This window comes from Nostoc sp. CALU 546 (assembly GCF_048836525.1).
In genome coordinates this window covers 25028-81038 of record NZ_JAWJTF010000023.1, presented here as the reverse complement: position 1 = coordinate 81038, position 56011 = coordinate 25028, and the positions used below count along the sequence as shown (strand labels likewise).

The window sequence follows — 56011 nt, the reverse complement described above, 5'->3', positions numbered from 1 at the left end:
GAGAACGGACACACGCCGTTTTTGCACTTCCGTACCAGAGTTGAGCAAATGCCAGAATACTTGGTCGCACTCGTCGATAATAATCACATCATTTGACCAGTCATTAGGGTTGAATCGCGCCTGACTTTCTTGATGCAATGAATCAACACAGACCCCGTATCCTAGTAATGTGCCTGTTTCATTCGTGCGGACTTCGGTAACATAGTTCACACCGAAGCGATTACACAACGCCTCACCTAATTGGATACGATGGGTGATAATTAATACCCGTCTCTCTTGGTCGTGTGCTTTGGCCACCTCCGTTGCCAGCCATTCGGTTTTACCAGTGCCTTTGGGAGCCTTGAGAATAATCAGTTTTTCGCCTTCGGGAACAAGCAAGTGATCCAAGAAGCGCTGGTTAAGTGCGATCGCTGGCGGGTAAGTCAGCAGAGTGAACAGTTTAATCTCCCACAACTCCAGTGCAACGGCAGTGTTGTAGAGTGCATCAAATGCAGGTTGACCTTGAGCAACAATAAAATCATCAACCCCTTTTTCTGCCCCTAACGGTAAATCTATCACCCGCAGCGAACAGCCCTCATTTACCAGCAGCCGTCCCATGCGACTGATAGCAGTTCTGACACGTTGTACAGTTTCGGGCTTATTATCTTGGTCAAAGCAAATATTAACCTGTCTCCCCTGTGTTGCAAAATGTTTCAAGTCGGGAATCAGAAAGGGTTTCCCGATGGCAGTACCGTACTCATCTTGGGGTGTGCGGTATCCAGCGTTAACGCCAGGAATTGCTAGAGCAGCATAACCAGCAGTCAATAATGCCCCCGCTTTTTTGACCCCTTCGACAATTGTCACAGGTACATTATGCTGCCAAACCCAGTGCCAGAACCCGCCAGGATGCTGTAGGTCTTCTTCAGTAATGGGGATACCGCTACGGTTGGAGACTTTCACCCAAATGCGATTCGGTACTAAAAGGAAGAAGGCGCGTGTTTCTTCTCTGAATGGGTGTTCGTACTTGATGAACTTATGTATCTTTTGGCGATCGCGTCTGGGATGATCGGGTTTGAAGCAGCCCCACATCATTAGGACGTAGTTGTTGAGAGGGTCAACGCCATTGCACCACCAGCCGCCTAGTTCAATGTGCTGGTATTTTTTCAAGTCCCTGTCTCTAAGCCGTCCATCGTTGCGACGGGAGATTTTGGGACTGTAGAGCAGGTATTCGTAAGGGACGGTGCCAGAGAGCGATCGCACATTCAGGGCAATGATTTCTTCATCAACGCCACTATTTAACCATTCTTGTTGATGTTTAGCTTGAGAATCAGATTCGATTATACGCATATTTCCTCTGTTTTTTGACGCATGGAAATGAAGCGGCATTGCACCCATGCCGCCGGTTCAATTTGAAGTGAAGAGCTTGTGCTGGCTATGAAATGCTCAATAGCCAGCTACAGCGTTATTTCCCGCCTCCTGTGTGTGGTCGGAAGGTCAAATTAATTCGCGTGCTAACAACTTTGTTGGTTTTGGGGACTTGGTGCAGATGAGTAGACTGACAGCCAGGGTGCATCACAAGTAAACTCCCGTGTTCGAGCCAGAAGTCCGTTGGTTTGCCATTTCTCGGTTTAATTTGAAACTTGCGGACACAGCCAAGACTTACAGAAGCGATCGCAGGATTAAGTCCCATAGATTTTTCATTGTCTGCGTGCCACCCGATTGAATCCATACCTGTCCGATACTGATTCCCAATGACGATACGGAATTTGTAACCAGTTAATGCAGTGATCTGATTGCGTAAGTTAGCCAGAGCATCTGTCCAAGTCAGGGGTTTTAAGAACACGCTATTCGAGTAAAGGTAATCACATCCGGCATCACCGTAAATGCACTCCAGGCGGGGGACAGGCATTGTTTTACCCATGATTCTGATTTGATTCTGTTGCCACTCCAGTTTCAAGCAGTGTTGGTAGAGTGAGTTGGCAAGTTCCTGACTTAAGAAATCGGGGTAATAAGTGACTGGTAAGACTGGGGTTGATTCAGCAAATAAATTGAGTTGTTGCATGGTAGTTTTCTCCTACTATTGAACGTGTAACTAGGGGAATTGCTATTAGTTTTGGTTGGACAAAAATACTTCATGTTTCTTGAGATACCTGTTCCCAATACTCAACAACAAAATCGTGGGCTTGCTGTAACACTTGAGGGAGTAAAAACAAGGGGATTTCCCAAGCCGCAATAACGCTACCAGCAAAACATTCTGCAAGTTCAATCCGAATACATTCTGGTAAATTGCTCTCTAAAAACTTGAGTGAATGATCTTTGTTTTCTGGTAGTTGAACAAAAAAATAATCGTCGTGCATAATATCAGCAACTAGACCGTATTTTTTTGCCAAGGTTTTTCATAGAGTGTTCATAATTAGTTGTTGAGTTAGGTAGGGAATTATTGAGAGATGACTTTTACTATTTCGGGCAACCACCGCAGTTGAAAAACAGTTTGGTTTGAGGATTTGGCGACTGCGGGAACCATCCGCCCCCATTGCTTACCTGATTCAGTAGGACGATAGGGAATTTTCTTGTCATCAGTTCTGTATTGCAGTCCCGAATTTAGTAAGCAGTGGTTAACAGCCCGTGCCGACATTCCCACTACCTCACCGATTTGTGTTGGGTTGAGAAATGCGTCCTCTGCAACATTGGTTTGAGCGATGGCAGTTTTTAATTCATCTGCTGCTGGCTTAAGTACGGGGTTGACAATTGTTGCGGCATTGACTGCTAACTGGGCGGTGAGAGATTTTTCTAGTCCTGCAAATTCCCCCAACATCATTGCTAACTGTGCGGCTTCGTGCGACGGAGCTAATGTATGTGGTGGTTCTTGCTGTAATACTTGCTCTACTTGGGTTGAGAGCATAACTTTCATCAAAGTTCTGTTAGCCCAGATGCGAAACTCGACAGAAACCCACTGAGCTAAATCAACGGCGATTTCTGGATGAATCCAAGTACCTTGAGAACTGCCATAGCCATCAACTTCGATCACAAGAGACGATATCGGGATTCCGATGTCGTTTGAAAGTGCTGTCCAGTAAGCTTTTGTGGACTTCCTTTCTTTGTAATGCCCCCAAGACTTATTATTTGCATGGCACATCTGAGTTGCATTTACGTAGCCTTTGGGTATGCTGTATTTGCCTAGCTGCCCAACTTCTGGCATTTGGTTAATATCTGAGTCACGCCATTTGTGTATCAACATAATTAACTCCCTGGTTATTGCTCAAACAGTGAAGAAAGAGGAATTGCAATCCAAGAAACTCAAGCATTCACGCGCACCAAACTTTTTTCACCAACTAATGAGAAACGATTCGATATAGTCGGTGTCTTAATTAACGTTGGCGACATCAATTCAACAAGGTAAAACCAAGAATCATGCACCAGCACAATCCCCAAAACCAGCCGTTGCTTTGTTCCCTTATCGTGAGAACAGAGGATCACTCTTTCGCCCAGAACGAAAGTAGGTTTTTGCATAGTGATGCTTTCTAATTCTCCAGTTCCGATGATTTGGTTTTGTGTAGCATGGAGTATTTCTTTTCCGCAATCAATTGAATAAATCCAACATTCATGCTTCCATTGCATACCGCAGCAGTAACCAAATGTTCTCATAGTTCTGAGGTATACTCTTTCCAGTAAATTGACCTCAATAGGTGGGATTGTTCGACCCCAAGGCGGGGAGATATACCAACTTGTCTTTAGGGCATTAATGTTGTCAATCATGCTTTTCTTCCTAATAAATAATTAATCGCTTCAGTATCGAGAGCAGCAATGCGTTTTTTAATTGATTGTGGTGGGTTTTCAAAAAACTGCTTAAGATGCCATCTCCGAATTTGGTAATGTCTAGCAGAGCGTCTTGTAGCTTTGAGCCATCCTCTTTTTACCCACCTTGTGACAGTTGAGAAATTCAATTGAAGAACTTGAGCAATTTCTTGACAGCTATAATTATCAAGAGTGGGGCGTGCAGAATAACCTAAGCTATTTAACTTCAGATAAATTGCAATTGGTGTGCGTTGATATCCTCGTCTTTTTAAGATTGAGGATATTTGTTTTATTGTGTAGACTTCAGCTTTCGCCTCAATAATTGCTAGCTCTTCATCAGTCCATTTGATACTCATCTGATTACCTCCTTCTCTGAAGAGATAGAATTAGTGTCTGCCTGTCCTTGTACAATCCGAGCGCTAATAGATTCAAAGTCAACTTGAAAAATGTTCATGTCTGTGGACATTTCCCCAGTGTTATAGCGGTCTACGATGTGCTGCTTGATTGCGGATTGATTCAGCCCATCAGGGATATCGATATGCGCTTCACTTGTGATTTTTTCAACAACTGTGACAATGACTTTCATGGCTTTTATTCCCATTTAATTAATTCAGGATTCAGAAATAAAACTTCTTCTGAATCCTGTATGCTGATTTACACTGCTCCAGCTTTTGCCGTTTGTAACTGTTGCATCCATCCGTTGATTGCCGTTAATTCATCCGCACCGCTAACAACAGCATCAACAACTAGCTTTTGATACAAAGATTCAGCATGATTGGGATATTCACACTTGTCTGCTGCCCAAGCCAAACACATTGTTTTTACCAGTTCATTAATCTTGGTAATATGAAGTAGACTTGGGCGGTCAACATCCTGAAATTGCAACCACTCTCTGACTAAATCAAGAGGATAATCAAGTAAAGTACGAATGTTTTTAATTCGTAAATCTTGAGGATGTACTGGTTGAGGGACTACGCTAAGTTTTGGTGTAGATGGGATAGTTGAGGATGTGCTACCTAAGCGAGATTGAATGTCATGAATGATGGTTGCCCAATCAGCATTTTTGTTCCATTCTCTTTCAATTCTGCTTTTACTTGCAGCATCGTAAAGATTGCAGAAAACTGTGTTCTCGTCGCCAGCAGTAACAACAATAATCAGTGGTTTAGAAAAATCTTGGATTAAAGAGGCAGCGAGAAGAAAGCTTTTGGCGAAATTGGTTTCAACGCCAGTTCTAACAACATAAAGTTCATCAGCACTGACGACAATATCTAGTTTTAGGTTGTCCTTACCTTTAAATTCTTTAGTCGTTAGGCGGAGTTCAGACAAGTATCCAATTAATGCTCTTTGGGCAACAGGGATTTTCTTCTCCTGGGCGATATTGAACTTGTACCAAACGAAAGATTCCCCATCTACTTCACCTTGATTGACATATAAATAGATAGGTTCGGGAGGGTTGCATAAACCTAGTTTGATTTCAGCAATCATATTTCACCTCGGTTAAGTTTCATTGATTGGTGTTCTGTGTATAATGGGAATTCTGTAGCGGGAGAAAAACTTCCGTGCGTTCACTTGAATAAGCGGCACTCATTCAGGTGAACGCTTTTTTACTAGGCAGAAGGTTCTTGATTGCGGTCTAACTCCCATTGCAGATAAGTCAACGCAGTGCTAGCATCAGCAATGTTTAAATCCGGTTGATATCCCTCGTCTAGTAGTTGTTTGTAGTCTGGGTGCGTAGCAATTTCAGATACCAGATTTTGGGCTTGCTCAAGTAATTGGCAGAGATGCGGATTAGACATTTCAATTCCGAGCCGTGAACATAAATCTTCTGCCTTTACACCAAAAGTTCCTGGCTCAATCTCCGTTTCCAACTCTTCAAGCAGAGATTGAAAGTTTGGGTGTTCATCGTTAATTTCAATCTCAATCAAATCTGCGCTTTTTGTAACGACAGTTGCCCAATCAGGTAAAGTTTGTGCAATAGTCTTTGCGTAAAGTTTCATGATTGTGTCCTTTGGGATTAATAACCTAAAAATCCTCGGCAATCTCCAACAAAAAGCCGCGTCCCGTATTCTGTATTTGCACCAGTTCTTTATCCAGCAGTGTTTGAATAACTGAATCAGAGAATTGGAACTGAAGCCGATGTAGAGGAACACAACCGCCACAAAGCCGAATCGAACGCAGCAAATGATTGGCTCTACGGTCAAAGTTATCTGTAGAATTAGCCATTGTTTGCACCCTTAGTTAATACGGTTAACTGTCGGTTGAGAATGCTTATCTGCTGTTGATAAAAGTCAATTTCAGCAGTGATTTGGTGGAATAATTCTTCTGGCGTGAGAGGTTGGATTTGATCCTCTTTCAAGTACGATATCTCGTCAGAATTCTTGTTAGGCATCAATACATAACGCCATCCTTCATCAAACTGTTCAGCCAGTTCTGTACCAGAGGGATAGTAGTAAAGTCCTAGAATCGTGCCTTGTTCTGTACGTTGTTCCAAAGCAAAGCGAGGGTAGCCCCAGTGTTGAGGGATTGAGATCGTAGGTTGCATTGATTTAATGGGGATTGGTAAATAAATAATTAGGGGAAGGGGGAAAGGGCAATATCAATTCGCAATTTCCAATTCGCAAGTCGCAATTAAACTGCGAATTGCGAATTGCGAATTGGAATTACGCCGCCACTAGCTCCAAGTACGGCTCATATTCGCGTAAACGTTCCCAGTCCTGGGAGGTCAGTTCGTCAACAGGGCGGTCTAACAACTGCTCACAGCTAGCCACTTGTGCAGAGAGCAATTGCTGTAATTCGTCAGTAGTCAGTTGCTCTAAGGGTTGGTCTTGCAAGTATTCGTGAACTGGTTCAGCCAGCGATGTATCCACCATCGACAGCGATCGCACTGCATCATACACGGAGTTAGAATACTGCTGCTGGACTGAATAACGCCTTTTTACCCACCAGTTCCCGTTAGTGCATCCGACTTGCCCCAGTTTCACGCCGTTGTTGTTGTAAATGCCATCACCGAGAATTTCAAAGCCGTAATTCTGGCACTCGTTGAAGATATGCGCCATGATTACGTTCTCGGTAGTGCAAGGTGTTTCTGTTGCTGCTGGGGTGGCCTCGTTTAACGTACTGTCCTGGTGATGCCATTGAATGAAACGGTGGCATCTAGCCCAGGTATTAGCGCGGAATTTCTCTTTACCGTCCACCATGACTACCCAAGGTTGAGTTAGATCATCGTCAGAGGTGATGCTGGCTATCAGTTCTTTGCCGCAGTAAATCTCGTGATCGTAGAAAGATATTTCTAGGGTTGTCAGTTCTTCGGGTGCAATCGCTTGAGCTTGGTCAGCGATGTAGTTGTCGAGTTCGGCTTGGGCGAGGGCTTGTTCGTCGAGGGCAGTGGAGGTGACTTTCTGAATCTTGCTTGACTGATAGTTAACAATGGCAGAAATCCAAGAATCCTTACAGCGCTTGTCGCTTACTTCGACTGTGCAGGCGATTTCGTTGTAGATTTGCTTGAGTCTGGCAATAGATTTCAGTTGCAGCTGTTGTTGGCTGTAGATGATATAAGTCATAATTAAAATTCCCTGTACGAATGTATGGGTTTTTCAAAAGGCGATCGCTTCCAAAGTTTCCGAGGCTAAGGGCGGTTGCCTTTTGTGATAGTTATATTATGCTATTCTGCTAACTGATTGTCAATATACTGATTAGCAGTTATTCTGTTAATTGATAGCCTGTATGTTGATTGGCTGTTATTCTGTAATCAGATAAGCGTTAATGGAGGTTAATCATTAAAAACGTGTTAGCAGTTTGGATGGAAGCATATATTGATATTTCGCAATGGTGGCCCAAAACAGAAGATGGTAGCCTCTTGTCTGTCTACGCAGTTCATAGGCAGTTTGAGGGTAGCCCGAATGAAGTCACTAGACATACCTTGACTGTCGCCCGTGATGGCAGGCTAAAAAAAGCGGATATCGATAATTTGGTAAAACTAGCAAGGATTTGCTCTGTGCTGTCTGGAGAGTTAGTAACTGTCAATGACATTGTGAAAATTCAAGAGGACTCGTGAAGATGATAATGCTCCACCGAGTTCAATCCCAGAGCATTATTACTATAACTCACCACATACTTAATCTATTTGCCATTGATTTTGAGCAAATACTATTGAATTAAAGGGGTGGAATGATGGCTAAACCATCTTCTAGGCGTAAAAAAGCCACCTCTGCCGCAGAGATAAATTCAAAATCACTCAGTAACTCTGCAAATGAAGATATCTCTGTTGAGGAAAATCCATCTACAGCAACAATTACGGTTAGTGCTGTTGAAGTAGAGGAATTGACCGACGAGGAACAAAGCGATCGCCTGCACTTAGAGCGCCGTGTAGAAAGAGCAGTTTTTGAAGCTGGCAAAGCGCTGATGGAATTGCGCGATCGTCGGCTGTACCGTTCCACCCACAGCACTTTTGAGGAGTATTGCAAAGACAGGTTTGGATTTCAGCGTCGTCATCCTTACAGATTAATCGAAGCTTCGGCTGTGTTTGATAACTTGATGAAGATGTGTCCCAATGGGACACAAACTGAAAATGAATCGAGCGACGCGGAAAATTATCCAATTGGGACACAAACTGAAAATGAGGAAATGTGTCCCATTGGGACACAAATTTTGCCTACGAGTGAACGCCAGGTTAGACCGATAACAAAACTGGAACCTCAACAGCAATGGGAAGTATGGCAGACGGCAGTGGAAGAAGCCGGAGGTAAAGTACCATCTGCTAGAGTTGTAGGCGATGTAGTACAACGGATCATGGAACGTACTAAAGCGCCAAATCCTTATCGTGTTGGGGAAGTCTGCCAAATTATTGCCAAGGATAATCCTGATTTACGAGGAAAAGGGGGATGCTGGGGGATAGTCAACCATGTGGGTGAATTCAGTTGCACAGTCACAATGTGGGATGGGCAGTACACCGTCAGAATCGACCATCTCAAGCCACTGAATTATCTGGAGTCGGAATGTCGGCAGATGCAGTTAATCAGCGATCGCATCAGTAGATTACGGGAAAACGAGAACTTGGAAGAGGCAGCCCGTGCTGTGCTGAAGCATCTGGGGGAGTTAAAGCGGCCGTATTTGACTGCGGTGGAGGAGAAGCTGTTGAGTTTGATTGAGCAGGAATATGGGATTATAGATTAACCGATGATGAATGTTTCAAGTGATTTAACTAAACAAATGTTATGTAGTGCAATTACTTATGAGAACACTTTCACATCATTTTTTGACAATGGCTTACAACAACGCTTGGGCTAATTATCGTTTGTTAAAAGCTTGTAGTTGTTTGAGCCAAGCAGAGTTTGTTGCAACAAGAACAAGTTTCTTTCCTTCAATTAAAGCGACACTGAATCATGTATTGACTGTAGATTGGTATTATATTGATGCTTTGGAGCGCAGCATTAATAACAGACAGCCAAATAGCGAAGCCGAGAAATTTTTTGAGCCAGAACAGCCTTTTGAGATATGTACAAAGTTACAACAAGCACAACATGAAGCTGACAAGCGTTTAATTGGAGTCACTAAATATCTAACAGATGCAATAATTGATAATCCAGTTGCCATCCCTCGACGCAGTGGGATTCATACCGAACAAACTTCACGACTTCTTGCCCACCTTTTTCAGCATCAGATTCATCATCGTGGGCAGGTACATGCGATGCTAGCCGGAACGCAAGTAAAACCACCACAACTTGATGAGTTCTTTTGTGCCAATGAAGCAGCTTTGCGAGAAGAGGACTTAAGAGAGCTTGGTTTTTCCGAACAAGAAATTTGGGAAAGCAGATGACCCTATGCCAAATCCTAGCCAAGGATAATTCTGAACTCAAGGGGAAAGGCGGCTGTTGGGACATCGTTAATCAGGTGAATGATTTTAGTTGCACTGTCAAAAGCTGGGATGGCGAGTACTCCGTTGGTTTGCAACACCTGAAGTCCTTCAACTATCTGCCCCAGGAGTGTGAGCAGATGCAGGTGATTTGCGGTAAGCGAAGCCATGCCGTTAGGCTTATCGCATCAATCGGGTATATTCGAGTGGGCTGGAGGAGTCGGTGCAGAAGTTTCTGGAGATGCTGGGGAAGCTGAATCGGGCTTATTTGACGACTTTAGAAGAGAAATTGTTGAGTTTGCTGGAAGCTGAAATTGCAAATTAACGTTTGTTAAATAATGTTTGACTGTCCTCCTCGTTACTTCCGGTTGAAATAGGCTATTTGTGTAATGCTAAGGGGATTTACCAAGATGCCAAAAAAGAGCCAGAGCAATTCTTTGAGTAAGATTAAACAAGAAACCTCTGTTGGTTCGCGCATCTTTGAAGCACTTACAGAAAGGGAAATTTCCCAGCTACTGGATGAATTATTTGCGGTTTTATCCGACGAACAGCGAATAACTGTGTTTGCTAAACTGCAAGGGAATACCCAGGAGACTTTAACTCAAATCATCGCTCTACCTCAAACAGTAGAACAGGTAAAAACAAGCAAAGCACAACCAACTTCTTTAGCAAAATTAGCTCAAACTTGGTCCCAATTATGGGGAGAATGGAATCAGATTATTTTGTCAGCATCCCAGTCAGAAGGGAAATATATAGTCCAAGAAGCAAGCTGGGAAGAACCTTATTTTGATGACTGTACTTTTGTTGAAGATTTAGAAGCAGTTGCACAAAAGATGAAGCCATTGGTAAAAACGGCTTTTGAGAATGGCTTTAGCCATAACGATGGTTTTGCAGCCAGTTTGTTGTCAGCAGAAAGTGAAATCTCTAATGGTATACCCGACTGGATGGAAATTGCTAATGGTATTCATTTGGAAGGAGCGACAACAAGCAGCTTATTGGAATGGGAATGGTTATTGGTGCAGTCACAAGGACAAGATGGGTTCAAATTAGCTCAAAAAATTAGGGAATGGGATGAGGAATTTTACCATACCAGTTTGGATGATGATGCTGTAATCGATTTCTTTTCCAAATTACCTGATGTTCAAAAAAAATTAATTTTTGACGGAATGACGGCCAATCGAGAAGTTCAAAAGTGGAAGCATGACCTAGAAAATACCCACTCTCCTTGGCATATAGTTTACATGGAATTGATACAGCAATTCTCAACCCCAGAGATATATTTGAACAATCTCCGGGCGACTATTTCCCAGGAATGGCAAAATGGTTTACCTGTAATTGAGGATTTGTTGGCTAAACAGGAATATAGAGAAAGTCTTACAGTGATTCAAGAGACTTTGGATGCGTTATTAAAAAACAAACCTGACTTGAATCCCTGGACACCAGAAAACTCGCTGCTATTTGTTGCTGTGGGTGGATTTTCTTACGCTCCTGGGAATTGGGAAAAGGAAAAAACTTTACTTCGCTATTATCAGCAAGCTGTTCGAGAATTGGGAGAAATCGAACGGGTGAATGCGTTGTCAATTCAGTATATTACTTTTGAATTTTGTTATGACTGGTCTAGTATGTTCAAAGCTTTTGCTGAGATACCAGTTAATAAAGAGACTCAGCAAGCCTTGTTTACATCTTGGCGTGAATCGATAATAAAACGTGGTACACCATACAGATATTCATATTTTTATACAAATCAAAAACCCCTAGATACTTGGTGGTTGCATTGGTTACTCGATAGTATTACAAGTAAGGAAAAAGGACATACTTGGTTTAGGCAACAAATTATCGAGTGGTTGGAGAATTTACCTGGAGATGAAGGACAACTGGGTGGGGAATATAGTGTAATACATTTGTTAACAAATGATTTGACCGAGATAAAATATCAGGGAAAATCCCCCTATCCTAAGTTTTATGAGGTTGTGATTCTACCAAACCAACTATCAACACGAGATGATATTTCTAGGAGAACGTATCTCCAAGAATATGCACCCCCTGATTTGTGGGAAAGAGTGATGGCTTATTGGCAAGCAAACTTACACAACTTTGTACCCAGACCGGACTCGTCTCAAAGCTCGGATTATACGAAAAATGTAGAATGGATGTCTGCCTTGAAGGAGTTAGCACCGCAGAATTATGATAGTTTGTTGTCTCAATGGAAAGTCCAGCACAAGCGACGACCTAATTTGTGGAAAGCGATGAGAAATTTGGGATTGGATTGATGTAAAGCATTAAGCTCCAGGTCTAAACTAGAAATAAGCGAATTTATGACTGCAACAAATTGAATTTTTTTTAGTCTTTTGAACAGTCGTTTGATTTTTTAAGAAGGTATCTACTATGAATCGAATTCTCAAACGCGCATTTCTACCCAGTTTCATGGCTGCCAGTTTAACTGGAATCTCCTTAGTTCCTCTTCAACCAGCAGCAGCTAACGACCGAATTTTAGGAGATGCAGCCCTTGGTGCTGGTACTTGTGTAGTAACTGGAGCTGCTAGAAGACGTGGTACTGTTTTACGCAATGCTGCTAAGTGTGCTGCGGCTGGTGCTGCCGTCAATTTGGTTGGACGTAAGAAAAAACGTAACTTAGGTAGAGATGCCGCAGTCGGTGCAGGAACTAGCGCCGGGGTTCGCGCTATTCTTGGCGGGCGCGAAGATGTGGCTGGCGATTTATTAGATGGCGCAGCAGCAGGTGCAGCTATTAATATTTTGAGGAGATAAACTCTCAATTCGTAATCTCTAATTCCGACTTGAGAGTTTACGAATTTATCTTGCAACTTCTCTGGCAGAATTAGAGAAGTTGCTCCCACTTCACTCCCCAACTGGAAACCGCCGCATCATCAAAACCATTAGACCTCTTGCAAAAGTGCTTTTTGCAAGAGGGGAAAAGGGTAAAGGTTAAAGGGGAAGGGGAATGAGTGCAGAACCTTTTCCCCTTACCCCTTCACCTTTTCCCGACTTATGCAAGAAGTCTATTGTTGTTAGACAGCAGGGATTATCTGATGTTGAATCGCAGATTTGGCACAAGGCGATCGCTCTTGCTGTGTACAAGTCTGATCGCTCCTCCCCAAGCGCAATCTTCCAGTTACCGATGCCGATTTAGCCTTTTCAGAACGGTTTTTCAACGGAACTGTTGGGGTCGCTTGAGGGCTGTGGTGGGCGGTAGTAAGGCGATCGCACTGAGCGCATTTTTAACAAAGTTCCACAACACAAGCCAATATAAAAATAAGTTTTTGAGCCAAGGCTAGTATATTTGGTCGTGTAATCGCAATTTTAATTGTTAGTGCAAGAGCTAAGTAGACTGGTTTGTTGTAAATATAGGAGTATCAACTGATTTACTATCTGAAAATTGTAATTACTTTCAATGGATTCCGACTCAATTAAAGACCTAGAAATAGCCGCTCATGTCTTGACAATTGCGAGAACGCATGGAATTTCTGTTAAAGAAGCTGTTCAGTTATATATCCAAAGGGTGAAATGGGAGAAATGGGAAGCCGAACAGCAAAAACAAAGTGATACAAGTTTATCTGACAGTTTAAAAGAAAGACTCAGCCCCCAAAAGTGGAAAGCATTGATGAGCTACGTGCGTCATCATCCTAGTAATGAACAACTGACCCAAGCCTATTATCAAGCTAAACAAGAAGGTAAATTAAAGTTAGCTAAATTATTAGTACCCAAAATTTTTTACTTAAGAAACTCTGATTTTGTTGGAAAAAAGTATTGTGAAGCAGGAGCGATAGTTGAAGCAGAAGAATATGACAATGTAATTTGTCATATTTGGTTATCACCTGTTGAGTGTGAATTTATTTTTCCAAATGAGGTGGAATTTATTTAATTGTTCAATACAGAGATTTATTTGGCGGTTCCACAAAAATAAAACTTGTAGCTAGTTACGTATTTAGAGTATTAGGAGTGAGATTTTGCTACTCATTATCAAGCAAAGAGCAATATTAGAAGAATTTCATCAAATGCTGCAAACTTTGGAACTATATATCAAAATAGCAGTAGACATAGAAAGAGGTATTTTAGCTGGAGGAGGAGAGAAACACGCTTTTTGCGAAGCAGGATTGCTGGAAGACGGTAGTAGACAGCGAGATATCTGGGGTGCTGACTAGATTCCTTTTAATCAATCAATCAATCGCCTATGAATCGATTATTAACATTCGCCCAAGTCAAAATAATCGCTCAATGCTAATTCAAGACCCAGTAATTAGAGAACGGGTTAAACAAATTGCTCAGGAGTTAATTGGTGGACATGAACCAGAAGTTAGATGAAAAACAAGCACGGTTTCAAAGTGAAAATACATCACTTCGCTTAGGACACATAGCTTCCAATTTAGCAAGGATTAGAACATTTTGTAACAGCGCTTATAAAGAAGCTGTTGAAAGTGTGACAGATGAAACTATATGTTTTATTGAATGGACGGCAGCAGAAATTGAGCCTGAATATGCTGAAGAACTGGTTAACATTCAAGTTCAACTGGCACGATGGAGATTAACTTTTGATAGTATTTGGTCTGATAGTAGCGAACGCAGAAATATATCCGAGCAAGCTAGTGCTTGGTCAGAACAAGTATTAGATATGTCAGGGTTGCTATCCGAATCCATCTAAAATTTTATTTAAAGACTGTTGCCTTCATGTACATGAATACTGAAACACCCATCAATTCTCCAGATATTTACTCAATTTTGAGTCAAACTCAACGCTTGCGAGTTAGTGATGGAGAGATTAAACCCGTTTTAGATGGTTGCTCAAATACTTCAAAGTTGCTCGTGCTTATTTGGTCGCAGTTGGGAGATTTTGATAACTTAGAATATGCTTGGTGGCTGCGAAGAGAATTTGAAGAGATTGAAACCAGAGGAATCACAATTCGTGCTATTGGAATTGGAGATCGCAATTCTGGGATCAAGTTTTGCGAATATACTGGCCTTCCTCAAGAATGGTTATTTGTGGATGCAAATGCTGAAATTCACGAGCTTTTACGGCTTTATCGCGGCTTATCTATACAATTTCCTTTGCTATCAAGTTCACAAAAAGCTTGGCTTAATTTAATCTTAATGTGTGCAGGAATTGGTAGCCCTGGAACTCTCAAGGAAGTTTTTCGGGGTTACAAAGGTGATAAAAAAGCACCTCAATTAATTGCTGATGAGGAAGTTATCAAGGGTACACCAATACCCGCAATAAAAGGTTCGTTTTTTAAAGCGGCTGGAGGAAAAGGTTTTCAGCGCCCATTTGAATTAGCAACCCTGCGCCTGCGAAACATGACTGAAGTTTTGAGCAACTGGAATATTTATGTACCAGATTCATCTTATTTGACGCAACGGGGAGGCACTTTTCTATTTGATTCCCAAGGTCAGTTAATTTACGAACACCGCGATTGCGGGATTCTTGGTTTTGCTGAAAATATGAGCAATCCCTTATCTTTTTTGTATAAGTAATTAATCGGCAAGGGTGGCTGTTAGAGAATTGTCAGCGCAGTGAATGAGTTCAGTTGCACCGTGAGAATGTGGGATTGTAGATTAGGGCAGAGTTAACCGGATCTTTGAACCTACACTGGCATTCATACTGCCGCTATTTCATGACACAAAAGTATTTCTTGTTCTTGGGTCATACAATCAGAACATCATCTCAAATCACCAGCCAGAGCATTATGTCTAAACTTTTTGCCGTTGTGGTTGCAACCGTTCCAGAGTATTACGACTATAAATCGGCTCACCCAGAGCATGACCAAAATCAACTCGCTTGGTTTAATGAGCAACATGAGAAAGGAACACTACTGTGCTGTGGGCCGTTTTTTCCCCATGATGGAACTGGGCTTTGGGTAATCCAGGCAGAGAATCTTGAACAGGCTCAAGCTGTAGTAAACAGTAGTCCTCGTGTGCGAGACGGTATGCTAGCGGACTCTGCTAGAGTTGTGGAGTGGGAAGTTCACATTGGACGCGATCGTTTTGCTCCCGTGTGAATAAGTAGAAGCAACAACTGCTAAATTACTTGGGTATAAGCAGATAAACGCCTAGTAGAAAATTCTGATAATTGAGATTAAATATAAGCTAAGTTACCTTCTCATCTTCTTAGCTACTTCGTTTAACCCTCCTTCTTTTACACAGGTTGCACCGAGGCTTTCAGTGTAAGTACCGTAGTCTTTGTAATGTTGTATCTTGATTAACATTACGTTGTTGTCGCTCCATTTACCTTTAATTTCGCTAATCTTTAATGTTTTAGGATCAAGAAAATGGTTCAAGTTGCCGCCTAGTTTTCCCCACCAGTAAGAAGCCCCGACCATTCGGGTATTAGTAAACTTAACGCCAGACATCTTAACGACTGAATTAGTCTTTGTATTGAAAGAACATGCAGTATTAGTCTTGTTATCCAGTGCAATAATCAAATTGTTATTGCTTTCAAAGAATGACAAATCGTCATTTCTGTTGCTAGCTACAGCAGTTAGAGGTAATAAAGACACCAAAATATTAATAGTTACAAATAGTTTTTTCATTAGCTTTGTTTTAATCTATTGAATACTTTACTATCTCAATTTGCAATAACACATCAGTATATTTATTTACTTGTTATTCAGTATAGTAGTCTTAATATTGCTAACTGCTAGCCAAGCAAGCTCCTACTGAGGTTAAGAGGAGTTTGTGCCTGCCAAATCATTGCCAAGGACATCCAGAACTGAGAGGTAAGGGTGGGTGTTGGGCAATTGTCAGCGCAGTGAATGACTTTAGCTGCACAGTGACAAAGAGGTTTATCCGCAGGGTTACTAAAAAAATCTTAATTATTTTTTCGACTACTAGGATGAATAAATTTTAGGGCTGAGATGACATCATCTTTGTAAGTTCCTACCCAAACAATCGCTTTTTTCATACTTCCAGCTTGTTGATTACTCATCAAATTAAGAAACTCTTTCTGTCTTTGTTTCAATGAATCTTCATCAGAATTCCAAATCTCCTGAATCACCCAATTTTCTATCAGCGATGAAGTAAAAGTATAAGGAATATTTACGTTATTTGTTGCACGTTTAATAACTCCTTGTTCTTCTAAATTTCTCAAATTTCTTTCATTTTGAGTGAAAATGAGGTCAACATCTTCCAAGTCATATCGTCTTTTTCCCAAACGACCTCTCAATTTTACTAAAGCCATCAACATCAATAAATTCTGCTCTTTAGTATTACATTGTTGCCAAGTACTATAAAAAAACGCTTTAGTATTGCTTTCAAATTCTCTCACAAATTCTTCGATTTGTAGTAAACTGTCATTATTTAGCTTTTGATATAGCAGAAAACTAGAAATTTGTAGTAGAGCCGGATGTTCTCCTGCAATTTCTCCTATTACTTGTCGTAATTCGGCTGTAATTGGTTTATTAAATGGTTGTAATAATTGTTCAATTTCTGTATTATCAAATAATTTAATTTGTCGAAATAAATAATGGTTATACCAAGGTGACTGGTTAGGGTTAAAGTGTGGTCCAAGGTCATTAAGACGTTTTTTAGAAGTGACAATAATTGAGAGATTTCGTTTTGTTTCTGAGTAAACAGCTAAGTTACGGCATTCACTCAAGAACTGTTGCATACTGTTTTTAGAGTACTCTTGGGTTTGAAAAAGAGCTCTATCGTAGTCATCAACCAGCATTACTAAGAATTTTTCTCTTTGCCCAAGTTCCCCTAATATCTGATGTAAGCTATCTCTAGATGCTAGATTTTTTTCTAGAAAAGTATTAATTTTTTCCTGCAATTCTGGTTCATTTAATAAGCTGTTTTTTAATAAGCTCAGAACTTTTGTCCAAAAGCCAAAGGGCGTAAAAGGCTCAATTTCCTCACAACTAAAGCGGACTATCACTGCTTGTGAAAAGTCTAGTCCTTGCTGTATCCAAGTATCAGGGGAAGCTAATTTTGCTAAAAAAGAAGTTTTTCCTGTTCCCAGACCTCCCCATACAGCCAAGTGACTACGGTGATTGATTTGATCAAAGGCTGTTGCTATGAGAGAGTTTCTGCCTATGAATTTTTCTGGAGGAACAGGAACTCCCACAAAGAAAGGATTAAGTTGGCTTGTTTTTGTAAAAATACCAGTTTTGGATAAAAGTTGAAAAGGCTGTTCCATCTCTTCGGCTAATTCTCTATACTTCCCACCCAAACGTCTCAAAACCTTCGCACTGATTTGAGCAAAAGGACGAACCAAAATGCCGCTCGAACTATCTACAGCCAAGCTCGGATTCGCTAACATCGCTGCAAACTCATCAACAGATAACCCAACCCTCGCTGCGACATATTCCGAAACTCGACGCAATACCTCCGTTGACTCGGTTAATGGAACCCCATCCAACAGCAAATCCCGCACCCCATCGGCAAAATCAAACTGGATTTTATCCGCTTCTACATCCTCATTAACTGGCGACAAAGGCTTTAATATCCCACCTAAAAACACCTCAGCCACATGAACTTGGCTCGATTTCTGTAACATTGTCTGCTGTATTAACCGCACAACTGGTAAACTAACAGGTGTAGCAGCCAAAAGTCCTGCCAGTTTCCTTGCCATTGGCGAAGCTGTGAGACGGAAGCGTTGTAAACGTTGTTTGGCTGAAAGCTCAACGGGATAATTTTCGGTTGATTCGCTACTACCATCAAGTATTTCCCCATCCGTTGCCAGCAAAAACCCTTTGGTTTGCACCTCTCCTACACCTGCAACCATCCGCGCCCAATTTTTCAGCGATTCTGGCTCTAGCATCACTACGGGGATTTTAAGCTGATTATAGACATCGCTTTCATCAAGCAAATCCAACGCTGTCATGATTAACTGCTGGTTGGGGACTCCAGGAGCCAAGCTGCGTAGCAAAGTTGACTCGGCAACACCCAAAGCGCTTCTTTCCCATAGCCACTCAGGTAATACTTGAATTATTGTTGTTGGGGCAGTGCTAGCCCAAACTGCTAAAGTTTTTGCGATCGCACCGCTACGCCAAGCCTGGGAAACGCAATCGCTGATAATTACAAATAAACGCCGACCGTTGGGGTCGATTAGTTCTCTGGGATTATGTAACCTTTTTTGGCGGGATAGTTCCCCAGTTCTGGGACGCAGCCAAACTTTACCCCGTTCGTCGCTAAATAATCCCCAGGTTCGCACGTCTCGAAAAGCACCATGTCTTTCCAATAGTTGCTGAAACTCCTTGATAGTTTGCTGCCAGAGAAACATCGATTTTCCCTCATCTACCACCAAAGCCAGTTCGAGCCAGCGTTCGGACGCAGGGCGCATTACGGGTGACAAAAGTTTTTCTTCAGCGATACGTTCTGCGGTGGCAATTTCGTCTAGGGAAAATTCTCTCTTAGAGGGAACTTGGCGTTTTAAAGGACGCAGGGAACGAGAAATATCTAATTGGTTTCGTAAGGCTTGAGCAGCAGGAACTTTGATTGGTAAGCCGCTTGAAGTTTGACTGCTATCCTGTGATGATTGGGGATAAACATTAGCGCTGGTTTCAGTCTTGGTTGGAGATTTTGGTGAATTATTCTGGTGATCGCGTGGTAATTTGGTGTTTGGGTCAATTTCTGGCGTTACTGCCGATGTTTCCTGTGGTAATTCAGACATGGGCGAAAGGTCACAACGGCGCATTTGCACCGCAAGCCAGAGGATATCCGCTATTTCCGTATCGTCTAAATTAAATCCCCAGTGATTAAAAGCACCAATTACTCGCTCAATCATATATCCTCATGTGGTTGTGAGATATTCCATCAATGCCTTGAGCAATCGTTCTTTGTCATTACCAACGGGACTTCGTTCGCGGGTGACTAAATAAATCGCATTAAGTAACTGGTCTGTCGCCAAATCCCCAGCATCGGGTTTATCTCGCAGTTGGATAAATTGGGCAATTAAAGTTTCTGCTTCTGACATTACACCATCTCCCAGATGCGCCTGAATAATTTTCTTCAAAGCTGCTTCATCGGGATTTTCCATCGTCAATCGCAAACAGCGTCGTAAAAAGGCTGGGGGAAATTCCCGCTCACCATTGCTAGTCAGTAGAACAAAGGGAAATTGGTTACAACGCACCCGCCCTTTGGTAATAGTTGCAACACTGCCATCATAACCCCGGACTTTGACTGTTTCATATTCTTCCGGTAAACGAGCTAATTCGGGGATTTGAAATTCCCCTTCTTCAAATATATTCAGTAAATCGTTGGGTAAATCAATGTCACTTTTATCAATCTCGTCAATCAGTAAAACACGGGGATGGGGAGATGGTAGTAGGGCTGTTCCCAAGGAACCGAGTTTAATATATTTACCGATATCTCTAGTATTATCCTTACCTTGAGCATCCTGTAAACGTGCGATCGCATCGTAGCCGTAAAGTCCTTCTTGTAGGGTTGAGCGCGTGGTAATTGCCCATTGCAGCACGGAACCCAATTGTAGCTCTTGGGCAACTTTGTAAGCCAGAGATGTTTTACCTGTTCCCGGTTTTCCCGTCACCAGCAAAGGGCGACGTAAATAAAGCGCTGCATTGACAAGCTCAATTTCATTGCGACGGACTTGAAAAGTTTCCCCCCGTTGTTTTTTCTTCTCTTCCCCAAATTCACGCCATTTTGGTGCTTCAGGAAGATTTTTAATGCCATCGTGGGGCTTTTCTGTACCTTTAAAAATCAGCCAGTCGCTCATTGCTTGCTCCTCATTTTAAATACCAGTTCGTCATTGCGTAGCTTGCTTCCCGTAGGGGTGTAGGGGTATGTAGCGATAGCGAAATGTACGCGGAGCGTTCCCAGAGGATAGCAATCGCAAGAGCTTGAGATTGCTTTGCTTCACGTTGTTTCGCTCGCAATGACATATCATATCTTTCCATACTTTTACGATGCAGAAAATTCCAGTACTGCGTTTGGTGGTATGCGGTTGGGGTCATCCCATAGTAAAACTAAATGATTACCCAAGTGCATTTCATGGTCTGCTGCTAAACGTTGTTCTTTGACGCAAGTAGATAATTCCTGTAATGGTTTTTCGAGTAGCGCGTCAAAATGGTGAGGGTTTTTGAGATTTGTCACCTCACAACGTGACCAAATTACAATTGGTGTCCCTGCACTATGGATAGCCTTAAATAAACCATCTCTGTCGGAATTTGATAAATTACAGCATACCTTGAGAACAATTTTTTCGATTAAGCATTCTCTTAGGTTATTGAGGTCAAAACACGATTGGGAAACCGTAGTTATTTTTTTTATACAAGGAATATCCTGCCAGTTTAACTGGACATTTGTCCAATTTTTCTTCCAATGGGAACCTTGTTTCTTGTTTAATGTTTTCAAGCGGTCGTAGGAACGTACCACAACTCGATACTCTTTACCAATGGGAATACTACAATCTTCTTCATCTAAATATTTCCATTTTTCCACCTCATCGCACAGGCGATCGCGTGGGAGAAATATTTCGATGGTTAATTCAGTTGATTCTCCCTGCAAGTATTCATCAAAGCACTGCTGGAGCAAGTTACCGAGTAATTGAGGTAATTCTTTCGGTACAAACGGAATTTCCGGTTGCTGTTCATCAACAGTTAGAAGTTTGAAACGTTCCCAAGGGTCTTGAATGGTATCATCGGGGATAAACCAAGCTTTAACAAATAGTTCGTTGGTTACTTCGGGACGAAATTGGATGAGTAAATAGGAATGTCGCGGTTGGGTAGATGCGGTTTTGGCTGTAGTTGCGAAAGAATAGTTAGTTAATAATTGCCCAAGTTTCTCACGCTTAATTTGAGGAATACTTTTATCTTGAGTTAGCAAATAAATAAAATGTAATAATGGTGAATTTTCAGGATTTAGATCGGGAATTTCTACTAATTGCGCGATCGCATCATCCATATCTTTCGGTTTATCTCGCCAATTAGACCAACCGTCGGGGAGTTTGATTGCGGAGAAAGCCTTACTAATTGCACCAGAATCCGAAATATTTAGTATAAGATTTATTTGGTTTTTGATATTTTGCTGTTCGATGTCTCCAGTGGTTAAATCGCGTCCCGCAAAAATATCTTTCAATATGTCTTGCCGCGTTTCTTTTTTTACAATTCCCTCATTCATGACTTCTCGCAAAGCTTCTTTAATAGCTTCTGCATCTGTGTTGTAATAAGTGCGATCACCAATGTGAATATCTCTACCTTCAGCGATATTGACAATATGCTTACCAATCTGAAATTGATGTTCGCCATTACCCCTACGTAGCAGACTTCTCAGGGTTTGGCGATCGTTCTCAGTTTCCTTATGGTTGGCAATGCGTTCAAAAATAATCTCTAGCTCGTCATGGGATATCATTCGTGTCTAAACTGTTCTTTGATTATTGCTGAGTGGAAATTCAGAAAAATTAAAAAAATACTGTTGATTACTAGTATTGATTATGACATACACTATAGTTTTGGTGTTCATCGACAAGATAAGTACCTAAAGATTAAAAATTGTTACAGAAGCAAATTATACTTAAATTCTAGGATAAGTAGTAATGAGCAATAAATTCACTCATGGATATGCGCTTTTAATTGGTGTCGGAGAGTCGGCTTATAATAAATTATCGTTACCTGTGACAGTCAAAGATACTCAGGCGATTTATGCGGCTTTAATTGATCCAGAATTATGTGCTTATCCAAATGATAAAGAGCATATTAGAGTTTTAAATAATAAAGAAGCGACAAAAGTTGCAATTTTAGATAGCTTAAATTGGTTAAAAGATAAAGCTAAATCTGACCCCAATGCAACGATTTTTATTTACTATTCAGGTCACGGTTGGCTGAAGGAAGAAAATAATCGCTATTATCTCATTCAGCACGATATTGACCCTTTTGATTTAGCTGGTTCAGCCCTATCTGCGGAAACCTTCACCGATGTGCTTAGAGAAATTCCAGCAGAGCGTTTATTTGTTGTAATTGATAGCTGTCATGCAGCAGGAATGGCAACATCAAAAGATGGGAACACTGCCATTTCATCGAATACTCCAGCAGGATTTGTCGAAGCATCTCCATCAAAAGGCTTGATTGAGGAATTGAAAAAAGGTAAAGGTCGAGTTGTGTTTACTTCTTCGGAAGGTACACAATCTTCTTTCTACGTTCGGGATGAATCACTCAGCATCTACACCTATCATTTTCTCGAAGCATTGCAAGGTGCTGGCAATCAACCTGGAGATATGGAAGTTAGGATTTCTAATATTATGAATCATGTTGGTAAAACCGTACCAGATAGCGTGCGAAGTCAATATAAGCAAGAACAAATTCCACAATTCGATATGACAGGGGGAGATTTTGCGATCGCCCAATTACGAGGTGATAAAGGTTTACCAAATAAAGGGTGGGATGAAGTGCGATCGGACGCGACTCAAAAGATTAATAGAATAGCTCAAAATATTCAGCAATATGGTAGATATATCACTAATATCAATGAAGTGCGTGATGTTCAAAATTTCCATATTGGCGATGTTATTAATAAAAATTAATTGCTGAAAACAGAGACTCAGAATTAAAAATGATGATTGAAGATGAAATACACTCTATTTTAGATCGTTTTGCCAGACATAAACACACTGAATCGGATATTGTATTTTTGCATCAGTTACTTAATGATCTAGCGCAGTTAGGTAAGAATATTGTCAATATTGGACAGGTTCATGGAGGGGAATTTCAGATTGGCGATCGCATTTATCAACAGTGGGATAAGGAAGCGATAGAAGCCTTAGTTAAAGCACTTAGCCCAAGTTCAATTGGAACTCCTCAAAATATTCCTTATACAGGTGTAATCAAATTTGTAGGCAGAACAGATGAGATCCGAATGTTACACCAAAAGTTGGAAGAAAAAAACTGTGTAGCCATTTCAGCGATTGCTGGAATGGGTGGTGTAGGTAAAACGGAACTAGCAATTCAGTATGCGCTGACTCACCAAGAAGACTATTCTGGAGGAATGTGCTGGTTACGAGCAAGGGATAAGAATATCGGTAGACAAATTGTTGATTTTGCTCAAAATAATTTAGATTTAAAGATTCCTGAACATATTAAAGGCTTAGATAATCAAGTAAGTTGGTGTTGGCAACATTGGCAGGAAGGAAATATTTTAATTGTATTAGATGATGTTAATAACTATGCACATATTAAAGCATATCTTCCTTTCGGCAATCCTCGTTTTCGAGTGTTAATAACTACACGGTTAGAATTATTACAATCTAACCAAAGAGTAGAGTTAAAGGTATTAGAACCAGATATAGCCGTTATTTTATTAGAGTCATTTATTAGTCAAGGAAGAGTACAAAAAGAATACACGATTGCTCAAAAAATCTGTAATTTTTTAGGTTATTTGCCATTAGGACTAGAATTGGTAGGACGCTATTTGGAACATAAACCAGATTTATCCTTGGCAGAAATGTTACAACGTTTAGAGGCAAAAGGGCTAAATCAACAAGCATTAAAAAAACCAGAAAGGCTAACTTCAGACATGACGGCTGAGTTAGGAGTTACAGCTGCTTTTGATTTGAGTTGGCAAGAGTTAAATTCTACAGCCAAGGAGTTAAGTTTATTTTTGTGTCTATTTGATTTAGTACCTATTTCCTGGCAGTTCGTTGAACAGTGTTTTCCTGAACAAGATACAGAAAATTTAGAAGAAGCCAGAGATGATTTTCTAGTCTATCTACATTTACTGCAACGTGAAGGAAAAGAAACTTATAAACTTCATGAATTGATTCGAGAATTTTTTCAAAGTAAATTAGTTGAATCAACACAGACCAATTTAATAGAAGCAGTAGCTTTAAAAATTGGAGAGATTGCAGCCAAAAATATTATCTGTATTACTGAGATTTTACAAAAAGGATTATTAAATTGGCACTTTTCTCCAAGTTCACAATTATCAGCATTAGAATGGGGAAAGCAAATTTATATAGCGAGTCAGTCTTGGTGCTATGAACTGGATGAATTAGCAAAATTAGTAATGCCTCTTAGATCAGATGGTAGTTTACCAGTTTTGGGCGTTGCTTTAGGTGAAAAAAATCCAATTAGTTTTAGAGATAGTCTTATTAAAAACTTACCCAAATCTGGTGCTATTGTATTTGAAAGAATATTAATAGATAATCCAAATCTGTTTTATCTTGTAACAAGCTGGAATTTTAGAGATGATATTCAAGAAAATATTATTGAATTACCTCTAGAAGCTACAAAAATTGCTGAAGATAATTATAATGATGTACATCCAGATATAAATGTACTTTTTAAATTAGGTTGGAATAATTTTAAATCATCTCTGATAAAATCCAACCTATCTACAGTTTGGGACTATACTTTTAATGATATTGTTGATAACTTATCAAAATTTTTGAAAGAGCGATCGCTACCTGTTTCATCAGGATATCTTTCTTTTGATGCTGCTTGGCACGCTGCTATTTATTTAAATCGGAAACATCTAATAAACTCTTATCCAAATAATTATTGTGAGCCGATTGCTTTAGATGAGATTGAAAAGTGTCTATCTAAAGTTGATAAAAACCAGCTTTCTTCGATGATGAGACATTGTTTAAATCAATTAATAATTGAGATAGAGGCTTGTAGTGCTAAAGGTCAAACTCATTTAAGTTTTTCTCCTTCCGTTAAAATATATAAAAGTAGTTCTAATATTTCTCATGAAAATTTGCTAAATTATACGATAGATATTTTTCAGCAATCAATAGAAAGTTATGAGCAATTAGTTAATAATCTATTTTTTAAGTTTATTCCCCAATTACAGTTAGCATCAATTTTACCCGCTCGACTTGTTGGGTATATTGTTCCACCTAAAAGTTTTGCGGACTCCATTAGTATGAGTTGGTATTGGGAATCTTTACCTAAAGCTCAAAAAAGTTATGTAGATTTTAGATTAATTGAAAACGAAAATTCTCTAACCTCTTCATTTTCCCCGACTGCTCTATTTCCTCGAACTATCAAACAAACTCCATTTACTCAATCATGGTTAGGGATTAATCCTGTGACTGAAAGGGTATATCAATGGCTTTGGGAAGATTTAAAAAAGATAGGATGGGTCACAGGTGATAGCTTAGAAAATGCAGGGTTTCCTTACTGGCGATGATTAAACATTTTTATCTGTAAGTTAGAAGTTTGTTAGATACATAAATTACCTCAATGCAAACTTTCATCAAATAACAAGTCCAAAAATCTAATTAGTTATAGCCCAGAGGTTATTGATAATGAATGCAGACGATATAAATGCAATTTTTAATAGAATCGCTAATAATCAACACACTGAAGATGACATATCAATGTTGCAACAGGCACTTATTGGCGATAATCACCAGCTTGCATTGCAACTAAGTAAGTATAATGTCAATATTGGAGAAGGAAAGGATATACATATAGGCGATCGCGTTTATCAACAGTGGGATGGAGAAGCTATTAAAGCCCTAGTTAAAGCCATTCAACAAGTAACTTGGAGATGTATCGCCAATTTAACAGAAAATGATTATACACAATCTATAGGGATTAGCTTAATAGATAAATTATCCAAACAATTGACTGATTTTTCCCAGCAGTCTGTAATGCGTTATGGATTAAAGTTAGCTTTTAGTCCTAATTCACAACAAGAATATTTTGTTAGTAGCAGCAACCAAGTTATTAAACGTTGGCAGACAAATACATGGGAAATATTGCGAGAAATATCTGTTCCATTTTCCCTCACAGATACTTTTGATTTATGGTTTACTGCTGTAGGAATTAGCCCAGATTCTCACTAGTTGCTGCCTGTAAAGCCTATCAAGTAAATGTTTGGAATTTAGGCACAGATAAGCTAATTTATAGCTTTGGTAAAACTGTTTTTAGTAACTTTTTCGATGTTTTCGGTTTCGACTCAGTTGCTTTTAGCCCAGATAGCAAAATATTAGCAGCTAATGATAACCAAGACATTAAATTATGGGATATAGAAACAGGAAAGGAAATTACCAAACTTTCAGGACATACAGATAAAGTAACCTGTGTGGCTTTTAATCCCAACAATGGCAGAATTCTGGCAAGTTGTAGTTACGACAAAACTATCAAACTATGGGATATCGCTGAGAAAAGATGTTTAGGTACACTTTCTGCCCATCGAGATGCTGTCTATACCCTGGCATTTAGTCCTGATGGAGAAATTATTGCCACTGGAAGTAACGATAATAGTATCAAACTGTGGAATCTGAATGCGGGAGAAATCCCTGAAACGCTTCGACAACATTCGGATGCTGTAACCTGTCTTGTTTTTAGTCCAGATGCTAAAACTTTAGTAAGCGGAGGTAATGAGGGGAAAATTGTAGAATGGGATATTGCCAAAAAAGAGTCACAAACTTTGCCTCAACAACATAGCCGAGGAGTTACATCTATTGCAATCAGTCCAGATGGAGAAACATTAATTAGTGGAGGAAGGGATCAGACGATTAAAGTTTGGAGACGATAACAGTGAGAGAGAAAAGGTAATTATCTGCGATCATAATCTAAACATAAATACAAATTTACTGCTTGAAGCACAACCAAAATGCTCCCTCCTGAAGAACTAAATGCCATTCTAGATCGCATAGTCAAACACCAGCAGACTGAGACTGATATGAAAGTTCTGCGACAATGGCTTAGTGGTGGTGGTCAGATTATTTCTCAGCAAGGGAAATATGCAGTAAACTTGGGGCAAGGACAGGAAATTCATATTGGTGATATTTACCAAGGTACAGATGCAGAAGCAATTGGAGAAATAATTCGCTCTATACTTGAGGAGCTAAAAGCCACCGCTAAATTTGCCACATATCAAGAAATTTCGCTCCCTTCTTTCCAGAATAGTAAGCTACCTGTTGATGACTTGGTGCAACAAGTGCGTATCCGCATCCACGACACTATCCAAAGTTTACACGGAACAATGCCATTGTGGGGAATCGATAGTTGGGTTCCCTTGGGGGATTTGTTTGTCGATGTCAATATTTTGGAGTCCCTCAGCTGTAACCGCAGGTCGGAATTGGGCGATTTGTGGCAGGATTTTACAAAGAGTAATTCCAACTACCGCAGTTTGGATCGGATTGGTTTGGGAAAGGAACAGCAGCGCGTTTCGGGATTGACTGTGTTGGAAAAGGATACAAACTTGATGGTGGTGGGTAAACCGGGTTCGGGGAAAACCACCTATTTGCAAAGGATTGTCACCGAATGCAATAATGGCAAATTGCAAGCACAGCGAATTCCCGTGTTGATAAAGCTGCGGGAGTTTGTGGACGATGGATGCAAGTATGACTACAACTTGAAGCAGTTTTTGGGACAGTTTTGGCAGTTAAACAACGCAGATATCGAACTGGTGTTAAACCAGGATAAAGCTTTGGTGTTGTTGGATGGGTTGGATGAGGTGACAGGGGAAGCAGGGAAGCAAATTACCAGGGAAATCAAGCGGTTTGCTCGTGCTTATCCCCAAGTGTTGGTGGTGGTGACTTGTCGAACACAAAGCCAGGAATCGCGGTTTGACAGGTTCGATTATGTAGAGGTGGCTGATTTTAATGAGCAGCAGGTGAGAGCGTTTGCAGAGCATTGGTTTGGAACTGTGTGCGGGGATAGAGGGGAGAACAAAGCGCGGGAGTTTTTGGAACAGTTGTTTCGGGATGAGAACAAACCGATTCGGGAATTGGCAATTACACCGATTTTGTTGAGTTTGACTTGTGCGGTGTTCCAGCAAACGGGGAAATTTTACTCGCAGCGTTCCAAGTTGTATGAGGAGGGGTTGGAGTTATTGTTGGTACAGTGGGACAAATCGCGGGAAGTTGAGCGGGACGAGGTTTATCGAGATTTGTCGGTGGAGCGAAAATTGGAGTTGTTGAGTTATGTTGCGGTGAAAAAGTTCGAGCAAGAACAATATGTGTTGTTCGAGCAGGAGGAATTGGAGAGGTATATTGGGGAGTTTTTGGGGATTGAGCGTCGGGAAAGTCAGGGGGTAATGAGAGCGATCGCATCTCAGCATGGGTTATTAATTGAGCGATCATACAAGGTTTGGTCGTTTTCACATTTGACTTTTCAAGAGTATTTGGTGGCAGAATGGTTTTTAAATTTTGCTGATTGGAGAATTTTAATTAGTTACATATTCACTGAACATTGGCGAGAAGTATTTTTAATATTTTGTGAAAAAACAAAATCAATAGATGAATTATTATTTAAAATAAAGTATGCAATTGATCAGAAATTTAATAAACAAAATAAATTACAAGAAATATTGAAATATATAAATAATAAAGTGTATGTAGTTAAATCTGTATATAGTCCAGTCGCTCTCAGAGCTTTCTATTTTGCTCTTGTTCGCTCACTTAATCATCGTTTTGCTCTTAACCTTAGTAATGATGAGAGCCTTTCTAGCTTTTTTGAAGACGACTTAGCTCATATGCTGGATGAAAATCTTAGTCATCAATATAAACTTAATTATGATTATAGTTTTTCTCCCGATCTCCTAATTGATTATAAATTTGCTCACGGCTATTATCCAAATCCTTATTCTTCTCATGAATTAAATCCTGAATTAGAAGAATCTTTAAAGGACATTCAAAAGCAATTTCCCTATCATATAGAAGACGAAAATTTTTTCAAAGGGTGGTGGATATTGAATGGTAGAGATTGGAGTGAAAAATTACGAAATAAAATGATTCAACATCGTAATATTGGGCATGATTGGCAGTTGAGTGATGACCAAATCCAAGTATTAAAGAAATATTATGATGCTAATAAATTATTAGTGAATTGCATCAATAGCGCTTATGGAGCGAGTTTTAAGGTCATAAACGAGCTTAAGGAAACATTACTACTACCGATTGCCGAAATCGAAAAATGCGAACGTGAAGACATAGAGTAAAGCGATCACCCTGCGATCGCATAAACTAATTTATCTCTAATAAAAGAACTCTTGTTGAAGGATAAATTAGCTAAATATTTAACCATGAACAAGTAAACTCATCTTTGAAAAGAAGCAACAATTTTAACTAAATTATTGATAAGCGAGTATCATGAGAGCCACATAAAGTTTTTTCAATTGCTACAACTTCACCCGCAGTTCTGTGCTTACTTCTTTGGGACATATTCATAACGTTTATACGGGCGTTCATGCACCAGCCTTTAGGGTCTGACAGAATGCGGCGGATGATTTCTTCATCTTCATTGCCACCGTCACCAAGGTTAGCAAGGGACAAGTAAACTTGTTGGTTTAGCAGAGAGGGGTAAGTGAATTTGTGGCGTTTGGGGTATCTCAGCAGATGCAGTCGTGCAGCAGCGAGGATAAGCCCTCTGTGGTGAACAAGCTGGGATTGTCTTAGAGGAGTAGCTGGAAAACTGGTAGGGTAGACATCGCTATAAGGTTTAGTCAAGATATTATTGACAGATGACTTGAACTATCTCAGGCAACCACCGCAATTGAAAAACAGTCTGGTTTGAGCCTTTGGCGATTGCTGCTACCATCCGCCCCCATTGCTTACCTGATTCGGTTGGGCGATACGGGATTTTCCGGTCATCTGTTCTGTATTGCAAACCAGCATGAACTAGCCAGTTGTTCACTGCGACTGCACTCATTGCAACTACCTCACCAATATCTGTAGGCTTAAGCTATGTATCATCGCTAATATTGGTTATTGCGATCGCTGTTTCCTTTTTGGCAGTTGTGTAACGCTGGAATAATTTGCTTTTATTGAATGGTGTCAATTGTCCAAGGAAATCGAGTTAAATCCTGGTGATGTGCTTCAAAAAAGATGAACTCGTTTTCATTCCAGTCGAGATGAAGGGTAAGACGAATTTTGTCAGGGTCTACTCTTTCAAGGCTTTTATCGTGCCAACAGTTAGCGCCTGTTAGCTGCCTGTCGAAAGACTCTGTAGAAATCTCTGCTATGGCTGCGCTTGATGCCGCATTCTCAACTGTGCTGACTGAAGTAGGAATTTTCTGCTTTTTCTCATCAACTAAAAATAATCTGTATTCAGGCGGTATCTGAGCAAGGCTGACAAAATACTTGATGATTTCTGGTACAGCTTGAGCAAGCGTGGTACGATCTTCATCCAGTGTGATTAACTGCTCTTCTAATGTTGGGTATGAAAATAGGCGATCGCGCACAGCAATATTGGTTTGTCTAACTCCTGAAATATTTAAGCTTTTTTGTAAGCATTGGATACTGTTTATAATTCTGTGCTGAAGATAAATTTCAATGCCAAAGTTTGAATAAAATTCTTCACCTATATTTTCAGAGGGTTGGCCTTGTTGCCGCACTTTAGTAAAGTTATACCAAGCTTGAGGATCAGACATAATCCGGTAAATCATTACCTCATCTTCAGCACTACCCTCCAGTCCGGCTATCGCCAAGTAAACTTGCTTGTTTAGTAATGAAGGGTAAGTGAATTTGTGGTGGTTAGGAGATTTCATGTGAACACAGTCCAAAAGCAGCGAGGATAACCCTTCGGTAGTGAACAGATGAGGGTTATCTTGGAGGAGTCGTTGGAAAACTGGTACTGGATTATACATGAAATTAGCTTTGTGACAATATGATAGAGCTAGTGCATTCTTTAATAGCCAGGATTTGTAGTTTTTACATACCTAAATATACTTAAATTAATAATTTGACAGATACATCATTTTTTGGTTTAAATCTGATTTATATCGGTTTTAGATAGCTTCAAATTCTTTATTTAGTGATAAATCTCAGGAATGCCACTACAAGGCTACCCTTGCCTAACTTTTGAAAATTCTCTAAGTTAGACGTGGCTATCCTTTGCAGAAGGGCTAGTTCAGGCGATTGCGCTCTTGGCGGGGAGCGATCGCTTTTAGTTATCCATCCCCTTAAAAGCAGATCACACTTCAATCCCTAATTCCGCTCCCAACGCTTTCTCTATGCTCCGCAATGTTTCAATAGGCAATTCCTGAATTTTTTCGTTTTCAACCCTGTGCCAATGAGGAGTGCTAATACCTGCTTCTGCTGCTAATTCTGTCAAGGATTTAGGAGAAGCTTTTCTAAGAGCTTTTATTTTTTCCCCCAATCCTGGAATCTCTTTACTAAACGTAACCCGCATTAATGTTAATTCCACATGCACTACTCCTTAAGTATCTTTTGCTGGGTTAGTTTTCTCATACTTTTATAATTACATATTAAGTAGTACTTGACAAGTACTACTTAAGAAGATAGTATATTGATATAAGAGAGGAACAAAGCGCCAGCTTCTCAGCTAAATAAAGAAGCGCTCACCATTGAACCTTGAAAATAGTAAATTTATTAATCCACCTGGGAGAGTAGCTGAGGCACTGGCGCAACCAGAGAAAGCAAGGGGAACAGGAAGGGAAATCGATTTGCGCTGAATAAAAAGTTGCCACAGCAGTACGAAAGTCGCTTTGAAGCTCGTTGCCGGCTGCCGCCCGATCAAGAGATATGCTGCTGTAGCAAGCCCCAGCCACTGGCTAGGAGCAAGCAAATATGAGGCTTCGCCAAATCTAGATTGAGAGTGTTGTGCAAGCACAACAAACTTACCAATAAAAATAGGGCGATCGCTCCGTCTGGAAAACTTGCGATCGCCTTTTTACCCCAATCAAGAGGCAATTTCTAATGATTACACAAACTTCAGCCCCTACGCCAACAAAAGATCCATTAACCACACAGGATCGCCAAATCATTGCAACCATCGTCAATCAGTCGGACTACTCAAAAGAGTGCAAGCCCGAAGATGTAGTGACTATCTGGATAAACTCGGATGATATCGTGTGGGTAAAAATGACCCACGGTTATGCTCGATACCATAAAAAATCTTTCAAACGCGCTGTTGCAGAGGTTAAAGCGAGTCTTTCTGCTCCAGTAGAGCGCAATCATAAGGAAGATGAGGAATTGAAACAAGCTACTGAGAAAATAGGCTTGTTGGGTGATTGTGATTGGCTATCGTTGAGCGTCCAATACCATTCTGATAAAGTAATCGGTCACGCTGGTTGTTATATCTCTCACAAGGCTCGAATATTAACGCCACCGGCTGAATGGGATTTTACACTGCCGAAGTGGAATATGCCTGCTGCCATCTGTCCAGATTGCGAAGGTCATGGGTGCGGTAACTGCTCGTATCGCGGAACTCGTGCAGAAGACTTGTGCGAACCAGTAGACGGCTATCGACTGACTTATGTAGGACGCACTAGCCTTCAGACGGCTCACAATGTATATCTAGATGGTGAGTTCTTAGGAATTGTCTTCAAGGTCAGAAACGTTGATGAATTATGGGAAAACGACCCCAAGACTTACTACTGGCGCTGTGGTGATGGAGTACGGTATTGGTGTGTCAGGGAGGCTGTAGAAGCACTGTCTAGGGCAACTGCTCCGATTGAACTGCCGCAAGTTCGTCAGGAGTTGGTAGCGGCGTAAGTAGAATGGTGGAAGAAAATTCTCTTCCACCACTGTTTTAAAATCAGTGCCACTCAGAATTAGAGCTTCGCTTATTTTTTGCGAAAACTAACATTAAAGAAAGGCAAGCAGCTACTATGACAGCTTTTGACTTTGATTCTGCTGAACACAAGTCCTACGAAAAGACCCCAGCAGCCAAAAGTATTCCTTCACCCGCAGGCATTTGGATTGCTTACGAAAATCAACAATTAGCAGGATGGTACGAAAATAAAGAACTAGTTGGTGGGAAAGAGTATAAAGTTCTTACTAACAAGTTGGACGAAAACGATGAAAAGATAGGCATTCCTGGCGCTCTCTATAGACAACCACGAATACTTGTGATTGGGCGATCGCCTCTGCTATACGGAAACGATAGAAAGGTGATTGGAGTTTGGCGTAGCAGTGATGGTTTGGACAAGAACGCCTACAAATTCGGTAGGCGGTATATGGTGATTTTCGTCGATGCCCAAAATCAACCTCTTCATATCGCACCAGTACAAATAACTGCTTGGGGAGTGTTTCAAGTGTCGTTTGATCAACAACTAATGGCATTCCGTGAAACCTGCGAACAAGCTTATGCAAGTTTTCAAGGCAAACATCACCAACCGAAAAATTTACTTTGGCATTCGATGTGGGTATTTTGTCCCATATTGAAAACAGAGAAACGTGAGAAAGGGGGGCAAACTTCCAATGCCTGTGTATGTAGTGGATACGAAAAGCCAACTGCGCTCAACTGGGAAAGTTATTGTATTGGCAAGAAACCAATAGCTCAAGAAATTGCCCTTGTGCATAATTCCATCAGCGATTGGTGGAAAAAAGGATTGCCTAACAATAACTTACCAAAGCATACGTCTCATGCACTAGATCGCAATCAATTGATGATGGAGTCACAACGATTGATTGAAGCTTTAGGTTGGGGCGAGGAAAAGGGCAAACAGTTTCTCATAGAGAACTATGGTAAAAAAGGAAGGCAGTCACTAACTAACGAAGAATTTGCTAACTTCGTCAACAAATTGCAGTCTATGCAAGCAAATTATGACGATGAAGTTGGTTACTGGGAGGATGTGCCTTCTTAATAGCCAAATACTTGTTGATGTGATTGCAGCAGTTGTGTTTGTCTTTATGCTTCCCTATTTACATTCAAGTAGGGAAGCATATTTGATCAGTTCTCAAGTCTTGTCTACAGCTAACAAAGAAAAGTAAAGAGAATAAGTTTTTTCTTCTGAGAGTGACTTAATAATTCTTGAATCCCTTTCTTCCTCTTTTGATTGGGCTGTATATCAATCATTTAAAATACCCCCATGACAACAATAATCGTTCACCCTATTATCGAAAACTTACAGCAGTTTTCTGACTCTTTCGACATTGAGAAATTATTGCAATCTAAGGGAATTCTGCCGTGGCTTTTAGCAAATAGCTGGAACTACGACGACGAATCTTGTTTGATTGCAAACATTATTGATCAGTCTACAAGCCTTGATGAAGTTTGGGGATCTAAAGAGTTTGATTTTAATGCTCTGTCAGATGAATTAAAGGAAAAACTCAATCAGATTTTTGAGCATTTTTATCTGTAGTATTTGTCACTTTCAATCAATAATTAACGCAAAAGTAACGAATTCTGCGTGAAAAACTCTCCAGTTAGATTTAATCAGTCTGACTGGAGAGAAAAATCGATTCCACAAAAGATTATCACACACTCTACTTCAATAGTAATCAGATGGAATTAAATTTGATTAAAGTTTATGACTCAACGCTTTTAAGCTCCTCAAAAGTTTACCAAATCGACGGTACGCTTTCACGATACTTGGGTGATGAAGGTACTATCCAACATCCACAGTATCTATTTGTACCTCTGCCAAATCAAAGAAAAAAAGTCAGCTTTCGGCTAAACCGAAACAAACTTATGACTCGGTGTTATGAAGTCGAAGGCATGGTTTATCAAAAGCCTGTTGTACAGGATAATTCACAGCAACTTCAGCTATTTTAAGCCATGTCCATACATAAACCACCAGTCATAAAAAGACCTGTTCGACTACAAAAAAGCTCTAAAAAAGTAATCTATAGAGCTACTAAAGACATTCAAATAGTCACAAAGAAAGCTTCGCTGAATTGAAAGTGAAAAATAATGATTGAGGTAAATAATCATGGTACAAGCACTTGACAACCCTGTTGCTGCAAATTTCCTAACTGATGCAGTAGTCGAGCGTCACAATTTCTCGCAATTAAATAAAACTCGCATTCGCTTTCGTATTCAACTAAAGAAAAGTACAAAGTCTGCCGCACCTAAATGGGCGGATGTGCTAAAAGCTGAAGTCTCTGAAATTGAATCAGACCTTGTGAAAGTTACTAATTCCGAAGTTGGTTTGCGGGGTATCAAGGTATTTAAAAAGCTTGATGAGGCTGCTGCCCAATTGAGGCAAGAGATTGCTTCAGTTCAAGAGTGGATGTCTGCTGATACTGGTGACTGGGTTTGTCCAATTGATTTAGCTCCCCTGGTATGGAATCAGTTAATCAATATCAGAGATAATATCGCCCCAGGACTGCGTAATCAATTAAAAGCTGATTACGAAGCGGGACTTCTTGATTATCAAGAGCGCATTGATCAGTTCCTTTCACTTAACACCTGGGAATTAGCACAGGATAAGCAAGAGTCAGTCAAAGCAAACTTGTTAAGAGCATTTCCGACTCTGACCGATCTCGAAGACTATTTGCAAGTCGTCATTGGTCGTCCGGTGATCATACCTGCTTTGTCCGAACAACTCAATCAGCAGCAAGCCGAGTGTCTTGACCAGATTACCAAGTTCATTCAGCAGTATGACCAAAATCTGGAGCAAAGGCTACGGGAATCTGCTCTAGCTGGCGGTGAACAACTCGCCGCACAGTTGCTTGAAGAGTTGGCTGATTGGGAACCAGGACGCAAGCCCGTACAGTTTAAAAAGAAGATGCAACGCCATCTGATGAAGGTTCAGGTACTACTAGCGAATGCTGACCCGGAGGCAGGCAGTAGCTTGGAGGCGATGATGGCGCACTTAGATTCTATCGTTAACGATCCAGCGATTGAGTCAAAGAATCTTGGCAGTGATACGCGCAGTCAACTACAGCAAAAGATAGATTCTATCCGCACCAAGTTGTTAGATGAACAACGCAATCTACAATCACTTGCGACTGACGACGTGGGCTTATCGAAAGCTACCGTGATGTCGTTTAAGTTCCGGTAAAAAACAGTCTTGGGCGAGAGTGCATTCGCTCAAGACTAAATACCTTAAACGAAAAATGCATATACACCTCACAAAGAATACCGCACTTTTACCACTACAGGAAGAAAATTCTCATGTCACACTTCTCAACAGTTAAAACCAAGCTTACTAACCGTGAATGTCTGGTAAAAGCTTTACAAGACTTGAAACTGAATCCGCAAGTACATGAAACAGCACAATCACTAAAAGGATACTACGGTGGCTCTCAAGGACAAAGCGCTGAAATCATTGTGTCTGGCCGCACTATAAAAGCCCGTGCAGATATGGGATTTAAATGGAATGGCTCGGAATACGAAATGATCCAGGACGAGTACGAAGTAATTAGGCAATTAGGAGGAAAGTTCTACGCCTGTCAGCTAATGCCTGCTTACGGACGGCGGATGGTTCTGGCGAAGGCTGAAGAATTACAAGAGCAGTTTGGTGAATGTGCGATCGCTGAATCAACAGAAGGAACTGTGCAAACTCTACGCCTAACCTTTGCCGGACATCAAGAAGTTAAACAATTTGTACGGAGATAATTATGGAACGCTCAATACTGATTCATTTCGACAGCGCTACAGGTGAAGTTCGAGTAGAAGCGGAGGGGTTCGAGGGAGTGAGTTGTTTATCGGCTACACAACCGTTTGAAGAGGCACTTGGAGTTGTCAGCGAGAGCGATCGCATTTTCAAGGATGAAGCTCAAACTCAACAACTTCGGACAACTTCAACTCACTCTATTCGCTTACGGCAGTAAATCAGGGAAAAGGGGAACCGCGACGATTGGGTTCCCCCAAGAAATATTTATGTACCTACCTAAAGAGTATCCTTTCATCCACATTTACGCCCAGCAAAAACCACGCCAGCCTGTGATCATCAAAGCGAATACTGAAGGGTTGTGTGTGCTGCTGAATGCAATAGTAACAGCGATTGCCTACCAAGAGAACAACGGTACAGCAGAGGTTTTCGACGGCGATGCCGAAGCCTATGAGGTGATCGTAAAAGTCGTAAACACACACGACGAATTATCTCCAGTTCCTTATGAGATTGAAAAACAATGAAACTCTCAAATCTGCTCTCCACGCTTGATTCACAAATTCCGATCGCAGCGCTTGATGTGCTGTCTCCTGATGAAGCAACGATTATTCAGTGGTTGACTACAGAGGCATCTAACAAGCTATCAAGTCCAGTGTTTTTCTGGAATCTGGGAGTATCAACCTTAGAGCAATGTTTAATCGCAGCAGATGGGGGATTGGTGTTTAAGCCAGTTGCAGAGTATAAGAAACCACCACAGGCTGATCCATTGTTATATGTGTTTGATTACATTGCTAACTTTAGTGGGAATGGTGTATTTATCCTCGGAGATATTCACCCCTTTATTGCTAAGAATTCACCCCAATTGAGTTGGGAAATTTTAAGCAAGATTAAAAACCTTTACCACAGGTTAAAACCCACAGATAAACGCATTGTCTTGTTAGGTCAGAACATACAATTACACGAATCCTTAGTCAGATTGATTCCTTATTGTGAAGTTCCTTTACCTAGTATTGACCAAATACTTGAACATATCAATTCTTATTTGCATGACCTACAACAGTCAGCTATTGAACAGGAATTGACTTTCACTGTTACGCTTGAAAATGCTGAATTTGAAACTCTTTCTCGTGCTGCACTGGGTTTAACCCTGGAGGAGATTAGCGACTTCCTTCGGTTAACAGTCAAAGAAAACTTAACTAATGATGGTGTCGTTGTCGGCGCTGATTTCATCCCCAAAGCCGTCGAGTACAAAACTCGGCTACTGTCTCAAATGGGTATCGAGTTGGGTAAGCCAGCCAGCATACCCTTCGGCGGTTTGGATCTACTGCGCGAATGGCTGACTCGTCGGCGGCGGCTATTCACACAAGAGGCGCGAAGTCTTAGCTTACCCCAACCAAAAGGTGTGCTACTGGCAGGGCCTCCAGGTACTGGGAAATCTCACTGCGCCAAAAACATCGCTAGCATACTCAATCTACCACTTCTGCAACTCGATATTGCGTCCCTTTTGGGCAGTCTGGTAGGTGAGTCTGAGGGGAATGTCAGACGTGCTTTGAAAACTGCCGAGGCGATCGCACCTTGTGTCTTGTTTGTAGATGAAGTAGAAAAAGCACTGTCAGGTCAGGGCGATACAAGCGGTGTTTCTCAACGCATCTTGGGTACTTTGCTTACGTTCATGGCTGAATGCACTGCTGGGGTGTTTATAGTTGCAACCTGCAATGACCCATCAGCACTACCAAGTGAATTTAAGAGGAAAGGAAGATTTGACGAATCTTTCTTTGTTGATCTTCCTACAGAACCGGAGCGTGTACAGATTCTGGCGATTCATCTACAACGCTTTGGCATTCACCTGGAATCGGAGTACCTCGAAGCGATCGCTGCCAACACCGCGAAGTTTTCAGGGGCAGAACTGGAAACCCTTGCTTCAGAAGCTGCTCTGCTGGCATTCGATGAGGGTAGACCGCAGCAGGTAACACTTGCTGATCTGGAAACCTGTCGTCAAACCATTACCCCACTTGCAATTCAGGATGCGGCGGCAGTCGAACGAATGCAATCCTGGGCATCTACTGCACGACGGGCTAGTAGTCCTGTGGTTGCAGCGAAAACTCAGTCTTTGCGTGCTGCTAAGTTTCGGAATATGAACTGATGAGAAAGCGATTGCCTCCTGATTCTATAGGGGCGATCGCCTACGGCGGGCGGGTACGCCATCGCTCTTTTAGGTTCGTAGCGATCGCGTTCAGTATATCTATCTCAGATGGGGCAATGCCCTGAAGTTAGGAAATTGACAGGGTAAGAAAGATGGAAATCTATTTAGTCTTTGTTGACGCAATTCAAAACAGCAATAAATTCTGGGCGGCCATTGTCGAAGATAGTAACTTAACAGTGCAATGGGGCAGAGTCGGTTATAAGGCGCAAACGAAAATCCACACATTAGCCAATCATCAAAGAGCCGTTAGCAAATTCAACAATCTGGTAGCCGAAAAGATGATGAAAGGCTACAGAAGAAGTCAGTCACAAATCGACAGTAATTGTGAAATTTCTGAAATCAACAGAGCGATTGAATTACTAGAGATTATCCGTCCTTATGTAGAGCAGAGAAATTTTTCAGTTGCTTATATCAATGCCCTAAATCAATATTTAAAGATTGTCCCAACACCTTTGGGTATGCAAATTGAACCATACAGGGTATATCGCTCAGTAGAAGATGTTGATTATCAAATGGAATTACTCAATTCTCTGTTAACAACACCTGCACCACAAGTTGCTGCTGTAGCTGTTAGTCATGCCCCTAAAGCAATAACAGAAACTAAGGTAGTCAGTCTCAAGACTATCAGTAAGAACTTCTGGCGACATTTATAAGGTTCAAGAGTGTGACTGGCAAAAAGCTAGCCACACTTTTAATTTTTTTGCAATCGCATCCCTAGTGTTGACTGACGGAACTGAAGCATTTAAAAAGCTAATCGACCATCCTTTGGGTAATATTCTGTTGGCTTTAATCGAGGTCTGGCAGAAGGTAAAGTAACTGATTGATGTATCTGCCTACTATTAGTTTCTTGAATAAAACTTTTTCAAGTTAAGAAGAAACTTATTTTAAAAATGCAGGCTCAACTTCCCACCATTTTTCAGTAAAAGGTTGCCGACGTGTATTAGTTCCACAATGAATTTCTCCTCGTCCGAGAAAATATGGCTCCCAATCATCGATAAAATGGCAAACTAAACCCAAGGGTTCTAAAACTTCTTTAACATAAGCTTCAAATTGGCATTGATTATTAATCTTAGGGCCAAAAGGTTTAGGAATCCCAAGATGCTGCTTTAAAACTATCATGTTGACCATATTAGGGGAAAAAGTTTCTGCTCGTCCATCTCTATCATTTTCAAACAAAGCAGGTAGTTCGATAATATCTTCTTCGCTTAAATCTAATTCCTGTTTTAAAACCTCTCGATTCCAATTAATGTATTCTTGAAAGCGATGATTCTGCTCATTTAATTTTTCATCATCTAGGACATCTGATACACTAATATCAGCTGCTCCACTAGAAAATCGTTTTCCTTGCCGTAATAATACATGAGCATGACCTTGTTCTCGTAAACGTTTAAGAATGTTATAAAATTGGTCAGTACTAGCTAAAAGTAGTTTAAAACCTTTAGAGGTAGGAGCAGGAACAAAAGTCATAAACTCATCAATATGTCCCACACTCAACCAATCAGAAAAGATTTCAAAAGGTGCTTGAATTTCTTGAGCGTAAAGAAAATCTCGTAACACCTTTAACATTCGACGCGGCTGTGGGATAATTTCTTTGCGAGTTCCTCCAAAAATCAGACGACCAAAGGGATAATGAACGCCTTTAACGGTTACTGGTGGAGAAACTTCTAAATTGCCAAAAGAGTCTAATTTTGTAGCCTCATAGCGGCTTTTGCGGGTTACATAACCAAAGTCAATGCCTAAAAGTTTGGTTTTGGGGAAGTCAACTAATCCTCGATCGCGAGGAGAATCAAACACCACGTACATTAGATGTCCTGGAGCTTGAGTATAACCAATCTCAATCTCGTCTTGCATCCAACGGTCATCCTGATGAAATTCAAAAGGAATAATATCTAGCTGCGCGTTCGCTTTTCCAACAACTTTTCTCAGTTCCTCAATAAATTCCTTGTTAACTCCATTTGATAAGCGAGAAACAAAGACTGCGATCGGAGATAAAGTATTCGGAGTCATAATCCAAGGTGCGACTCTGAAGATAACTTGATCGCTGTAGAAAGATTTTTCATCTTTTACTAGACTTAAAGTAATCTCAACTATGCCAGGAAAATCAAAATCAGGATAACTTAGTCCCTCAATAGCTAAGAGAATATCTCGGTCGGTATCCCTAATTTTTGCTCTTGTTCTTCCTGGGCCAATTAACTCATAACCATCTCTCTCTAATTCATCATAGATGCGAATCTTTTTGGCTATGTCTTTATTAACTGATAAATAAAGCTCGTATCCAGAGGGTAAATCTCTCAAACCAGTTTTCCGAACAGTCATAAAGCTAAAATCTTTCAGATCGAGCAGACCTTTTATTAACCTTTCTGTGTCATCATCTTCTTGATTAGAATAAACAATGTCGCGATCGCTATTCACTAATAAAACTGCACCATGACCATTAATGCCCCACTTCCAATCAGCTTTCTGGGGATTATCTTCTTCAATAACTCCATCCCTGTCTGCATCAACATCTAGACAAACCCGAACAACAGTTAACTTCAGTTGTACAAGACTTAGCTGACGATCATTATTATCTTGAAAGCTGATTTGCAAAGAACGGTCTTTGATTTGATCGCTAAAAGTTCTTGACAAGAGATTAATTTCTGGAAATTGTTCGAGAGAAAGAGGGGTTTGCGTAGAAACTATTTGGTCGGTACTAGTAAATAGTTCAACTTCTCCACTAGTGTTTAAAATTACAAGTTTAGTTTGAGGAGGAGCTAATTTTTTTAAAGAGATTTGTACTGGCTGACCGACAATTAGAACATCCTCATAAATTTGGCTTCTCTCTTTAGAAGCTGAACGACGCTCATCAAATCTTTCAACTTCTGATAACTTTCTCATAACCATAACGACCATTTAACTTAATCTGTTTTTACTATTTTCTTTATCCTATAACTATTATTGAAGATTGATAATCATTTAATTAATAAATATTACTAATACTTAGCGCACTTTTGTAACTTTCTGGAACTACAATTTTAAATGAAATTATGAGAATGTTGGCAGGTAAAGCGACTTATGACTTTAAAAATTCCCTATTTAGTAAAAGTTTAATTAATGCAGGGTAGAAAGGCAAAAACGGTTAATATAGACAAAATAGGTGCTAGTATTCACAACAATAACGCTTAAGAACGCTCATGTCCAAGGTTTTTCAGATCATGGAAAACCATAAGGAGAAATCTAAATGAACTACGACATCAAAGACAAAACCATTTTGGTTACGGGCGCAAATCGCGGCATCGGCAAGGCGATAGTTGAGTCGTTTATTGAACACGGAGCCACCAAAGTCTATGCGGCTGTTCGTCAGATCAACAGTGTCTCCTCATTGGTTGAACAATACGGCTTACGGGTAGTACCAATTCAAGTTGATTTAGCTGATCCCCAATCTATTGTTGCTGCTGCTCAGGCTGCCCCAGATGTGCAAATTGTCATCAATAATGCAGGAGTCTTTCAAGCTGGAACTCCCTTAGCTGAGAATGCGATCGCCTCACTCGAATTTCAGATGAAGATCAATGTATATGGATTGATCTACATGGCTCAGGCGTTTGCCCCAGTACTCAAAGCCAATGGAGGTGGTGTCTTTGCCCAAATCAATTCTGTTGCTTCGCTCAAGGGTTTCCCCGACTCTGCTACTTACTGTGCCTCGAAAGCTGCGGCCTATTCAATCACCCAGGCATTACGAGAACTATTGAGTGAGCAGGGTACGCTAGTACTAAGTGTTCACCCTGGCCCGATTGCCACGGATATGGGCGATGCGGCAGGAATGAGTGAGGTTGCACAGCCACCAACACTTGTGGCAGACGGGATAATAAAAGCTCTCAAAGCTGGGGATTTTCATGTCTTTCCTGACTCGATAGCTAAACAAATGGGCGATGCTTATAAAAGCTTTGCCCAAAATATCGTTGAGGTATCATCAAGTTAACTACATTGCAGGGTAATACTTTAGACAAGGGGATCTGGGTATTAAACGGCAAGCCCAAACTCTTCTCGATTAAGCCAACTTTATTTGGCATTATTTATGCTAGACCTGATATTGTAATTCCTGGATTCGATTCGGCACAGATGCTAAACTTGAGCGCACTGGTAGGACTTGTGGGATTATTCGGCATCGCTATTCACGCTTGGTCAAGATTACCGGATACTATACCTGTCCACTTTGGATTTGATGGACAAGCCGATGGTTGGGGGAATAAAAAAGTTCTGTGGTTGTTACCAATTGTCGGTTTAGCAATTTATGGACTTTTAACATTTATTAGTCGTTATCCCAATACATTTAATTATCCAGTTGTAATTACCAAACAAAATGCTTTGCAGCAGTATCAAATTGCTTGTTCAATGTTGGATTGGTTAAAAAGTGAGATGGTTTGGATATTTGTTTACATTGAATGGCAAATATTCCATCTAGCGACTACAGAAAATCCCAATTTAGGGGTATGGTTTATACCTGTAACATCAATAATTATATTTGCGACAATTGGATATTGGTTGAGTCAATCTTTTCTGGCACGTTAACGCCATACAAAATAGTCTTGAATGCCATTTTGATTCGAGCCTTACAAGAACAGTAGAATCCTATTGCATGGCGTAATGAGTAGATTGAACTACCCTGAGTTAGAGTCCCCCAGGCAAAGGTGATGGAATGGCGCAGCTTCCAAGTGGGGGTATGATGTACGTAATCGTCTAATCGTCTCGTTGCTGAGTTTCCAAGTCCATTGCTTTCAGTTCCAATCCAATGGCATTTGAAGGACAATTATGAGTAACCCTCTTTCCCAACCCGAAGATCCAGACTTCCATTCATCTATTCAGGAGAATCTAAAACAGCTTTCTGCTCAGTTAGGATCTCCTTTGTCCGAATTATCAGTCATGGAAATATACCAGAATGCGTGCGATCTACTGAGCCACGTTTCTCCATCACCTCTTACTCTTACCCGTGTTGCAGGAACATTACTGGTCTACCGAGTCACGGACACAGAACCGGAAGAATTTGAGTGGTTCACCACCCAAGTGAAACAATGTCTGGACGAAGAAGAAGTTGAGGAGTTGATTGAATCTATACATCGCACGGATGCTTTGTAATCGCTGAAAAAGTGGCAGTCTCGCGCACATCAGATATTGTCGCATCATCTCTTGCAATTCCACTGCCTCACCTGGGGGTGTGTACACTGTTTCCCCAGATCAGTGTAATCACAATCCTTTGCCACCTCGCCCACTCAAAGGGAGCGAACATCTACGGTGGGCGAAACAGCGCCATCACAGTAGACTTGGCCTATTGTGCCTCCCGCTTCCTCCCTTCATTGTAAGCTGCCACAAACACGGCTTCCGTTGACTTGATTCCCTTGCAAGTGTGTAACGCTTCTTTGAGATAGGCGATAGCCGAAGGCTTAAGCTTCGCTTATCGCACAGTTTTAGGATGAGCCAGTGGCAAAGATAACCTTATTTCTTTAGTTCGCTTCCACTCTCAAATAAAATTGTGTAGCCACAAACTTAGTATCTCTCTTGGTTGGATCTACGTTTTCTACTACCTCAGTTTTACCTACAGCAATCAAACCTTGATCAAAAATTTCGTTTGTTGCTGCGTCAAGTTGTTTTTGTGTTGCACCGGTTTGACTCAAATCAATTGACGAAACTTGAGCAGTCTTAGGTTTATTTAGAACCAGATTATCTGTGGAGAAGCAAGGAGTTGTGATGCAACGAATGCCATTGTCTTTTAGTGCCACAAAAGTACCTTTTGCTGGGGCATTTGTCGCAGCATAGAAGGCTTCTTTTACTCTCAAATTCCCAAACTCACCGAATCCAGAAAATGTTACTGGAACGATGTTACCTCTGAGAATCACACGGCTACCATCATCATTTTGAATTTTTATTAGTTCGGAAGGCGAGACTTTCAGGGAACTCCAATCAATTGCAGACACATAGCATTCGGAGCGAAAAACACCATCTAAGCAAGGAGTAGCTTTCAAGTTGACTTGCTTTATAAAATATCCACCGCATATTGGAGAAGCACATCTGCGAAAATCTCTTCGCACCATGTAATATCCCCACTGTGGAAACTCTTGGTTTTTGACAGTGACTGCAACAGAATCAGTAGTCTCTGGAGCAGAAATATTTTGCGCCGATACTTTGGAGAAAAATCCGTTGGTGACTATTATTGCACCTAATAAAGGAATAATTGAGGCTTTGTAGCTCAATGATTGTTTGTTCATGGTAGTTTTCGATTTTATTTGAGGGTTCAATACCTTTGTTAAAAGCAGAGTTGACAGCATTTCTCGTAAAAACTGCCAAAATTACTTATACACAAGCTCGGAGTTGACAAGGTAAGTTGGAATACTATAACTCTTACACTACTGACAAGAGGTTAAAAAATCTTACGGGAAACCTTAAAGGAATTTTAAGGACTCATTGTTTTTGCCAACTTTGTCCCAGAACCGCCTGACTGTATGCCCAATCTCTGCATTTAGCCAAAACTGCGATCGCTTGATTTTGATCCGACTTCACAAAATCGCGTTGCTCCCATCAGCATTGTTGATCAACAACCTCTCGCCATCAGCAAAAGTGACAATCTGCTGCCAGTGATTCGGTGCGTCTGCCTCAATCACTCCCGATTCGACATAGCGAGGGTGTAACTGTTGTGAAACCGTGATTAATCAGCAAATCAATTCAAGCGATAAATTGGTTTTAAACGCTCAAATCAAGGCTGAATAGGGTAAAAAGCTAGTATTTAGTAGAAAATGCTTAATTTTACTTAAGGAGTCTCTATCTCTAATCTACTGAGACTGCTATACCTGCATTTCTCACAAGCTTCAGGTGAAGAAGAAGCAGAGGGGAAAAAACTTGGTATTTGAACTCTCCCCCAGCAAGAACTCCGGTCTAAATTATAAGTCTTCAACCGGACACGATATTACCTCTATTGGGTATTCAGACCCCTCCTGAATAAAAGCCACCAAATTTTTAATTTGATGGGAGTCTTAAACCCAAGTTTGCTAAGGTCAGATGATTACTCTATTTAGCAGTGTGGGAAACACGATAAATCACTCCATTGGTATCATCAGTAAATAGCAGCGAACCATCTGGTGAGATCGCTAAACCAACAGGTCTACCAAACTGTGCAGTTCTGTCTTTAGTCAAAAAGCCAGTCACAAAATCTTCAAATTTCACAGGTTTGCCATTTTCGTAACGAATCCGCACAACTTTGTACCCCACAGGTGGATTGCGGTTCCAAGAACCCCGCATAGTTGCAAAAACATCACCTTGATACTCTTGGGGAAATTGTTTGGCAGTATAAAACGCCATTGCTAAAGGCGCACTGTGGGCTGTGTAAGTTAGCACTGGCGGTTGAGTTTTGGCACAGTACTCTTTTTTAGTTGCTCCTTCAGGTTCAGCAGATAAGTATACATCAGGACGCCTATCACCCCAACAAAAAGGCCAACCATAGTTCCCATCTTTTACAATGCGGTTCAACTCTTCTGGCGGCTGGTCATTTCCTCGCCAATCGGAACCGTGATCTAACCCCCAAAGTTCGCGTGTTTGGGGATGCCAAGCAAAACCAATAGTATTTCGTAAACCTTTTGCATAGATGGAGCGATTACTGCCGTTTGGTTGCGCCTGTAAAAGTGTGGCGTGTTCTGGATTTGGTTCATCACAAGCGTTACAGGTACTACCTACGGAAATGTAAAGCATCCCATCAGGCCCAAAGGCAATGGTACGGTTCGGGTGCTGTCCAGCATCGGGTAAATCAGAAATGAGAGTTTCCAATTTGCCCTCTGTACCGTCCGATCGCAAGTCCACAGCATATAGATGCGTATTGGTGACAAAGTAAAGCCTATTTCGATGAATTGTGATACCGTTAACAAATTTTAAACCCTTAGCTACGGTACGTATTTCCTTAGCTCGTCCATCTTGGTTGGTACCTAAAAGCGCAATGACATCACCTTGTTCACGACGAGTAACGTAGACTGTACCATTAGGAGCGATCGCTAAGTTACGAGGATTACCTAAGTCTTTCGCAAATACACTAATTTCAAATCCAGGAGGTAATTGCAACTGTTGCAAAAGAGATTCCTGAAATTCAATTTTTTGTGGTGTTGCTAAGTAACCCTCCACTCGCTCAATTTTTTGTTTTTCTGGCTGTTGTGAATTAGCGGTTTGAGTAATACTTAATATCAAAGCACATCCAATTAAAAAGTGCCTCGATTTTTTGATTAATTTCATGAAACCTCAAGTAAGAAGTGATAATGTTGCTTTTGTTCAAATCGGCCCGAATCAAACATAATTTAGTAACCGCAATGGAACCAATCAGCCAAAAAGGGGCTTTTAGTGAGTTAGATTACATAAAATTCTAAAAAGTCGCATCTAACAAACGAGATATTAAAATTAGTAAAACATCCGTTAAAAGCTATTCTTTTTGATAGATGCAACAAGTTATATAATTTGAGAAAATCTTGACGAAAACAAAAAAATAATTTAATTGTGAGTGAGTGTTAAAGAGCTTTTTGGCTGTAAATTCCTTTATTTTAAGTGTTACACTTGCGGTTTTTCAGCCAGTGAAAGCATTTGAAGTTTTGCAAGAAACCGTGACAATTACGCCAGTTTCCCAATTCTCTGATGTACAATTTACAGATTGGGCTTTTGTGTCCCTACAATCATTAGTTGAAAAGTATAGTTGTATCACTGGATACCCCGATCATCTTTTTCGAGGAAATCGAGTCATGACTCGCTATGAGTTTGCTGCGGGGCTGAGTACTTGCATCAGTACAATTAGTCAACAGTTTGGCAGCCAGCTTTCACAAATTGCACCAGAAGATGTTACAACTATTGAAAAATTAGAATATGAGTTTGCTACAGAGTTAGCCACTATTGAAAACAGAGTAGAAAATTTAGAGGTAAATAGTGCTGTATTGCGATCGCAACAGTTTTCTACCACAACTAAAGTAAGCACTTCCGTTGTAGTTTTAGCTAGTGGTATAACTGGAGACAGTGCTGATGCAGACCCGGAAACTAGTATCGATTCAAATTTAGCTTTAAATTATCGGACTCGTTTAAACTTAATTAGCAGTTTTACAGGTCAAGATAGATTGCTTGTACGTCTTCAATCTGCAAATAGAGTACCTAATTTTAACGGTGCTTCTGCTACTAATATGACGCGCCAATCATTTGAAGTTGGGAATAGTGACAGTAGCCTTAATTTAAATTTACTAGAATATCGCTTTCCTGTTGCTGAAAACCTCAACTTCTATCTTTATGGAAATGCTGCATCTCACCATTACTATGCAACAGTTGTTAACCCCGATTTTGCCAGTTTTGGCGGTGCAAAAGGTTCTCCTTCTCGCTTTTCGGAACGTAACCCTATTTACCGTATTGGATTTATGAGTCCAGCGGGTTTAGCAGCAGTTTACAACAACAGAACTATTCGTTTGGATATAGGTTATTTAGCAGAAAACGCCGAAACTGGAATTGAAGGATTGTTTGGGGGAAACTATAGTGCTTTAGCACAATTTTCCTTCAAACCTTCACCAAATACAGAATTTGGATTAACTTATATTCGCAGCTATGTTCCTGATGGCAATTTGCTACATCGCACAGGTAGTGATTTTGCAAACATTCCTTTTGGTGCAGGCATACCATTAATGGTGAACGCCTATGGTGTCCAAGCACTCTGGAGAATAACCCCCAAGATGGCTGTAAGTAGTTGGATTGGCTACATGAATGCAGAACGAGTTGACGGTGTGAATGGTAATGCAAATATTATCAACTATGCAGTGAATCTGGCTTTTCCTGATTTATTTAAAGATAAAGCCGTGGGTGGGATTGGATTTGGAATGCCACCTAAAGTCACTAATAATACAATTAATAGCCGCGAAGATCCGGGAACAGGTTTACACTTTGAAGCTTTTTATCAATATCCTTTAACAGAAAATATCACTATCATACCTGGTATTATATATCTCACTCAGCCAAACCATAATGATGTCAATAGAGACATTTTTATGGGCAATATCAGGACAGTATTTAACTTTTAATTCAATACGCTTGTGAAGCAGTTCCACCCTCGTAAATACCACGGGTTTGAAGACTTGGGTCTGCGTATCTAATTGAATATGTTTTACCACCTACGCGATTTTTGACATCAATGATAGTGATATTTTTATATCCAAGATCACGTAATTCTTCGGCAGCCGTTAAACCAGTACATCCAGCACCAAGGATACCAATACGGATTGAAGGTTCATAGGTTAAACGATTAATTCGCATAAATTTGAATTTCAGTCCCATTTAATTGTACTAACTTTATGTTCAGCCCTTCGAGGTTCAAGATAGTGCGATGACCAGCGATCGCCAACGCCATCCGATAAATCCCAACTGAGTGCAGAGTATTTTGCTACTTCTAATCAGCTAGAAGCTCTGCCAGAACGAAAAGCTCAGAAATTAATTGTAGAGAAAGATAGCAGTATTGCTGACTTACAAAGCTGGTAACATTGAAAACAGACCTACTTAAAACTGCCAAAACTAACCCATGTCCGATTCACAAGACCCAAAGCAAGTCAACAACGACTTACGAAATTCACAGTTTGGCGGTGGGTTGATTGACGCTGACACAGTAAACGCTGGGCGAATTGGCTGGGACAACATTCACCTTGGGCAGCAGACGGGGCGATATCAGTTAATTCAGTCCTATCGCAGAATCAACGGCAGCGATCGCTCTCTGAAAAAGACTCACTCGAAAAAGCCTACACCCTTCAAAGCCAGAAAGTTGCAAATCTGCGAACAGCCTTGGTTATTGAAACAGATGTATCCCGCAAGTTTCAATACGAACACCAGCTTCAGTCAGAGGAACGCACACTGAAGGAACTTGTTGACAAGTTGGATGCAATTGAACAACAGTTGCAAGCTACTGATTTTCCTCACAGCAAACAGGAAGATAATCAAGAACAGTTACAGAAGGAGCTAGAACAAGAAGGGGGAAAACTCAAATATGAGAAAGAAATCTTCATTTCCTATGCTTGGGGTGGAGATAGTGAAACCTATGTCAATCACTTGTACGAAGTTTTACAATCCAAAGGTATTGCCATCATTCGAGATAAACAAGACTTGGGTTACAAAGGACTAATCAAAGCTTTCATGGAAAAGATTGGGCGCGGGAAATGTGTCATTGCTGTGATTAGTGATAAGTATTTAAAATCACCAAACTGTATGTTTGAATTGGTGCAAATTGCTAAGAATGGTGGATTTTATGACCGAATTTATCCAATTGTGTTACCAGATGCCCAATTTTATGACCCAATTCAAAGAATTAAATATATTAAACATTGGGAAGAGCAAATCAGAGAATTAGGTGAAAATATCATTAGCATACCAAGCTTTTTGATTGAGTATAAGCCAGCGATCGCTAGCTAAAAAAATGGCAGCTAACAAAGTTTCAGTTATTAGTTAATAACTGAATTAATTTAATTAATTTGATTTTTTAGTCCACTTATAGTGCTAATTCGTGATTATAAATCCCCGCAATTAAATTAGACCTTAAGCCAAAACGTCGGTGACGGTTTCGATATCTATCAGACAAAATTTTAAATATCTTCAGACGACGATTTACGTGTTCAACAGTAATTCTTAATCGATTGAGTTCTCGATTATATTTTTTCTGTTCTTTCGTCAACTTCTTTCCTTTTGGTTTTTTAATCGGTGTTTTACTCAATTGATGAATTTTATTAATTCCTTGATAGCCTTTATCTGCGATGACCTTGAGTAATTCTCCAAATTTTATCCCGCTATTTTTAAATAGCCTAAAATCATGGATTCTCCCCAAACCATGCGCTAAACAGATGACCTGACTAGTGTTTTGGTGGATAACTACCTGCGTTTTTAAAGTATGTTCTCCTTGCTTACCGCTAAAAAATCTTTTTTGTCCGGTATGAGGTCTTTCAATTGGACTTTCCGTGACATCCATTACAACTACATTTTCTTCAGAGGACATTTTCCATAATTGTTTTTTACCCGGTAAACTAAACTTTCTTGACTTAATTAAAATATTTTCAATTTTAAAAACTATTCGACAAACCGCAGATTCCGAAAGCCCAAAGTCTAACCCAATATGATAATAAGTGCGGTATTCCCTCCAATATTGAATAACCATTAAAACTTGGTCTTCAATAATTAGTTTAGGGCGGCGACCTGGCTTTTTTTTCTTTTTTTCATCAGCTTTAACTACCTCAACCATTAACTCAAAGGTTTGACGACTTACTCCAGTCATGCGCTTAAATTTTTTCGCAGTCAGGTGTTTAGCTTTCTCTATTTTCACTGCTCCTCAAAGTCATAATCGTAAATTGCCAAATTTTTTATTATATCACAAAACACTTTTGCAAGAGTTCTATTGTCTTGCATTTACTGAAAGAAATTATTAGCGTAACAGCCACCACCCTTGCGTCCACTTTCAGGTATGGTTAGGTGCTAACTGCCATGTTTTTTCGACTGACTCACCATGAAAACTAAGCCAGAAGCAACAATTTGATAAGGAATGAGCAAAACTGCCCCAGTAATAGCTTTCAAAGTCCACCCAATACCCATTATCGATCGATAAAGTTTTATTGCTTCGTCTCTGAATTCTGGAGCAATATTTCTGAGTCGGTCTTCGTCTGACCAGCCATTAAAATCAAAACCCAGATAATCAAGCCGCATCTCGGCATATAAATCTGGTAAATATGCCAACAAAGTAACTAGAAGAACGCACGTCATCAAAGATAGAAAACTGCTTAATAGCAAACTAGTAACATAACCCTTCCGCCTTAACAGAAAAGGTATTGCAAATGGCGTTATCACCATCATTGCCAGAATAAAAAAATAAACTGCCAAAACTATGTACTGCATTTTTTGCTAACTATTTATTACACAGGCGAAAATCACATCATTAATTTTACCCACCAATACAAAATAACCACCCCGAAACAAGGCTTAGGGTTAACCAATAATATTTTTAACTCAGTACACATCCTCAGTTCCACTGGAGTAATAAAACGGCAAGTTTTTCCGAATCACTAACTCTACTAGCATTACACCCAGTGGTTCATATTCGTAGTAATATCTAACTTGACTATTGGTTCCAGGAAGTGGTGGTTGAGCGCAGGCTGCACCAGGAGAACCGCAAGTTACCTTCACAGGTATAAGTAAAATTCCTACTCCTAATACAAATATCAATTGTTTCATTGCGACCGTTTACTCGTATGGCTTTTAATGTGTTCAAAATTACTATACATATTCTGTTCGCGTAGTTTTATATACTATAAGCTAGAAGACTCCCGCTACACCGCTTTGCGGTGTAGCGGGATGATCAATAGCGGTCAAAAACGAAGGCGTGGCGCTTTTAATGGGAACGAGTGCTGCAATATGCAAGTAGTTGAAAGCGTAGGCGTAGTCCGTCGCAGACATCGCTACTCATTCCAATCAACCAATTCCCCATCCACAATCACAACACCCCACTGCGGATATTTCGCCAACAATTTCTTGATCATTATCACCAGTGCCGGATTATCATTCCAACATCAACATTACTTCAAGAAATCAAACCTCGGATTCTGCCCCAAATTCGCAGCAACGCATGAGTTTCTACATACGTCGTGGTTGCTCCAGGAGCAGAATGTCTGCGGGGAAATCTTAGTTAATTGCTATATTCTGCAATATTTTTTCAAGAACAATACAGCCGATAACAGGTTACTATACAGCAGTTACTCAAAAACAGGTAAAGCAAGATTATGGCAACAATTATAGGTACTGATGGGGACGATATTTTAATCGGAACTGCTGGGGATGACAGAATTATCGCTAGTGCAGGGGATGATACGATTACTGGTGGAGATGGCAGAGATACCATTGATTACAGTAACTTAGCACAACCTGTAACACTCCAACCAGTAGTGATTCAAAAAGGCGTAATTGGAACTGATACGTTTAGAGATTTCTTTGAAACTGTTATTGGTGCTAGAGGACAGACTAATATTATTGATGCAACTACTGACAGTACAAATGTATCGATAGTAGCTGATTTATCCAAAGAAAAACTAGAAATAAGAGTTGTGGGTTCGCCACCAATAATAGTCAGTGTGAAAAATTTTGTGAATGTAATTGGTACAAATCAAAAGGACACTATTACTGGTGATGCTGCTGATAATCAATTATCTGGTAGCGGCGGCAATGACATTATTAGAGGTAGTGCAGGCAACGATACCTTGAATGGAGGATCTGGTACTGATACGGCTGATTACAGCAAAATAGGTGTAAGCTCTACTATCTTCATTGATGGAACTCTTCAAAAAGGTGGTGGACTAGGTAGAGATTTACTTGGTAATTTTGAAAATCTTGTTGTTGATGCTAGCGTTGCAAATAACACTATAGATGCCTCAATTGCTCCTTCAGCACCCTTTTTAGTTGGAGATGCATCAGTTAATGTTAACCTTGAAAGTCAAAGTTTCGTAATTAATAATGTTCCTAACATAGGCACAGTTGAATTCACATTTATCAACTTTGATAATGTTAAAGGTACAAATCAAAGTGACACCATTGTTGGAGATAGGCAAAATAATGTATTATTTGGCAATGGCGGAAACGATACACTTTCTGGTAAGAGCGGGAACGATACACTCGCTGGTGGGTTAGGTGCAGATACTCTCACTGGCGGACTAGGTGCAGATAAATTTGTTTTTACAAACGTATTAGAAGGTGTTGATATTATCAAAGACTTCAAGGCTGTTCAAGGTGACAAAATTCAAGTTTCTCAAGCAGGGTTTGGTGCTACTGACCTTAGTGACTTCAGTTATGATCCCCTAAATGGTTCTTTATTCTTCCAAGAGTCTAGATTTGCCATTCTAGAAAATAAGCCTATTGGTTTTCAAACTAATTTAGATATTCAACTGGTTTAAGCTCAGGGATTGTATAAGTTCAACCAAATAGTGGGACTTAGAGGTTGTTTGAAAAGTGTCAGATTGGGCCTTAAATGCAACTCACAGAAGCAAGCGAACGCGAATTCCAGAACCCCCATTATCTCGTTCAACTTCTAGGATAGCCAGAGGGCTTTGTTGCATGAAACAGAAAAAAGGCACACCAACTCTTAGCAGAGTTAGTAATTATTTTTCCACTTTGTAGCTATCTGGCTTGCCTAACTGAATCATGCGATTAAGTGCAGCACATTGCAGAAATAACTCAACAGCTTGATTGTCAAAAAAGCGTCGTCTTAGCTTACCCCCAAAAATAATTTTTAGTCGAAACATAGCTGTTTCAGACAAAGAACGTCGATGATATCTACTTTCTTGCTTCCATTGCTGGCGACCAATTTGATGTATCCGACGCAAATTTTCATCTCTTTGATGTGGAGGCAGTTCAGAGTTATGAGGCTGTTGAATCTGAGCGTTACTGCGAGGTGGAATCACTGCTTTGGCTTGGCGTTGAGTGATTGTGTCGTAACTTTTGTTTGTGTCATAACCGCCATCACCAGATACTTGTTCAATATTGGAGTCAATCTGCTCCAACAAGTCGGGTAGTACCTCGCAATCAGCTACATCATTAGTAGTCACCACCGCAGCCAAAATCTCTCCGCTTCCTTGATCAACTCCCAGATGCAACTTCCGCCACGTCCGTCGTTTACCTACCCCATGTGTGCGAACTTTCCATTCTCCTTCACCATACACTTTTACCCCAGTTGAATCCACTACAACATGGATTGCGTCATCCTTTGGGATTACGGGCAGTTCCACCGATAAATTGCTCAAACGACGGCATAGGGTGGAGTGATCTGGTACCTTCAACTCAATTCCCATCAAGATAAACAGTGATTCTAGAAATCCTTCCGTCTGCCGCCCTGCTAAGTTAAATACCGATTGTACAGTTCCCATCGTAGCGATCGCCACGTCACTGTAATAGTTGGAGGCTCCTTTCCGTCCTGTTTTCTTTTCGTTGCGCCACTGTTCGATTACTTCTTCACTCACCCAGAAAGTCAGGCTCCCTCGCTGCTTGAGCGCCGCATCATATTCCTGCCAGTTACGGACTCTGTAGTTAGTTTTGGCTTTCGTCTTCATAGTCCAACTAAGAAACTAGGAGGGGATTAGTAGAGGTAGGAAGGAATAAGTAAAATTTACCATTTTTCTCTATTCATGCAACAACGCCTAGCCAGAGTAGTCAAACATAGGTTAGATGACTTTTCAAATAACCTCTTAGAGTCTTCCTTGCTCCAATTACTGTTATGGTGCTACTCGCCAAAACTTTAGATGACAGAAGGTCACAAAGATAATAATTGAGCATCCATAAAAACAAACAGATGGGCTACTTTTCCATTTTCTATGACAAAAAAATCCATGCCGGTTAAGACATTTGGCTGGGGATCGGTGCGAATATCCCAGAATAGCCGAGCCCCATTTTGCGTACTTTCCATCGGTTTTGTTGCCACAAAATTGAAATTAGCATCGTCCGCAAATAGCTTGTCGATAAAGTCAGAAACGGCGCTAATGTCGGTAAGGATAAAATCCTTGTCATACATTTTTATATCGTCTGCATAGATGGTTTGCATCAATGCGTCACGCGTTGTACGGTCTTTTTCATTCCAGACAGCAGTATGTGTTTGCTGGAGATAATTCATTGCCTGTGCATCCATGAGTAGACTGGCTAGTTTGTTTTCTAAAACGATATGACTTTACTGCCCAAAAGTAAGCGTTGTCTTTGATGCGGAACGTTGATGGTTTCCATTTAATTAAAGTCATTCCACTCAATCAGCATACCATCCACGATCGCAACCTCCCACTGCGGAAACTTCGCTACCAGCTTTTAATCACAATCTGCTTTCGCCGGATCGTCACTCCAGCACTCTTGCAAAAAGTCAAAACCCGGATTCTCCCCTGAATTCGCCGCTCGATTCAATTTTTCCCTTCTTACAGGTCGCATATTTGACCTTGAAACAATCGCCTCATGCGACCATTTTTCAGTAACGGGCGCAGAGGAACCCTCACCTTCATGAT

68 protein-coding genes and 1 pseudogene (1 of these 69 only partly in view) are annotated in these 56011 nt (G+C 40.6%); 36 read left to right on the top strand and 33 right to left on the bottom strand.

Annotation, left to right across the window (positions count from 1 at the left end):
* From RRG12_RS14320 to RRG12_RS14265, 12 genes are all read right to left on the bottom strand, one after another.
* Nucleotides 1–1326, bottom strand: partial view of a plasmid replication protein, CyRepA1 family gene (locus RRG12_RS14320; RefSeq protein WP_420759757.1) — the start only. Its footprint begins 1965 nt before the window's first position; the window shows 1326 of its 3291 coding nt (coding positions 1–1326); it begins with the start codon at nt 1324–1326; its stop codon lies beyond the left edge, outside the window.
* Nucleotides 1327–1441: 115 nt separating this feature from the next.
* Nucleotides 1442–2041: an alpha-ketoglutarate-dependent dioxygenase AlkB family protein gene (locus RRG12_RS14315; protein ID WP_069074856.1), complete on the bottom strand. Its 600-nt coding sequence runs from the start codon at nt 2039–2041 to the stop codon at nt 1442–1444.
* A 70-nt stretch (nt 2042–2111) separates the two neighbouring features.
* Nucleotides 2112–2369, bottom strand: coding sequence for a hypothetical protein (locus RRG12_RS14310; RefSeq protein ID WP_141699936.1), 258 nt, complete (start codon nt 2367–2369; stop codon nt 2112–2114).
* Between the two features lie 47 nt (nt 2370–2416).
* Nucleotides 2417–3217 (bottom strand): KilA-N domain-containing protein, encoded by an 801-nt coding sequence (locus RRG12_RS14305; protein WP_069074858.1) that lies wholly within the window; start codon nt 3215–3217, stop codon nt 2417–2419.
* Between the two features lie 59 nt (nt 3218–3276).
* The gene (locus RRG12_RS14300; protein ID WP_420759756.1) at nt 3277–3735 is read right to left on the bottom strand and encodes a DUF1392 domain-containing protein; all 459 of its coding nucleotides are present in this window, start codon (nt 3733–3735) and stop codon (nt 3277–3279) included.
* Complete coding sequence (locus RRG12_RS14295) at nt 3732–4130, bottom strand: helix-turn-helix domain-containing protein (RefSeq protein ID WP_256091412.1); 399 nt, start codon at nt 4128–4130, stop codon at nt 3732–3734. The genes RRG12_RS14300 and RRG12_RS14295 overlap by 4 nt, the downstream gene beginning before the upstream one ends.
* A complete protein-coding gene (locus tag RRG12_RS14290) occupies nt 4127–4360 on the bottom strand; it encodes a hypothetical protein (protein ID WP_069074915.1) in 234 nt (77 codons plus the stop codon). The genes RRG12_RS14295 and RRG12_RS14290 overlap by 4 nt, the downstream gene beginning before the upstream one ends.
* A gap of 68 nt (nt 4361–4428) precedes the next feature.
* A complete protein-coding gene (locus tag RRG12_RS14285; protein ID WP_069074913.1) occupies nt 4429–5259 on the bottom strand; it encodes a hypothetical protein in 831 nt (276 codons plus the stop codon).
* A gap of 122 nt (nt 5260–5381) precedes the next feature.
* A complete protein-coding gene (locus RRG12_RS14280) occupies nt 5382–5771 on the bottom strand; it encodes a hypothetical protein (protein WP_420759755.1) in 390 nt (129 codons plus the stop codon).
* A 25-nt stretch (nt 5772–5796) separates the two neighbouring features.
* Nucleotides 5797–5997 (bottom strand): hypothetical protein, encoded by a 201-nt coding sequence (locus RRG12_RS14275; protein ID WP_069070653.1) that lies wholly within the window; start codon nt 5995–5997, stop codon nt 5797–5799.
* Nucleotides 5990–6316 (bottom strand): hypothetical protein, encoded by a 327-nt coding sequence (locus RRG12_RS14270; protein ID WP_069070654.1) that lies wholly within the window; start codon nt 6314–6316, stop codon nt 5990–5992. Before RRG12_RS14270 ends, RRG12_RS14275 begins: the two co-directional genes overlap by 8 nt.
* A 118-nt stretch (nt 6317–6434) precedes the next feature.
* Nucleotides 6435–7334, bottom strand: a complete 900-nt coding sequence (locus RRG12_RS14265) for a hypothetical protein (RefSeq protein ID WP_256090987.1) — start codon at nt 7332–7334, stop codon at nt 6435–6437.
* A gap of 224 nt (nt 7335–7558) precedes the next feature.
* Here RRG12_RS14265 and RRG12_RS14260 point away from each other — a divergent pair, with 224 nt between their 5' ends.
* The 3 genes from RRG12_RS14260 (at nt 7559) to RRG12_RS14250 (ending at nt 9589) form a co-directional block, all read left to right on the top strand.
* Nucleotides 7559–7828, top strand: a complete 270-nt coding sequence (locus RRG12_RS14260; protein WP_069070655.1) for a hypothetical protein — start codon at nt 7559–7561, stop codon at nt 7826–7828.
* 116 nt (nt 7829–7944) lie between these two features.
* Nucleotides 7945–8946 (top strand): hypothetical protein, encoded by a 1002-nt coding sequence (locus tag RRG12_RS14255; RefSeq protein ID WP_069070656.1) that lies wholly within the window; start codon nt 7945–7947, stop codon nt 8944–8946.
* A 58-nt stretch (nt 8947–9004) separates the two neighbouring features.
* The gene (locus RRG12_RS14250) at nt 9005–9589 is read left to right on the top strand and encodes a DinB family protein (protein ID WP_069070657.1); all 585 of its coding nucleotides are present in this window, start codon (nt 9005–9007) and stop codon (nt 9587–9589) included.
* A 14-nt stretch (nt 9590–9603) separates the two neighbouring features.
* On the opposite strand, the gene RRG12_RS14245 is transcribed toward RRG12_RS14250, so the two are convergent.
* Complete coding sequence (locus RRG12_RS14245) at nt 9604–9795, bottom strand: hypothetical protein (protein WP_069070658.1); 192 nt, start codon at nt 9793–9795, stop codon at nt 9604–9606.
* On the opposite strand from RRG12_RS14245, the gene RRG12_RS14240 reads away from it, so the two are divergent.
* From RRG12_RS14240 to RRG12_RS14195, 10 genes are all read left to right on the top strand, one after another.
* The gene (locus tag RRG12_RS14240; protein WP_420759754.1) at nt 9794–9937 is read left to right on the top strand and encodes a hypothetical protein; all 144 of its coding nucleotides are present in this window, start codon (nt 9794–9796) and stop codon (nt 9935–9937) included. The two genes, RRG12_RS14245 and RRG12_RS14240, sit on opposite strands and share 2 nt — an antisense overlap.
* Before the next feature lie 98 nt (nt 9938–10035).
* Entirely contained in the window at nt 10036–11895 is a 1860-nt protein-coding gene (locus RRG12_RS14235; protein ID WP_420759753.1) for a hypothetical protein, read from the top strand.
* A 115-nt stretch (nt 11896–12010) separates the two neighbouring features.
* Nucleotides 12011–12391 carry a hypothetical protein gene (locus RRG12_RS14230; protein ID WP_069073588.1) on the top strand — a complete coding sequence of 127 codons (381 nt, stop codon included), beginning with the start codon at nt 12011–12013 and terminating at the stop codon, nt 12389–12391.
* A 193-nt stretch (nt 12392–12584) separates the two neighbouring features.
* On the top strand, nt 12585–12773 hold the full coding sequence (locus tag RRG12_RS14225; protein WP_069073587.1) for a hypothetical protein: 189 nt from the start codon (nt 12585–12587) through the stop codon (nt 12771–12773).
* A 261-nt stretch (nt 12774–13034) separates the two neighbouring features.
* Nucleotides 13035–13505: a hypothetical protein gene (locus tag RRG12_RS14220; RefSeq protein ID WP_069073586.1), complete on the top strand. Its 471-nt coding sequence runs from the start codon at nt 13035–13037 to the stop codon at nt 13503–13505.
* A gap of 85 nt (nt 13506–13590) precedes the next feature.
* On the top strand, nt 13591–13785 hold the full coding sequence (locus RRG12_RS14215) for a DUF5674 family protein (protein WP_370684506.1): 195 nt from the start codon (nt 13591–13593) through the stop codon (nt 13783–13785).
* The gene (locus RRG12_RS14210; protein WP_370684505.1) at nt 13775–13945 is read left to right on the top strand and encodes a DUF5674 family protein; all 171 of its coding nucleotides are present in this window, start codon (nt 13775–13777) and stop codon (nt 13943–13945) included. Before RRG12_RS14215 ends, RRG12_RS14210 begins: the two co-directional genes overlap by 11 nt.
* The gene (locus RRG12_RS14205) at nt 13926–14282 is read left to right on the top strand and encodes a hypothetical protein (RefSeq protein ID WP_069073585.1); all 357 of its coding nucleotides are present in this window, start codon (nt 13926–13928) and stop codon (nt 14280–14282) included. The genes RRG12_RS14210 and RRG12_RS14205 overlap by 20 nt, the downstream gene beginning before the upstream one ends.
* A gap of 32 nt (nt 14283–14314) precedes the next feature.
* Complete coding sequence (locus RRG12_RS14200) at nt 14315–15109, top strand: peroxiredoxin-like family protein (RefSeq protein WP_069073584.1); 795 nt, start codon at nt 14315–14317, stop codon at nt 15107–15109.
* Nucleotides 15110–15321: 212 nt separating this feature from the next.
* Nucleotides 15322–15633 (top strand): YciI family protein, encoded by a 312-nt coding sequence (locus RRG12_RS14195; protein WP_069073583.1) that lies wholly within the window; start codon nt 15322–15324, stop codon nt 15631–15633.
* A gap of 93 nt (nt 15634–15726) precedes the next feature.
* Here RRG12_RS14195 and RRG12_RS14190 read toward each other — a convergent pair whose 3' ends face one another.
* The 4 genes from RRG12_RS14190 to RRG12_RS14175 form a co-directional block, all read right to left on the bottom strand.
* A complete protein-coding gene (locus RRG12_RS14190) occupies nt 15727–16164 on the bottom strand; it encodes a hypothetical protein (RefSeq protein WP_420759752.1) in 438 nt (145 codons plus the stop codon).
* Nucleotides 16165–16442: 278 nt separating this feature from the next.
* The gene (locus tag RRG12_RS14185; RefSeq protein WP_420759751.1) at nt 16443–19358 is read right to left on the bottom strand and encodes an SAV_2336 N-terminal domain-related protein; all 2916 of its coding nucleotides are present in this window, start codon (nt 19356–19358) and stop codon (nt 16443–16445) included.
* A 6-nt stretch (nt 19359–19364) separates the two neighbouring features.
* Nucleotides 19365–20306 carry an AAA family ATPase gene (locus RRG12_RS14180; protein WP_420759750.1) on the bottom strand — a complete coding sequence of 314 codons (942 nt, stop codon included), beginning with the start codon at nt 20304–20306 and terminating at the stop codon, nt 19365–19367.
* Between the two features lie 185 nt (nt 20307–20491).
* Nucleotides 20492–21940 (bottom strand): hypothetical protein, encoded by a 1449-nt coding sequence (locus tag RRG12_RS14175; protein ID WP_420759749.1) that lies wholly within the window; start codon nt 21938–21940, stop codon nt 20492–20494.
* Between the two features lie 184 nt (nt 21941–22124).
* On the opposite strand from RRG12_RS14175, the gene RRG12_RS14170 reads away from it, so the two are divergent.
* The 5 genes from RRG12_RS14170 (at nt 22125) to RRG12_RS14150 (ending at nt 29479) form a co-directional block, all read left to right on the top strand.
* On the top strand, nt 22125–23108 hold the full coding sequence (locus RRG12_RS14170; protein ID WP_420759748.1) for a caspase family protein: 984 nt from the start codon (nt 22125–22127) through the stop codon (nt 23106–23108).
* A 29-nt stretch (nt 23109–23137) separates the two neighbouring features.
* Nucleotides 23138–25714 carry an NB-ARC domain-containing protein gene (locus tag RRG12_RS14165; RefSeq protein WP_420759747.1) on the top strand — a complete coding sequence of 859 codons (2577 nt, stop codon included), beginning with the start codon at nt 23138–23140 and terminating at the stop codon, nt 25712–25714.
* Nucleotides 25715–25832: 118 nt separating this feature from the next.
* On the top strand, nt 25833–26375 hold the full coding sequence (locus tag RRG12_RS14160) for a hypothetical protein (RefSeq protein WP_420759746.1): 543 nt from the start codon (nt 25833–25835) through the stop codon (nt 26373–26375).
* A 140-nt stretch (nt 26376–26515) separates the two neighbouring features.
* Entirely contained in the window at nt 26516–27070 is a 555-nt protein-coding gene (locus RRG12_RS14155) for a WD40 repeat domain-containing protein (protein WP_420759761.1), read from the top strand.
* Nucleotides 27071–27148: 78 nt separating this feature from the next.
* Nucleotides 27149–29479: an NACHT C-terminal helical domain 2-containing protein gene (locus RRG12_RS14150; RefSeq protein ID WP_420759745.1), complete on the top strand. Its 2331-nt coding sequence runs from the start codon at nt 27149–27151 to the stop codon at nt 29477–29479.
* Nucleotides 29480–29606: 127 nt separating this feature from the next.
* Here RRG12_RS14150 and RRG12_RS14145 read toward each other — a convergent pair whose 3' ends face one another.
* From RRG12_RS14145 to RRG12_RS14125, 5 genes are all read right to left on the bottom strand, one after another.
* Complete coding sequence (locus tag RRG12_RS14145; RefSeq protein WP_420759744.1) at nt 29607–29987, bottom strand: hypothetical protein; 381 nt, start codon at nt 29985–29987, stop codon at nt 29607–29609.
* A 4-nt stretch (nt 29988–29991) separates the two neighbouring features.
* Nucleotides 29992–30189, bottom strand: coding sequence for a hypothetical protein (locus tag RRG12_RS14140; protein WP_420759743.1), 198 nt, complete (start codon nt 30187–30189; stop codon nt 29992–29994).
* A 112-nt stretch (nt 30190–30301) separates the two neighbouring features.
* Entirely contained in the window at nt 30302–31126 is an 825-nt protein-coding gene (locus RRG12_RS14135; protein WP_420759742.1) for a hypothetical protein, read from the bottom strand.
* Between the two features lie 326 nt (nt 31127–31452).
* The gene (locus RRG12_RS14130; RefSeq protein ID WP_163938276.1) at nt 31453–31686 is read right to left on the bottom strand and encodes a helix-turn-helix domain-containing protein; all 234 of its coding nucleotides are present in this window, start codon (nt 31684–31686) and stop codon (nt 31453–31455) included.
* A gap of 329 nt (nt 31687–32015) precedes the next feature.
* Nucleotides 32016–32192: a hypothetical protein gene (locus tag RRG12_RS14125; RefSeq protein WP_420759741.1), complete on the bottom strand. Its 177-nt coding sequence runs from the start codon at nt 32190–32192 to the stop codon at nt 32016–32018.
* Nucleotides 32193–32198: 6 nt separating this feature from the next.
* Between RRG12_RS14125 and RRG12_RS14120 the strand changes: the two genes are divergently transcribed.
* The 11 genes from RRG12_RS14120 (at nt 32199) to RRG12_RS14070 (ending at nt 39640) form a co-directional block, all read left to right on the top strand.
* Entirely contained in the window at nt 32199–32996 is a 798-nt protein-coding gene (locus RRG12_RS14120; RefSeq protein ID WP_420759740.1) for a hypothetical protein, read from the top strand.
* 116 nt (nt 32997–33112) lie between these two features.
* Nucleotides 33113–34090, top strand: coding sequence for a DUF5895 domain-containing protein (locus tag RRG12_RS14115; protein ID WP_420759739.1), 978 nt, complete (start codon nt 33113–33115; stop codon nt 34088–34090).
* A gap of 225 nt (nt 34091–34315) precedes the next feature.
* Nucleotides 34316–34588: a hypothetical protein gene (locus tag RRG12_RS14110; RefSeq protein WP_420759738.1), complete on the top strand. Its 273-nt coding sequence runs from the start codon at nt 34316–34318 to the stop codon at nt 34586–34588.
* A gap of 143 nt (nt 34589–34731) precedes the next feature.
* Nucleotides 34732–35001, top strand: a complete 270-nt coding sequence (locus RRG12_RS14105; RefSeq protein ID WP_094329350.1) for a hypothetical protein — start codon at nt 34732–34734, stop codon at nt 34999–35001.
* 157 nt (nt 35002–35158) lie between these two features.
* Entirely contained in the window at nt 35159–36232 is a 1074-nt protein-coding gene (locus RRG12_RS14100) for a hypothetical protein (protein WP_420759737.1), read from the top strand.
* A gap of 113 nt (nt 36233–36345) precedes the next feature.
* Nucleotides 36346–36789 carry a DUF1257 domain-containing protein gene (locus tag RRG12_RS14095; RefSeq protein WP_420759736.1) on the top strand — a complete coding sequence of 148 codons (444 nt, stop codon included), beginning with the start codon at nt 36346–36348 and terminating at the stop codon, nt 36787–36789.
* A gap of 2 nt (nt 36790–36791) precedes the next feature.
* On the top strand, nt 36792–37004 hold the full coding sequence (locus RRG12_RS14090; protein WP_420759735.1) for a DUF2997 domain-containing protein: 213 nt from the start codon (nt 36792–36794) through the stop codon (nt 37002–37004).
* 49 nt (nt 37005–37053) lie between these two features.
* Nucleotides 37054–37308 carry a hypothetical protein gene (locus RRG12_RS14085; RefSeq protein ID WP_420759734.1) on the top strand — a complete coding sequence of 85 codons (255 nt, stop codon included), beginning with the start codon at nt 37054–37056 and terminating at the stop codon, nt 37306–37308.
* On the top strand, nt 37305–38927 hold the full coding sequence (locus RRG12_RS14080; protein WP_420759733.1) for an AAA family ATPase: 1623 nt from the start codon (nt 37305–37307) through the stop codon (nt 38925–38927). Before RRG12_RS14085 ends, RRG12_RS14080 begins: the two co-directional genes overlap by 4 nt.
* On the top strand, nt 38927–39052 hold the full coding sequence (locus tag RRG12_RS14075) for a hypothetical protein (RefSeq protein ID WP_420759732.1): 126 nt from the start codon (nt 38927–38929) through the stop codon (nt 39050–39052). Before RRG12_RS14080 ends, RRG12_RS14075 begins: the two co-directional genes overlap by 1 nt.
* Before the next feature lie 27 nt (nt 39053–39079).
* Nucleotides 39080–39640, top strand: a complete 561-nt coding sequence (locus tag RRG12_RS14070; RefSeq protein WP_420759731.1) for a WGR domain-containing protein — start codon at nt 39080–39082, stop codon at nt 39638–39640.
* 226 nt (nt 39641–39866) lie between these two features.
* On the opposite strand, the gene RRG12_RS14065 is transcribed toward RRG12_RS14070, so the two are convergent.
* On the bottom strand, nt 39867–41864 hold the full coding sequence (locus RRG12_RS14065) for a protein-arginine deiminase family protein (RefSeq protein ID WP_420759730.1): 1998 nt from the start codon (nt 41862–41864) through the stop codon (nt 39867–39869).
* 343 nt (nt 41865–42207) lie between these two features.
* Here RRG12_RS14065 and RRG12_RS14060 point away from each other — a divergent pair, with 343 nt between their 5' ends.
* From RRG12_RS14060 to RRG12_RS14050, 3 genes are all read left to right on the top strand, one after another.
* A complete protein-coding gene (locus RRG12_RS14060) occupies nt 42208–42945 on the top strand; it encodes an SDR family oxidoreductase (RefSeq protein ID WP_420759729.1) in 738 nt (245 codons plus the stop codon).
* 5 nt (nt 42946–42950) lie between these two features.
* Nucleotides 42951–43535 (top strand): DUF1648 domain-containing protein, encoded by a 585-nt coding sequence (locus tag RRG12_RS14055; protein WP_420759728.1) that lies wholly within the window; start codon nt 42951–42953, stop codon nt 43533–43535.
* Between the two features lie 240 nt (nt 43536–43775).
* Nucleotides 43776–44099, top strand: coding sequence for a hypothetical protein (locus tag RRG12_RS14050; protein ID WP_094344603.1), 324 nt, complete (start codon nt 43776–43778; stop codon nt 44097–44099).
* 365 nt (nt 44100–44464) lie between these two features.
* On the opposite strand, the gene RRG12_RS14045 is transcribed toward RRG12_RS14050, so the two are convergent.
* Nucleotides 44465–45226: a DUF6748 domain-containing protein gene (locus RRG12_RS14045; RefSeq protein WP_420759727.1), complete on the bottom strand. Its 762-nt coding sequence runs from the start codon at nt 45224–45226 to the stop codon at nt 44465–44467.
* A gap of 796 nt (nt 45227–46022) precedes the next feature.
* Entirely contained in the window at nt 46023–47231 is a 1209-nt protein-coding gene (locus RRG12_RS14040; RefSeq protein ID WP_420759726.1) for a PQQ-dependent sugar dehydrogenase, read from the bottom strand.
* 266 nt (nt 47232–47497) lie between these two features.
* Here RRG12_RS14040 and RRG12_RS14035 point away from each other — a divergent pair, with 266 nt between their 5' ends.
* Entirely contained in the window at nt 47498–49039 is a 1542-nt protein-coding gene (locus tag RRG12_RS14035; protein ID WP_420759725.1) for an iron uptake porin, read from the top strand.
* A gap of 1 nt (nt 49040) precedes the next feature.
* On the opposite strand, the gene RRG12_RS14030 is transcribed toward RRG12_RS14035, so the two are convergent.
* Complete coding sequence (locus RRG12_RS14030; RefSeq protein WP_420759724.1) at nt 49041–49271, bottom strand: NAD(P)-binding protein; 231 nt, start codon at nt 49269–49271, stop codon at nt 49041–49043.
* Between the two features lie 262 nt (nt 49272–49533).
* On the opposite strand from RRG12_RS14030, the gene RRG12_RS14025 reads away from it, so the two are divergent.
* Nucleotides 49534–49863, top strand: coding sequence for a hypothetical protein (locus RRG12_RS14025; protein ID WP_420759723.1), 330 nt, complete (start codon nt 49534–49536; stop codon nt 49861–49863).
* The gene (locus RRG12_RS14020) at nt 49791–50414 is read left to right on the top strand and encodes a toll/interleukin-1 receptor domain-containing protein (RefSeq protein ID WP_420759722.1); all 624 of its coding nucleotides are present in this window, start codon (nt 49791–49793) and stop codon (nt 50412–50414) included. The genes RRG12_RS14025 and RRG12_RS14020 overlap by 73 nt, the downstream gene beginning before the upstream one ends.
* 76 nt (nt 50415–50490) lie before the next feature.
* Here the strand turns inward: RRG12_RS14020 and RRG12_RS14015 are convergent, their stop codons facing one another.
* The 4 genes from RRG12_RS14015 to RRG12_RS14000 all read right to left on the bottom strand — a co-directional run bounded on the left by RRG12_RS14015 (nt 50491) and on the right by RRG12_RS14000 (nt 52439).
* Complete coding sequence (locus tag RRG12_RS14015; protein ID WP_420759721.1) at nt 50491–51315, bottom strand: IS5 family transposase; 825 nt, start codon at nt 51313–51315, stop codon at nt 50491–50493.
* A 149-nt stretch (nt 51316–51464) separates the two neighbouring features.
* Entirely contained in the window at nt 51465–51881 is a 417-nt protein-coding gene (locus RRG12_RS14010; RefSeq protein ID WP_420759720.1) for a hypothetical protein, read from the bottom strand.
* A gap of 111 nt (nt 51882–51992) precedes the next feature.
* The gene (locus tag RRG12_RS14005) at nt 51993–52217 is read right to left on the bottom strand and encodes a hypothetical protein (protein ID WP_420759719.1); all 225 of its coding nucleotides are present in this window, start codon (nt 52215–52217) and stop codon (nt 51993–51995) included.
* Nucleotides 52218–52298: 81 nt separating this feature from the next.
* Nucleotides 52299–52439 carry a hypothetical protein gene (locus RRG12_RS14000; RefSeq protein WP_420759718.1) on the bottom strand — a complete coding sequence of 47 codons (141 nt, stop codon included), beginning with the start codon at nt 52437–52439 and terminating at the stop codon, nt 52299–52301.
* Nucleotides 52440–52762: 323 nt separating this feature from the next.
* On the opposite strand from RRG12_RS14000, the gene RRG12_RS13995 reads away from it, so the two are divergent.
* Nucleotides 52763–53926, top strand: a complete 1164-nt coding sequence (locus tag RRG12_RS13995) for a hypothetical protein (RefSeq protein WP_420759717.1) — start codon at nt 52763–52765, stop codon at nt 53924–53926.
* Between the two features lie 204 nt (nt 53927–54130).
* On the opposite strand, the gene RRG12_RS13990 is transcribed toward RRG12_RS13995, so the two are convergent.
* The 3 genes and pseudogenes from RRG12_RS13990 to RRG12_RS13980 all read right to left on the bottom strand — a co-directional run.
* On the bottom strand, nt 54131–55078 hold the full coding sequence (locus RRG12_RS13990; RefSeq protein WP_420758163.1) for an IS5 family transposase: 948 nt from the start codon (nt 55076–55078) through the stop codon (nt 54131–54133).
* A 200-nt stretch (nt 55079–55278) separates the two neighbouring features.
* Nucleotides 55279–55650 carry a nuclear transport factor 2 family protein gene (locus tag RRG12_RS13985; protein WP_420759716.1) on the bottom strand — a complete coding sequence of 124 codons (372 nt, stop codon included), beginning with the start codon at nt 55648–55650 and terminating at the stop codon, nt 55279–55281.
* Between the two features lie 170 nt (nt 55651–55820).
* A pseudogene (locus RRG12_RS13980) lies at nt 55821–56011 on the bottom strand (hypothetical protein); the annotation flags it as partial.

Excerpts from the sequence above, each read along its gene's own strand:
- RRG12_RS14100 (WP_420759737.1), top strand. The coding sequence starts at position 35,159 with ATGGTACAAGCACTTGACAACCCTGTTGCTGCAAATTTCCTAACTGAT.
- RRG12_RS14265 (WP_256090987.1), bottom strand. The coding sequence starts at position 7,334 with ATGACTTATATCATCTACAGCCAACAACAGCTGCAACTGAAATCTATT.
- RRG12_RS14050 (WP_094344603.1), top strand. The coding sequence starts at position 43,776 with ATGAGTAACCCTCTTTCCCAACCCGAAGATCCAGACTTCCATTCATCT.
- RRG12_RS14180 (WP_420759750.1), bottom strand. The coding sequence starts at position 20,306 with ATGAGCGACTGGCTGATTTTTAAAGGTACAGAAAAGCCCCACGATGGC.
- RRG12_RS14120 (WP_420759740.1), top strand. The coding sequence starts at position 32,199 with ATGATTACACAAACTTCAGCCCCTACGCCAACAAAAGATCCATTAACC.
- RRG12_RS14270 (WP_069070654.1), bottom strand. The coding sequence starts at position 6,316 with ATGCAACCTACGATCTCAATCCCTCAACACTGGGGCTACCCTCGCTTT.
- RRG12_RS14025 (WP_420759723.1), top strand. The coding sequence starts at position 49,534 with ATGTCCGATTCACAAGACCCAAAGCAAGTCAACAACGACTTACGAAAT.
- RRG12_RS14295 (WP_256091412.1), bottom strand. The coding sequence starts at position 4,130 with ATGAGTATCAAATGGACTGATGAAGAGCTAGCAATTATTGAGGCGAAA.
- RRG12_RS14185 (WP_420759751.1), bottom strand. The coding sequence starts at position 19,358 with ATGATTGAGCGAGTAATTGGTGCTTTTAATCACTGGGGATTTAATTTA.
- RRG12_RS14110 (WP_420759738.1), top strand. The coding sequence starts at position 34,316 with ATGACAACAATAATCGTTCACCCTATTATCGAAAACTTACAGCAGTTT.
- RRG12_RS14000 (WP_420759718.1), bottom strand. The coding sequence starts at position 52,439 with ATGTCTGCGACGGACTACGCCTACGCTTTCAACTACTTGCATATTGCA.
- RRG12_RS14160 (WP_420759746.1), top strand. The coding sequence starts at position 25,833 with ATGAATGCAGACGATATAAATGCAATTTTTAATAGAATCGCTAATAAT.
- RRG12_RS14090 (WP_420759735.1), top strand. The coding sequence starts at position 36,792 with ATGGAACGCTCAATACTGATTCATTTCGACAGCGCTACAGGTGAAGTT.
- RRG12_RS14280 (WP_420759755.1), bottom strand. The coding sequence starts at position 5,771 with ATGAAACTTTACGCAAAGACTATTGCACAAACTTTACCTGATTGGGCA.
- RRG12_RS14190 (WP_420759752.1), bottom strand. The coding sequence starts at position 16,164 with ATGAAAAAACTATTTGTAACTATTAATATTTTGGTGTCTTTATTACCT.
- RRG12_RS14205 (WP_069073585.1), top strand. The coding sequence starts at position 13,926 with ATGAACCAGAAGTTAGATGAAAAACAAGCACGGTTTCAAAGTGAAAAT.
- RRG12_RS14230 (WP_069073588.1), top strand. The coding sequence starts at position 12,011 with ATGAATCGAATTCTCAAACGCGCATTTCTACCCAGTTTCATGGCTGCC.
- RRG12_RS14105 (WP_094329350.1), top strand. The coding sequence starts at position 34,732 with ATGGAATTAAATTTGATTAAAGTTTATGACTCAACGCTTTTAAGCTCC.
- RRG12_RS14165 (WP_420759747.1), top strand. The coding sequence starts at position 23,138 with ATGATGATTGAAGATGAAATACACTCTATTTTAGATCGTTTTGCCAGA.
- RRG12_RS14085 (WP_420759734.1), top strand. The coding sequence starts at position 37,054 with ATGTACCTACCTAAAGAGTATCCTTTCATCCACATTTACGCCCAGCAA.
- RRG12_RS13990 (WP_420758163.1), bottom strand. The coding sequence starts at position 55,078 with ATGAAGACGAAAGCCAAAACTAACTACAGAGTCCGTAACTGGCAGGAA.
- RRG12_RS14060 (WP_420759729.1), top strand. The coding sequence starts at position 42,208 with ATGAACTACGACATCAAAGACAAAACCATTTTGGTTACGGGCGCAAAT.
- RRG12_RS14300 (WP_420759756.1), bottom strand. The coding sequence starts at position 3,735 with ATGATTGACAACATTAATGCCCTAAAGACAAGTTGGTATATCTCCCCG.
- RRG12_RS13985 (WP_420759716.1), bottom strand. The coding sequence starts at position 55,650 with ATGGATGCACAGGCAATGAATTATCTCCAGCAAACACATACTGCTGTC.
- RRG12_RS14075 (WP_420759732.1), top strand. The coding sequence starts at position 38,927 with ATGAGAAAGCGATTGCCTCCTGATTCTATAGGGGCGATCGCCTACGGC.
- RRG12_RS14140 (WP_420759743.1), bottom strand. The coding sequence starts at position 30,189 with ATGAGTGCAGTCGCAGTGAACAACTGGCTAGTTCATGCTGGTTTGCAA.
- RRG12_RS14065 (WP_420759730.1), bottom strand. The coding sequence starts at position 41,864 with ATGAGAAAGTTATCAGAAGTTGAAAGATTTGATGAGCGTCGTTCAGCT.
- RRG12_RS14005 (WP_420759719.1), bottom strand. The coding sequence starts at position 52,217 with ATGAAACAATTGATATTTGTATTAGGAGTAGGAATTTTACTTATACCT.
- RRG12_RS14305 (WP_069074858.1), bottom strand. The coding sequence starts at position 3,217 with ATGTTGATACACAAATGGCGTGACTCAGATATTAACCAAATGCCAGAA.
- RRG12_RS14010 (WP_420759720.1), bottom strand. The coding sequence starts at position 51,881 with ATGCAGTACATAGTTTTGGCAGTTTATTTTTTTATTCTGGCAATGATG.
- RRG12_RS14250 (WP_069070657.1), top strand. The coding sequence starts at position 9,005 with ATGAGAACACTTTCACATCATTTTTTGACAATGGCTTACAACAACGCT.
- RRG12_RS14040 (WP_420759726.1), bottom strand. The coding sequence starts at position 47,231 with ATGAAATTAATCAAAAAATCGAGGCACTTTTTAATTGGATGTGCTTTG.
- RRG12_RS13995 (WP_420759717.1), top strand. The coding sequence starts at position 52,763 with ATGGCAACAATTATAGGTACTGATGGGGACGATATTTTAATCGGAACT.
- RRG12_RS14135 (WP_420759742.1), bottom strand. The coding sequence starts at position 31,126 with ATGTATAATCCAGTACCAGTTTTCCAACGACTCCTCCAAGATAACCCT.
- RRG12_RS14045 (WP_420759727.1), bottom strand. The coding sequence starts at position 45,226 with ATGAACAAACAATCATTGAGCTACAAAGCCTCAATTATTCCTTTATTA.
- RRG12_RS14150 (WP_420759745.1), top strand. The coding sequence starts at position 27,149 with ATGCTCCCTCCTGAAGAACTAAATGCCATTCTAGATCGCATAGTCAAA.
- RRG12_RS14200 (WP_069073584.1), top strand. The coding sequence starts at position 14,315 with ATGAATACTGAAACACCCATCAATTCTCCAGATATTTACTCAATTTTG.
- RRG12_RS14195 (WP_069073583.1), top strand. The coding sequence starts at position 15,322 with ATGTCTAAACTTTTTGCCGTTGTGGTTGCAACCGTTCCAGAGTATTAC.
- RRG12_RS14245 (WP_069070658.1), bottom strand. The coding sequence starts at position 9,795 with ATGGCTTCGCTTACCGCAAATCACCTGCATCTGCTCACACTCCTGGGG.
- RRG12_RS14080 (WP_420759733.1), top strand. The coding sequence starts at position 37,305 with ATGAAACTCTCAAATCTGCTCTCCACGCTTGATTCACAAATTCCGATC.
- RRG12_RS14220 (WP_069073586.1), top strand. The coding sequence starts at position 13,035 with ATGGATTCCGACTCAATTAAAGACCTAGAAATAGCCGCTCATGTCTTG.
- RRG12_RS14240 (WP_420759754.1), top strand. The coding sequence starts at position 9,794 with ATGCCGTTAGGCTTATCGCATCAATCGGGTATATTCGAGTGGGCTGGA.
- RRG12_RS14235 (WP_420759753.1), top strand. The coding sequence starts at position 10,036 with ATGCCAAAAAAGAGCCAGAGCAATTCTTTGAGTAAGATTAAACAAGAA.
- RRG12_RS14315 (WP_069074856.1), bottom strand. The coding sequence starts at position 2,041 with ATGCAACAACTCAATTTATTTGCTGAATCAACCCCAGTCTTACCAGTC.
- RRG12_RS14175 (WP_420759749.1), bottom strand. The coding sequence starts at position 21,940 with ATGATATCCCATGACGAGCTAGAGATTATTTTTGAACGCATTGCCAAC.
- RRG12_RS14115 (WP_420759739.1), top strand. The coding sequence starts at position 33,113 with ATGACAGCTTTTGACTTTGATTCTGCTGAACACAAGTCCTACGAAAAG.
- RRG12_RS14030 (WP_420759724.1), bottom strand. The coding sequence starts at position 49,271 with ATGCGAATTAATCGTTTAACCTATGAACCTTCAATCCGTATTGGTATC.
- RRG12_RS14285 (WP_069074913.1), bottom strand. The coding sequence starts at position 5,259 with ATGATTGCTGAAATCAAACTAGGTTTATGCAACCCTCCCGAACCTATC.
- RRG12_RS14290 (WP_069074915.1), bottom strand. The coding sequence starts at position 4,360 with ATGAAAGTCATTGTCACAGTTGTTGAAAAAATCACAAGTGAAGCGCAT.
- RRG12_RS14095 (WP_420759736.1), top strand. The coding sequence starts at position 36,346 with ATGTCACACTTCTCAACAGTTAAAACCAAGCTTACTAACCGTGAATGT.
- RRG12_RS14070 (WP_420759731.1), top strand. The coding sequence starts at position 39,080 with ATGGAAATCTATTTAGTCTTTGTTGACGCAATTCAAAACAGCAATAAA.
- RRG12_RS14255 (WP_069070656.1), top strand. The coding sequence starts at position 7,945 with ATGGCTAAACCATCTTCTAGGCGTAAAAAAGCCACCTCTGCCGCAGAG.
- RRG12_RS14275 (WP_069070653.1), bottom strand. The coding sequence starts at position 5,997 with ATGGCTAATTCTACAGATAACTTTGACCGTAGAGCCAATCATTTGCTG.
- RRG12_RS14170 (WP_420759748.1), top strand. The coding sequence starts at position 22,125 with ATGAGCAATAAATTCACTCATGGATATGCGCTTTTAATTGGTGTCGGA.
- RRG12_RS14225 (WP_069073587.1), top strand. The coding sequence starts at position 12,585 with ATGAGTGCAGAACCTTTTCCCCTTACCCCTTCACCTTTTCCCGACTTA.